This window comes from Clostridium nitrophenolicum (genome assembly GCF_055391695.1).
Map to the genome: position 1 here is coordinate 5,593,971 of NZ_AP042469.1, position 57,671 is coordinate 5,651,641.

A 57,671-nucleotide genomic window follows, 5' to 3' on the forward strand; every position below is an offset into this window, starting at 1 on the left:
ATTAAATAGTAAGCTTCTCCACACTGTGGGTTTATTGATATGGATTTCTTTAAAAGTCTTATAGCTTCATCTAATTCTCCATTTGATATTGATTTTTGGGCTAATACAATAATATTATTAATATTATTCTCATCTAGATCTTGTATTTGTTTTAATATACTTTTAATTTTTTCAGTAGTGAATGGTTTTTGTAAATAAACTACTGCTCCTAATCTAGTACAATCTATAGCATTTTTAACTGTAGCAAAAGCAGTCATAATAATTACAGGAGTATTAATTCCTATACTTCTTATCTTTCTTAATACCTCTGTGCCACTTAACTCTGGCATTTTTATATCTAAAAATATTATATCTATATTAGTATTTTGAATTATTTCTAAAGCTTCATATCCATTAGCTGCTGTAATTATTTCATAACCTTCTATTTCAAGGCAAGTTGTTAATAACATCCTTATATTTTTAGTGTCATCTACAACTAATACTTTTTTCACGAGTATACCTCCATAGTGTAAATAGTTATCATTGTAATATTCTAAGTATAGAGCGAGTGTATATTATTGTCAATTTTCATTATCACTGATTCCTAAAGATAACGCTAAATAGCATGTGACTTTAGGAGATAAACCATTTCCATTGACTTTAATAAGGCTGCCAAGCCTAGATTTGCGCTTAAATTCACTTGAATCAAAAAAAATTAAAAATTTATAAATAAAAAAGCGAAGAATTTCTTCTTCGCTTTTCACAACTATTCTGTTGTGAATGGTAATAATGCTATGTTTCTTGCTCTCTTTATAGCATCTGTAAGTTCTCTTTGGTGCTTAGCACAGTTTCCAGAAATTCTTCTTGGAAGAATCTTTCCTCTTTCTGTAACATACTTTCTAAGCTTATTTATATCTTTATAATCTATAAATTCAGATTTGTCCATACAAAAAGCACAAACTTTTCTCTTAGCTCTTCTCATCTTAGCTGAGTTTCTTCTAGCGCCTTCTCTATTTGCCATAATCTTCCCTCCTTACCTTATAGTTAGATTGAGTGAGTTAGAATGGAATATCTCCATCATCTACTGGAGTAATATCTGCTCCATAGGCTCCTTCATCAAAGGATTGAGATCTTCCAAAACCTTCTGAAGGCCCTTCATTAAATGATGGCATTGCATTTTTATTTCCACTTCCCCATTCAAGGAATTGTACTTCCTCTGCAATGACCTCAGTAACGTACCTTTTAGTACCGTCCTTGGCATCATAACTTCTTGTTTGAATTCTACCGCAAATACCGATAAGTTTTCCTTTACCCATATAGTTTGCTGTAGATTCAGCTTGTTTTCCCCATACAACTACAGGGATAAAATCAGCTTCTTTTTGTCCGTCTTTAGAAAACTTTCTATCAACAGCTACAGTAAAGGTGGCAACAGCTGTACCAGTTCCTGGGGTAAATTTCAACTCAGGATCTTTGGTTAATCTTCCAATTAAAACAACCTTATTCAACTAAAAACACCACCTATTATCTTTCATTATTAACTATTATGTGTCTTATAATACTGTCGGTAATTCTGAATACTCTATCTAACTCTTTTGGTAATTCAGGATCAGCGCTGAAGTTTATTAGAGTGTAGTGACCTTCGCCAATTTTGTTTATTTCGTAAGCAAGCTTTCTCTTACCCCACGCATCAACGTTATCTACTACTCCTCCACCATTTTCTATTACGCCCTTAAATTTTTCAACGTTAGCTTTAACAGCTTCTTCGTCTAATGATGGGTGTAATATGAATATAGTTTCATACTTTCTCATTAGATTCCACCTCCTCCCCTTGGACTAACGGCTGTGTTTACACAGCAGGGATTACATCTTAGTATTTTATCACTTATTTAAATAGAAATCAACATTTTTTACTTTATTATTCTGGTGAATTCTGTTTAACTACTTTTTTTACATCTTTTTCAAACTTACTTCTTGGCAGCATAACAATTCTTCCACATCCACAGCATTTTATTTTTATATCAGCTCCAAGTCTAGTTATCTCCCATTCTTTACTGCCGCATGGATGGTCCTTTTTCATCTCAACTATATCACCAAGATAAAAAACTTTAACCATATTATCACTCCTTTACAATTTTTACTTTAGGATAGTTTATATTTATGCCTGCTCCTTTTAGAGCTTCCCTTATTTCTTTTCGTAATTTCATTTCTGTATCCCACTGTTTCATTGGCTTTGTTTTTCCTGCTACCCTAATACTTACGCCACCTTCCTTAAAAGCAGCTACTCCTAAAACAGAAGGTCCTTCTGTAACACATTCTTCGTTCTTTTCCTTAAACTTTTCACATAAATCTGATATTACTTGAATAGCCTTATCAACATCCTCATCATAGGCAATATCTACATCTACCATAATTCTTATATTGCCTCTTGAATGATTGGTGACTTTTGTTATAAGCCCATTAGGAATTATATGCAAATCCCCATTAAAGTCTCTTATCTTAGTTACTCTTAACTCTAGGCTTTCTACTATTCCACCTTTATCATCAATATTTATATAATCTCCTACAGTAAATTGATCCTCAAATAATATAAAAAATCCATTTATTATATCCTTTATTAAGCTTTGCGCTCCAAATCCAACAGCGACTCCACCTATTCCTGCAAATGTAAGACTTGTAAGTCCTATCTTCGGAGATATAATTGAAATTATACTAAAGATACCAAAAAAGTATACAGAATATCTAAGTATACTCTTTAAAATTGCACCAACTGTTTTTGCTTTTCTATCATCTAAGGAAAATTTAAAATCTTTTTGTTTATGTATATATCTATTTATTATTCCATTTCCTATCTTAACGATTAAATACATAGCAACTAGTACCATTGCAATTTTTATTATAGTTGCAGCTAAATAATATATACTTTCTTTTTGTATACTAAAGTTTCCTACCTGTACTATTCCTCTATCTAAATCGATACTAAACTTAAAAAAAGAAGATAAATCTTTCATTACATCCCTCCAAATATATAATTGTTCTTTTTAAAAATTCCTCAAAACCATTAGCCTAAAGTTTCTTTGATATTTTATATTTCGAATACTTTATAATTAGAACCTTCCTTTACGTATGCATTCTTTATATTTATACTTTCATCTTTTACTAAATCTTTAATTTTCTCCATGTACTCTTCACTAAATTTTATACTTATTCCGCAACTTTTGGTTATACCTGTAGGTGTAGGCATAATTTCTATCTTAATATTTTTTCCCTTTAAAACGCTTTCTGCACTAATTGCCCCATGAGTATTTTGAAAAGTTAAAACATAATATTTGTCCATTAATTTTATCCAGTCCTCTGTGTTAGAACTGTTCCTCCCTCCTAATATTTACTTTACATTTGTATACAATTAATATAGTTTAGTTTATAATTATATATGTAATATTTTTAATATTAAATTAAAGTAAATGAATTATCAATAATAACTAATCATATAATTGTAACTTATAACACTTGTTCTATGCAAACTTATACTCTATTATATCAAAATTCATATATAGATAATTATTGATAATCATTAATTTATAAAAAATTTAAAACTATATTGTTAAAATATTATGTAAACTATTATTTAACATATAAATTTCATGGATTTGGAGGAATTTAACAATGAAGGTTTACTTAGATAATTCAGCAACAACTTATCCAAAACCAGAAGAAGTATATACTTCTGTGTTTAACTATATGAAAAATATTGGAGCAAACCCTGGAAGAGGTGGCTATGCTAACGCATTAGAAGGCGATAGAATTATATATAATTGCAGAGAAGCCTTAATGAAACTTTTTAATTTTGATAAATTAGAAAATGTAATTTTTACTGCAAATATAACTCAATCACTTAACATAGTATTAAAAAATGTAATAAAAGATGGTTGGCATGTTATAACTTCCTCAATGGAACATAATTCAGTATTAAGACCACTTTCTACTTTAAAAGGGACTAAAAATATTGATCTTGATATAATTGAGTGTTCCGCTGAGGGAGTAATTAGTGTTGAGGATTTTAAAAATGCTATAAAGCCCAATACTAAGCTGGTAGCTTTAACTCACGCTTCAAATGTAATAGGAAGTATTCAGCCACTTGAAGAAATTGGGGAAATTTGCAGAGAAAAGAATATTTATTTTGTAATTGACTCAGCACAAAGTGCTGGAGCAATACCTGTAGATTTTTATAAAATTGGATGTAACGCATTAACATTTACAGGTCATAAAAGTCTTTTAGGACCTCAAGGCATTGGTGGGTTTTTAATTGACGATGCTTTAAACAAAGAGGCTCTACCTTTTATAGAAGGGGGAACTGGAAGTCTTTCACAGAGTATTATTCAGCCTGATTTTCTTCCTGATAAATTCGAAAGCGGAACATTAAATGCTCCTGGAATAGCAGGTTTACTTTCCGGTATTAACTATATAATGAAGGAAGGAATTACAGCTATTCAAGAAAAAGAACAAGAACTTTCTCAACACTTTATTAATGAGCTTTTGAATATTCCTTCTATTAAAGTTTATGGTTTTAAAGATGCTGCCTTAAGAACTCCAACTATATCTATCAATTCAAGCAAAATTAATAATGCTGAACTAGGATTTATTTTAGATAGAGAATATGGAATAATGTCTAGAACAGGTTTACACTGTGCACCTTTAGCTCATAAAACCATGGGAACATTCCCAGAGGGAACTTTAAGATTTAGTTTAGGACCTTTCAATGATAAAAAAGATATAAATTATGCTTTACATGCTTTAAATTCAATTATAAAAGGATGTGATTAGATCTAATGGAGAAACTATTAAACAAAATTGATAGAATAATTTTGTTTTTTGTAATATACACAGTAGTTTTTCTAGTTTTCTTCAGCACACTAAACTACACGCTTCCTTTTGTACTTGCACTCATATGTGCTCTATTAATAAAGCGTCCTACTGAGTACTTAATTAAAAAATTTAATATAAAAAGTTCTGTAGCTTCATTAATTACTACTATTATATTTTTTACTTTTATTATATTTATTTTATCTTATGGAATAACAACTATAACTCAAGAAGCCATTCAACTTGGAAAAAACACTCAACTATATGTATCAAAGAATTCTCCTAATATATATGAATCCTTTGATAAACTAAAAAAGTATTATGATAATCTTGATCCATATATAGTTAATGCCATAGAGAACAATCTTTCCGGATTTATTACTAAGGCATCCAATATCACTGTAAGTATTACTGGAAAATTAGTATCATCATTAATAGGGTTTCTAACTATTGTTCCTTATGTAATAATGGTTATACTTTTTACACTACTTACTACATACTTTTTTACTAAGGATATTGTTTTAAATAAAAATAAGCTACTAAATGTTATTCCGTCAACTAAATCAGATAAAATAATGAATGTATATATTGAAGCAAAACGAATGCTTGGAAACTATATTTTATCTTATCTACTAATTATAGGTATTACTTTTTTAGAAACGATAATTGTATTTTTAGTTTTTAAAGTAAAATATGTGCTTATCCTAAGTACCGTATGTGCCATAGCAGATATTCTACCTATACTAGGAATAGGTGCAGTTTACATTCCTCTTGCTATTTTTTATTTCTTTTTTATAAAGAACTATATTACAGCATTTGGAATTTTGATTTCATATATTATTATTTCAATTATAAGACAAATAATTGAACCGAAAATAGTATCCGCTTCTCTTGGCATTCATCCTGTAGCCGTACTTGCGGCCTTATTTATAGGACTTAAAGCTAGAGGATTTTCTGGTATTATTTTCTGTATATTTCTTGTAGTATTTTATAATATACTTAGAAGAGTTGATATAATTTAATAAACGTTTCTATATTTTGAGATTCCCGATTGTAATATATCGGGAATTTTTTCTATGTAAATAAATATAATACGTATAAATAACCTCTATATGGTTAAAATTCGTAATATAGGAGGTTTGTATATATGGTAGATAAATTAGTAATTGATCCATCATCCAAAAAATCAATTTTTATTTTGAGAGACATATTAAGTGATGAACTGTGTCCTATAGTAAAAAATAAAAGACCTATAATTGTGTTATGTATTGGCACTGATCGATCAACAGGGGATAGCTTAGGACCCTTAGTAGGAGATAAGTTAAAGTTTTTAGTTAGAGATAAGGTATATTTATATGGAAATTTGCAGTATCCTGTTCATGCTAAGAATCTTTCTAATATTATAGATGAAATTAACACTAAATATCAAAATCCTTTTATAATTGCTATAGATGCATGTTTAGGAAGTTTACAGAATGTAGGTAAGATAATTGTTGACGGTAAACCTCTATGTCCTGGGTCTGCCATGAATAAGGACCTACCTAAGGTAGGTAACTTAAGTATAACAGGTATTGTTAATATATCTGGTGCAATGGAATTTATGGTACTACAAAACACAAGATTGTTTACTGTAATGCAGCTTGCTGAAGTAATATCTAAAGGCATATATCATTCTATATTAAAAACTATTGGTGGTAGAAAACCTAACCAATTACTTGAAAATAGCAGTATTTCTGAAAACATAGAGGCTTGATTATAAAGCACTTATATTTTAAGGTATAGAAGTAATATTAAAATAGGTTGCTATAAACCCTATTATTAAGTATATATTCTATTTCTTCTACAGTTTTGCTACCTGAATCAATTATTAATGTACCTTCTCTTCTTATGCTATTATTCATATTTAAAGTTGTTAAGCCTCCATTTTTTAAGTTACATATTATCGCATCACATAATGTGTTATTTTGATCATTAGCAATATCATATCCTCTTTTTTTTAATTCTTCTCTTATATATTGTAAATCATTAGCTACACATATTTTCATAAAAAAACCTCCTTTATGGAATAATATTCCCTTAAAGGAGGTTTTTTATTCTTTATATACAATTATTTTAAGGTTTTATTTATACACTCTTGTAAAACCTGATCTTCTTCCTGTGATAACTCATATCTGGATATCCCTCTATCTATAGGCTTCGCATAAGTTGTACTTTCATTTCTGCCATAAATACCTGTGATTATAACACCACTATTACTTTCATCCAGTAAGGCAATAGAAAAACTCAAATCGCTTCCAACGTCTTCAAATGCTCTGTATCTTACTATTGAAACTTTTTGAACACATTCTTTTAACTTTAGATTTAATTCATTATACAATTCCTTCATATGTTCAACTTCTAGCTTTGCTTCATCTATTTTATCTAAATAACCTGTTACCAATCCTTCTAGATTTTTATTGTCTACTCCTCTCATAAATTTTCTGTACTTACCTTCTAGCTTGTTTAAAGATTTTAATGTAACCATAAGCATAATAAACAATATTATTACTAATACTGCAAGTGCTATTATAATATAAGCTTGAAAACTATTTATTATTCCTATGATGTTCTGCATATATTTTCTCCTTCCGCTAATGTTTCACGTGAAACATATAAACTTAATTTAGTATTTTTATTGTATTTTTAATATATCTAGTATCCTCTGCAAATCTTCTTGTGAATAGTATTCAATTTCAATTTTACCTTTATTTTTTTTATCCATAAGCAAAACTTTTGTACCAAATAATGTCTCAAGTTTTTCCTTTACATCTATATAATAAGGATTTTGGTTGCTAATCTTATTACTTTGATCTTTCTTTTTTACATTTAGACTTTTAATTAGTTTTTCTGTCTCTCTTACACTTAGCTTTTCATCTATTATCCCCTGAGCTAATTCATATTGAAGATCTTTATTCTCTACCCCTAACAATACTCTGCCATGTCCTTCTGATATTACTCCATCAATTAAATATTCTTGTACTCTTTTATCAAGATTTAATAATCTTAAGCAATTCGTGACTGCAGTTCTGGATTTACCGATTCTATTACTTAACTCTTCTTGGGTTATATTAAAATCTTCAATCAGTTTCTTATATGCAATAGCTTCTTCTATTGGATTTAAATCTTGTCTTTGGATATTTTCAATTAAAGATATTTCCAAAATCTCTTTATCAGTTAAATCCATAACAATAGCAGGAATTTCTTTAATTCCCGCAAGCTTTGATGCCCTCCATCGTCTTTCCCCAGCAACTATGGTATATGTTTCATTGTCTTTCTTTAATATTATTGGCTGAATTATGCCATGCTCTTTTATAGATTGAGAAAGTTGTATTATTTTCTCTTCGTCAAAGCTCTTTCTTGGTTGTCCTTCATTAGCCTTTATTAAATTAATATCTATCAGATTTACATTGTCTTTTTTATCAATGTCCTTATCCTGAATTTTATCTTCAGGTATTAAAGCTCCCAAACCTTTTCCTAATCCAAACTTTTTATTCAAATATTCTTCACTCCTTTTGTCTGCTCAAAAACTCCTTTGTTAAATTTTCATATGCTTCTGCTCCTCTACACTTATCATCATAAAGCATTATTGGTAGTCCAAAGCTAGGTGCTTCTGCTAATCTAATATTTCTCGGTATTGTTGTTTCATAGACATTATCTTTAAAATAGCTTTTTACTTCCGATACAACCTCATTGGAAAGTTTTGTTCTTCCATCATACATACTCATTATAACTCCTTCAACTTCTAAATCCTTATTTAAAGATTTTTTTACAAGTTGAATAGTATTGATAAGTTGACCTACTCCTTCTAAAGCATAAAACTCGCATTGAATTGGAATAAGGACACTATCTGATGCAGTAAGTGCATTAATTGTTAGCAATCCTAATGAAGGTGGACAATCTATAAATATATAATCAAATTTTGATTTCATATTTGAAATCTTATTTTTCAATATATTTTCCCTATTATCTTTACTTATTAGCTCTACTTCTGCACCTGCTAGCTCCATAGTAGAAGGAATCAAATAAAAATTGTCTATAAGCTCGCTTTTTTTAGCAATTTCATCTATAGTTGCGTCGGAAGTTAAAATATCATACATAGATTCAGTTAAACTTCTCTTATCGAAACCAAGGCCACTGGTTGTATTACCTTGAGGATCTATATCTATATTAAGAATTTTATATCCTTGCATTGCTAAATATGAACTTAGGTTTATACTAGTAGTAGTTTTTCCTACTCCGCCTTTTTGATTAAATATTGATATAACTTTCATAAACTCCACCACCCCTCTCTTAAGCAAATACCTCAATTTAATTATATATTTTTATATAAGATAATAAAAGTATTTTATGTAAAAATTATCGATAAATTAAGCTTTATTTTAATATTAATATAAGATCAGACAAAAAAAATTCTTGAGCAATTGCTCAAGAACAAATATTAAAATAAACTCTAAGCTTTTTAAAATTAATTATAGGTAAATGTTCCACGTGAAACATTTACTCTTTTGGAATAGTAATAGTTATTTCAATTTTATCATCCAAGTCTTTTGATGCATATTGAGCATTTAATCCGAATTTATCAAACACTTGTCTTACAGTATTGATATACACCTTGGATGAAAATATACCTTTTATTTTCTTTTTTACAGAAGTAGCTTTTCCCTCTTCAATTTTACTTAATTCTTTTTCAATAAGTTCTTCAGTCTTCTTAACATTTAGTACCTTTTTTACAACTATCTTTAATACTTTTTTCTGCAACTGTACATCAGGTAACTTAAGTAAAGCCCTAGCATGTCTTTCAGTTAAATTGTTTTCTAATAGAATACCTCTTACTTCAGGTTCTAATCTAAGTAATCTAATCTTATTAGCAATAGTTGATTGCTTTTTTCCAATTGCTTCAGCTAATTTTTCTTGAGTATAGGAATGATCCTTTATTAAATTGTAGTAAGCTTCAGCTTCTTCTAAAAAATTTAAATTCTCTCTCTGTAAATTCTCCAATAAAGCAATAGCTGCAGATTCTCTATCGCTAATATCTACTATTATAACCGGTACCTCAGTTAATCCAGCTTTTTTTGCTGCTCTAAGCCTTCTCTCACCTGCTACAAGTTCATATTTATCATCAGGAAGCCTTCTCACAGATAAAGGTTGAATTATACCATATGCATTTATAGATTGAGCTAATTCTTCAAGACTTTCTTCATCAAAATATTTTCTTGGTTGATATAAATTAGGTAAAATTGAATCAACACATATATAATTGATATTATTTTGCATATTAACCATCCCTCTTACTCTTTCCTATTTATTAACATTTCTTCATTCTTTTATAATTTCCTTCTTTTTTATTTAATTTTTTTACGACAAATTAATACACTTTATTTTAAAGGCTTTTTCGCAGCTGTTCCAGCCTTTCTTGGGTACACTTTGGGAGTTTCTTTTATCTTTTTTATTATAACTAAATTATGATTTAAGTCGCTATTTTCTATCTCTATCTTAACTATATCTTCAATTTTTCCTCCGAGAATAGATACTGCATTTTTCCCTTCCTTAATTTCATCATCCACAGATGGTCCCTTCATAGCAACAAAATATCCGCCAACCTTTACATATGGAATACATAGTTCACTTAACACTGCAAGGTTAGCAACTGCTCTTGATACTGCTGCATCACATTTTTCTCTATATTCACTTTTTCTTGAAAAGTCCTCTGCCCTTCCATGAATAGTTGTTATATTTTTTAAATCTATTTTATTTATTACTTCATTTAAAAAATTAATTCTCTTATTTAAGGAATCTAAAAGTATCATATTTACATCTGGTTTAACAATTTTTATAGGTATACCAGGAAATCCAGCGCCAGTACCCACATCTATAATACTTTTCGCTTCTTTTAGGGGAGAAAATTTAAATATCTTTATACAATCTATAAAATGCTTCTTTATTATTTGTTCATCATCTACTATAGCTGTAAGGTTAACCTTTTCATTCCAAAATTTTATTAACTCTTTATAATCAATGAATTTTTCATAAATTTTGTTATCCATTGTTAATCCTACATCTAAACATGCGGAATTCATTATGTCAAAATATTCCATATAGCAACTCTCCATTCTTGATATTTTATGTAATTCGGTTAAATTTCTATGTATTAATGTATTACCCAAAATATATCTAAGACCTAAATATGTATGTAATATTTAAAATTAGCATTCTTATTTTCAACTAAAGCCTCATCAAAACTATAAGTAAGCCATGAACCCTAGCTCTAATCAAACGATCAAAATTTACTTCAGATGGACATTGAAAATTCCATCTGAAGCTTAACTAAATTTATTTAAATCAAATACAACCCAATTATAAGTTATTAAATCCTTCATTATATCATAATAAAAACCATTATTAATTACATTATTTCATTATTTGAACTTTCACTTTTAGCTCTGTATTCCCTTTCTAAGTATATCAATAATACAGAAACATCAGCTGGAGAAACTCCTGAAATTCTTGATGCCTGACCTATACTAATAGGTCTTATTTTATCAAGCTTTTGAGTTGCTTCCAGTCTTAATCCTTTAATATTACTATAATCTATATCTTTTGGTATAAGCTTACTTTCGAACTTCTTAAACTGCTCAACCTGCTCTAATTGCTTGCTTATATATCCTTCATATTTAGATATAATGTTTACTTGATCTGTTATATCATCGTCAAGTTCTGGTCTACCTTTATCGATCGGTGCAAGTTTGCCATAATCAAGCTCAGGTCGCTTTATAAGCTCATATAAACTTATATTCTTTTTAAGTTCTGTAGAATCCAATGTGTTTAAAAACTCAACAACTTCTTTTTTAGGTGTTATTTGAACATTTTTTATTCTCTCTACTTCTAATTCTATTGCTTTTTTTCTATTTATAAATCTTTCATATCTATCTTCACTAACAAGCCCAACTTCATAGCCTATATCCGTTAACCTCAAATCTGCATTGTCTTGTCTTAATAAAAGTCTATACTCCGAACGTGATGTCATCATTCTATATGGTTCTTCAGTTCCTTTAGTAACCAAATCATCAATTAGAACTCCTATATATCCATCTGATCTTCTTAAGATTAATGGATCTCTTCCCTTAACTTCAAGTGCAGCATTTATTCCTGCAATTATGCCTTGAGCAGCTGCTTCTTCATATCCAGAACTTCCATTCACTTGCCCTGCACCAAAAAGCCCTTCTACATTTTTGAATTCTAATGAAGGTTTTAATTGGAGTGGATTTATACAGTCATACTCTATAGCGTAACCACTTCTTACTATTTCTGCATTTTCCAGCCCTGTAATAGTTCTGTACATAGCAATTTGAACGTCTTCTGGTAATGATGTAGAAGCTCCTCCTATATAAAGTTCTTCTGTATTTTCTCCTTCAGGCTCTACAAATATTTGATGTTTTTCCTTGTCAGGAAATCTTACAACTTTATCTTCAATAGAAGGACAATATCTTGGACCAACAGATTTAATAGTACCATTGTATAAAGGAGACCTATATATATTATCTCTTATAACCTTAAGAGTATCATCAGTTGTATAAGTCAAATAACATGGTATTTGTTCTCTATCCAACTTACCACTCATAAATGAAAATGGAACTATTTTTTCATCACCATTTTGTATTATCATTTTTGAAAAATCTACACTTCTTCTATTTATCCTTGCAGGTGTACCAGTTTTAAATCTTCTAATTTCTATGCCTAAATCTAATAAACTTTGCGATAAATCATTAGCAGGCATAAAACCATTTGGACCTGAATTATAGCTTACATCACCTATAATAACCTTTCCCTTTAAGTAAGTGCCTGTAGCAAGAATTACTGTTTTAGTTTTAAAATATGCACCATTTTTAGTTAATACACCACATACTTTTCCTTCTTCTGTTTTTATCGATATTACCTCTAGCTGTCTTAAGTCAAGATTAGATTCCTTTTCAAGAATATGCTTCATCTTATCTGCATATCTTTTTTTATCCGCTTGAGCTCTTAATGAATGTACTGCAGGTCCTTTAGATGTATTTAACATTCTCGATTGTATAAAAGTATGATCAGTATTAATTCCCATTTCTCCGCCTAAAGCATCTATTTCCCTAACTAAATGTCCTTTTGCTGTTCCACCAATGTTAGGATTACAAGGCATAAAAGCTACACTATCTAAGTTCATTGTACATAATAAGGTTTTGCAACCAATTCTAGCTGCAGCAAGACTAGCCTCACATCCAGCATGCCCTGCTCCAACAACAACTACATCATATTCTCCTCCAAAATACTCCATATATTTAACCTACTTTCCTAAACAAAATTCTGCAAATATCTTATCTATTATATCTTCATCTAATGTATCTCCAGTTATTTCTCCTAGGCTGCTCCAAGCGTTTCTTATGTCTATAGACGCCAAATCTATCGCCAATGTATTTTCTAAGGCATCTATTGCTTGAATACAGTTTTCCTTTGCCTTAATTAGTGCCTCTTTATGTCTTGTGCTAGTAATAAGTATATCCTTTGACTTTACTTCACCCTTGAAAAATAACTCTCTTATACATTCTTTTAACCTATCCAAGCCTTGACCTGTTTTTGCTGAAGTTTCTATTATATATTTTGAATTCAGATTACTAATACTTTCCCTATTTATTTTACCATCTAAATCAGATTTATTTAATAAAATAATGTATTTTTTATCCTTTATATATTCTATAATTTCCTTATCTTCCTCATCTAGCTCTCTGCTTAAATCAAGCATCAATATAATTAAATCGGCTTCATTTATCTTTTCTTTAGATTTTTCAACGCCTATTTTTTCAACAACATCTTCTGTCTCTCTTATCCCTGCTGTATCTATAATCTTTACAGGCACTCCATCTATATTTATATATTCCTCAATTACATCTCTTGTAGTGCCTGGTACATCTGTGACTATAGCTCTCTTTTCCATTAATAGCGAATTTAAAAGAGATGATTTACCTACATTAGGTTTACCAACAATAACAGTATTAAGTCCTTCTCGGATTATTTTTCCCTCATCTGCAGTACTTAATATTTCTTTTATTTTATTTAAAACAGATGTAAGATCATATGTTACTTTATCTGCAGTCATTTCCTCTAAATCTTCCTCTGGATAGTCTACCGTAGCCTCAATATGCGCAATTATCTCTAATAGTTTTCCCCTAATATTATTTATCTCTCTAGAAACTCTACCATTAGATTGCTGAACTGCTGATTTCATAGAAAGTTCAGTTTTTGCTCTAATTATATCTATAACAGCCTCTGCCTGACTTAAATCAATTCTTCCGTTTAAAAATGCTCGTTTTGTAAATTCACCTGGTTCAGCAAGTCTTGCACCATTTTTTATTACTTCTTCTAATATTTTTTGCGTTGAAATTACACCACCATGACAATTTATTTCAACAGTATCTTCTGCCGTAAAGCTTCTTGGAGCTTTCATATAGCTTACTAAAACCTCGTCTAAAGTATCTCCTGTTTCCTTTTCTATTATAAAACCATATCTCATAGTATATGGTTTTATATCTTCTAAACCTTTTTCTCTTTTTCCTTTAAATATACCAGCCACAATATTTAACGCTTTAGATCCTGAAACTCTTATTATCGATATTCCTCCCTCTCCTAAAACAGTTGCAATGGCCGCTATTGTATCAAATTCTTTCATCATATCACTCCTTTTATTATATATTTACATCAATAAAGCAAAAAGAAAGCCATTAGGCTTTCTTTAAATCTACTACAACTCTTCTAAAAGGTTCTTCACCTTCACTATAAGTATTAACATAAAAATCATTTTGAAGTGCAGAGTGAATTATTCTTCTTTCATAAGGATTCATTGGTTCTAGTTTAACAGGTCGTCCTGTTCTCCTAACCTTCTCTGCTATTCTTCTTGCTAATCTTTTTAATGTTTCTTCTCTTTTTATTCTATAATTCTCAGTATCTAAAATAACTCTTTTATATTCCATTTCATGACCTTTATTTACAACCAAGCTTATAAGATACTGAAGTGAATCTAAAGTTTCGCCTCTATACCCTATAAGTATTCCCATATCTGGTCCTGTTAAAGATACTTTTACAATATTATTTTCTTCTTTTACCCTTATTTCAGCTCTAACACCCATGTGATCTAAAACATCCCTAATAAATGTTTTAGCTTCGTACATGTAATCTCTTTTTACTTTTACTCTTATTTTAGCAGGCCTTGCTCCAATTAAATTGAAGAAGCCTTTATTTCCTGCATCTAAAACCTCTACTTCTATCTTATCTTCTGTAACCTTGAGTTCATTTAGAGCATTTTTCAAAGCTTCTTCAACAGTTCTTCCGGTCATTTCTATAACCTTCATACCATAGTCCCCCCTAAGCTTTACTAGTGCTTTTACTTATACCAACTTTTTTCATAACTAGTGTTTGTATTATTTGAATTAAATTATTTACTACCCAATATAACACTAACGCTGACTTTAAGCTCCAGCTTATGAAAATCATGAATATAGACATACCTATGTTCATAGTTGCTGATTGCTTAGCTTGAGCACTATCTCCAGTAGGCATCATTAGTGATCCTGAATAGTATGTAGTTATACCTGAAAGAATAGCAAGAACAATATCTCTTTTAGCTAAGTCTTGTATCCATAAAAAATGAACACCATTTATACCAGTTAAATTGTTAAATACATAATAAAGCGCTATAAAAATAGGCCACTGGATAAGCATTGGCAAACATCCACTAAGAGGATTTGCTCCTTTTTCTTTATAAAGCTTCATCATTTCCTGTTGTGCTCTCTGAGGGTCATTTTTATATTTTTCCTGTATTTTCTTAGTTTCTGGTTGTAATTCACTCATTGCTATAGAAGATTTAGTTTGTTTAATATTCAATGGTAATAATATTAATCTAATTATAGCTGTCATTAAAATTATAGCAAAACCATATGAAATATTCTTATTAGGGATTACCATAGTTACCCATTGATGAACTAATTCAAAAAACTGAACAAATGCACTGTTTAAGTACTGCAAATTGTAAACCTCCTGATAATTTATTTGACTGGGTCATATCCACCTTCACTTAAAGGATTGCACCTTAATATTCTTTTTATAGCCATAAATCCACCTTTTAATACACCATATTTCTCCAGCGCATCTAATGCATACTGGGAACAAGTTGGATAAAATCTACAACATGGCTGTTTTAAAGGTGACAAATACTTTCTATAAATTTTAATAAAAAAGACTAAAAATTCTTTCATTTAATCGTAGAGACCTGCCTTTTTAAAAAGATTTTTAACAGCTTCATCTATTTCAATATAACTTTTTCCATTGGCAGCATTCCTAGCTATAAATACAAAATCATATCCGACGTGTAATTTACTGCAATTTAATCTATAACTCTCTTTAATTAATCGTTTAACTCTATTTCGTATTACACTTTTACCTACTTTTTTGCTTACCGATATACCTAATCTATTTATATTTTTTCTATTCTTATATATATATAATACCAATAAAGCATTTGAAAATGATTTTCCTCTTCTATATATAGCTCTAAACTCTACATTCTTTCTTATTTTATTGACTTTCATTCTTCAATTAGCTCCTTTTTTCTGCAGTTGCAGAAAAAGGCCACAAAAGCGGCCCTTATGCTGTTAATCTTTTTCTACCTTTTTGTCTTCTTCTCTTAAGAACATTTCTTCCTGATAAAGTACTCATTCTTTTTCTGAAACCATGCTCTTTTTTTCTTTGTTTCTTTTTTGGTTGATAAGTCATAAACATGTTCTTACACCCCCTTTTAGGCAAGTTATATTACCCTCTTAACCATATATTAAGCTCACGAGGATTATTTGCTACTATTCAACTCATAAGTGTACTTCCTTAAAGTTTCACTATTAAATTATATATTCCTAATGTTCCGATGTCAACATAAATTCTCGAAGTGCTAAATGCTTCAAAAACTGACCTGTTAATATTTTTTATTACTTTTTTGTGGATAACTTATTGAATAGGTTGTCAGCTTTTGATATTATTAATAGAGAGTTGTGTATAACTTTTTGTGGCACGTTAGTTATCCACACCTGTGAATAAAATTGTGTATAACTTGTTTAACATTCTATAATATTATACTTACTTTTCATATTTTTGACTAATTTCTTAGCATTATTCAGTGTTGATAATGTTAATATTTATTTTTTGTACCTTTGTTGATAATTTTTTTTTAATTATATTATCAACAACTTTTATAACATGTGAATATTTTAATAAACATTTGTCAAGAAAATATAATAATGTTTATAATTATGTTTATTTAATGTGAATTTTATTTTTTATTCGAGACTGGAGGATATAGAATGAATGCCCATTTAAAAGAAACATGGGAAAAAACTCTAAACATAATTAAAGGAGAACTTACTGAAGTAAGTTTTAATACTTGGATTAAAAGCATAATACCATTATCTATTGAAGAGGATGTAATTAAATTAAGTGTTCCAAATGATTTTACTAAAGGAATTCTTGACAGTAGATACAAAGAGCTCATTGTAAATGCTCTTAAGCTTATTACTTCAAAAAAATACAATGTAGAGTTTTTTATACTATCTGAAGAAGCAGTTGATTCTGAAGAACCCAAACCCAAAATAATTAATGATAAACCTTCTATTACAGTGAATGATGAAATGTCTGCAATGCTTAACCCTAAATACACTTTTGATTCTTTTGTCATAGGAAACAGTAATAGATTTGCTCATGCAGCATCACTAGCTGTAGCAGAAGCTCCAGCTAAAGCATATAATCCTCTATTTATATATGGAGGAGTTGGACTTGGAAAAACTCACTTAATGCATGCCATAGGACATTATATACTTCAAAATAATTCAAAATCAAAAGTAGTTTACGTTTCTTCTGAAAAATTTACTAATGAACTTATAAATTCTATTAAAGATGATAAAAACGAAGATTTTAGAAATAAATATAGAAATATTGATGTTCTTTTAATAGATGATGTTCAATTTATTGCAGGAAAAGAGAGAACTCAAGAAGAGTTTTTCCATACCTTTAATGCATTACATGAAGCTAATAAACAAATTATTCTTTCAAGTGATAGGCCTCCAAAGGAAATACCTACACTTGAAGATAGACTTCGTTCTAGATTTGAATGGGGACTTATAGCAGATATACAGGCACCTGATTTTGAAACAAGAATGGCTATTCTTAAGAAAAAAGCAGATGTAGAGAACTTAAATATTCCAAATGAAGTTATGGTATACATAGCTACTAAGATTAAATCAAATATAAGAGAATTAGAAGGTGCATTAATAAGAATTGTTGCATTTTCTTCATTAACAAATAAAGAAATAAGCGTAGATTTAGCTACTGAAGCCTTAAAAGATATTATATCAAGTAAGCAGTCTAAACAAGTAACGATAGATTTAATCCAGGATGTAGTTTCTAATTACTTCAGCCTTAAGATAGAAGATTTAAAATCGTCTAGACGAACTAGAAATGTAGCATTTCCACGACAAATAGCTATGTATCTTTGTAGAAAACTTACCGACATGTCCCTTCCAAAGATAGGGGAGGAATTTGGTGGTAGAGATCATACTACAGTAATACATGCATATGAAAAAATATCAAGTAATTTAAAATCTGATGAAGGACTTCAAAATGTTATTAATGACCTTACGAAAAAAATAGATCAAAAATAGGTTATTAACATCTGTTTATATTAAATGTAGGATACTATGTTGATAACTAAATATTATCATTTATACATTTAATAATGTGGATAAAGTTAATTATATTAGATTTACTTATCCACACTTATTTTTTTCCTATTTTTAAGTGTTTTCAACAGGTCTATGGGTTATCAACATACTCACAGCCCCTACTACTATTACTACTAGAAATTATTTAATTATCTATTCTATATATAGAAAAAATATATTGTGAATAAGGAGGGTTTTTAATGCGATTCACATGTGAAAAATCTATTCTACAAGAAGGTATATCCACAGCTCAAAAAGCTGTTACTGGTAAGTCAACTATGCCTGTTTTAAATGGCATATTAATTAAAACTTTTAACAATGAAATAATTTTAACTGGTTCAGATATAGATCTAAGCATAGAAACTAGAGTAAAAGCTGAAATATTAGAAGAAGGAAGCATAGTAATAGATGCTAAAATTTTTGGTGAAATAATAAGAAAACTTCCAAATGACGTAATACACATTAATACAATAGATAATAATTCTATTGAGATTTTATGCCAAAAATCCAGGTTTACTCTTATTCATATGAATGCTAATGATTTTCCTGAACTTCCTAATATAAACGAAAATATGATATTTTCTATACCTCAAAAGATACTAAAAAATATGATAAAAAGTACTATTTTTGCTACAGCACAAGACGATACTAGACCTATACTTACAGGTGTTTTATTTGAAATAAATAATAAAAATTTGAATCTTGTTGCTTTAGATGGTTATAGATTAGCATTAAGATCTGAGATTTTAGAAACAGATAATACTATAAATGCTGTAATTCCAGGTAAAACTTTAAATGAAGTATCTAAAATACTAGAAGAAGAGGATGAAAATGTTAATATAACATTTACACCTAATCATATATTATTTAGTTTAGGTGAAACTAAGATTATATCCAGGTTACTAGAAGGTGATTTCATAAAATATAATTCCATAATTCCAAGTGAATATAACTTAAAAGCTATTGCTAAGAGAACGGATTTATTGAATTGTATTGAGAGAGCATCATTAATGGCTAAAGAAGGGAATACAAATCTTGTAAAGCTTAGTATCGAAGATGAAAATATGGTTATAACCTCTAATTCTCAATTGGGAATGGTAAGGGAAGAACTTAATATTATTTTGCAAGGAGAGCCTCTGCAAATTGCATTTAATTCAAAATATCTTATAGATGTGTTGAAAATAATGGATGAAGACGAAATTGTAATGGAATTTTCTAGTAGCGTAAGCCCTTGTTTAATGAAAAATAAAGAAGTGAATAATTGTACTTATTTAGTACTTCCTGTAAGATTATTAAATCATTAAAGAAATAGAAATGGAGATACTAAAAATGAAAGATGTAAAAATAAATACTGAATTTATTAAACTTGACTCTTTTTTAAAGTGGGTTGGAGCTGTTTCTTTAGGATCTGAAGCAAAAATGGTTATACAAGATGGTATGGTTATTGTAAATGGTGAAGTAGAGACAAGAAGAGGAAAAAAGATTATTAAAGGAGATACAATAGAATTTAATGGAGAAACTTACACAATAATATAATTTACAATTATTATTTAAATGAATTATAATTATAATTTATGAAAGTAATATAGTTAATTGTGTATTAACTATATTATGGTATAATTATACTAGGTGTTTTTATGTATGTTAAATATTTACAACTTATTAATTATAGGAATTATAAAGAGCTTAATATAGAATTAAGCAAAAGTGTCAATGTATTCATCGGAGATAATGCTCAAGGAAAAACAAATATTTTGGAAAGCATATACTATTGCAGTATTGGTAAGTCCCCTAGAACAAGTAAAGACAAGGAGCTTATCAACTGGAATGGTGAAGAGGCCTATATAAAGTTATATGTGGCTAAGGAAAGACTAGACAAAAAGATAGAAATAAAAATATTCAAAGAAGGGAAAAAGGGCATAAATGTAAACTCAATAAAGGTAAATAAGATATCTGAGTTGATAGGAGTTTTAAATGTTGTCATTTTCTCTCCGGAAGATTTGAAAATAGTCAAAGAATCTCCGTCTTTTAGAAGGAAATTTTTAGATATTGAATTATGCAAATTAAGCAAAAAATACTATTTTAATTTAGTTCAATATAATAAGTCATTAAATGAACGAAATATAATTTTAAAGAAGTATAATGAAAAGCAAGAATATATGTTAGAAGTATACGATGAACAGCTTTCTAAATATGGAGGAGCAATAGTAAAGGCAAGGGATAAATATATAAAAAGCTTGAATGATAAGGGAAAATCAATACACAGTGATATAACATCAAAAGCTGAGAATATCGATTTTAATTATATAACATCTGTTAAAAATGTAGACAATGCAGAACATGAACTTCTAGATATGTTGAAGATTAATAGAATAAAAGATTTCGAAAAAAGAGCAACTTCAATAGGGCCACATAGAGATGATTTTAATATAAAAATAAATGGAATAGACACAAAAGTTTTTGGTTCTCAGGGACAACAAAGAACTTCAGTTTTAACTATTAAATTTGCTTCTTTAGAGATAGTAAAAGAAGTTACAGGGGAATACCCTGTGCTTTTACTCGATGATGTACTATCTGAACTTGATGCAAATAGGCAAAAATTTATATTAAATTCAATTAATAATATACAGACATTTATAACTTGCACTGGTATTGGCGATATAGAAAAATACCTAAAAAATGAGGCTCAACTGTTTAAAGTTAAGAATGGTACTGTAGAGATAGTTTAAAATTTGAAAGGGGATTAGCTTATGTTTCTGCATTTAGGAGAAAATGTAGTAGTACCAATAAAAGATATAATTGGAATATTTGACATGGAAACTTCAATGTATAGTTCTGATACAATCCAATTTTTAAGAATGGCTGAGGAAGATGGTTTTGTTCAAAGAATAACTAAGGATAAACCAAAGTCATTTATAATAGCTGAAGTGGATAAAAAAAGTAAGGTTTATTTATCCCCTATATCTTCAGCAACTTTAACAAAAAGATCAGAACTTCTGTATTATGAGCCTTAGGATAGGAGGATAGATATGACAGAAGAAAAAAAACAAATTTATGATGAAAGTCAGATACAAGTATTAGAGGGGTTAGAAGCAGTAAGAAAAAGACCAGGAATGTATATAGGCAGTACTAGCTCTAGAGGGCTTCATCATTTAGTATATGAAATAGTAGACAATAGTATAGATGAAGCACTGGCTGGATTCTGCAAAAATATAGATATAACTATACATGAGAATAATTCTATAACCGTTATTGATGATGGTAGGGGTATGCCTGTTGGTATACATCCTAAAATGCAAAAACCAACAGTAGAAGTCATAATGACAGTACTTCATGCAGGTGGTAAATTTGGAGGCGGTGGATATAAAGTATCTGGTGGACTACACGGAGTTGGAGCATCAGTTGTAAATGCGCTTTCAGAGTTATGCGAAGTTGAAGTTAAAAGAGAAGGTCACATATGGAAACAAGTTTACAAAAGAGGTAAAGCTATAACTGGGCTAGAAATAGTAGGCGATAGTGATGAGCATGGAACAAAAACACATTTTCAGCCTGATAGCGACATATTTGATGAAATAGAATATGATTATGATACCCTAGCACAAAGACTTAGAGAACTTGCATTTTTAAATAAGGGTATAAAGATAACATTAAATGATGAGAGAAACAATAAAAAAGAAGTATTTCATTATGAAGGCGGTATTAAATCTTTTGTTACTTACTTAAATAGAAATAAAGAGACAGTTCATAAAGAGCCAATATATATCGAAGGAAAGAAGGATGATTATTCAGTAGAAATAGCTATTCAATATAACGATAGCTATGCTGAAAATATTTTTTCATTTGCCAACAACATAGATACAGTTGAAGGTGGAACACATCTAGCAGGTTTCAAATCAGCGCTTACGAGAGTTTTTAATGATTATGCTAAAAAGTTTGGGATATTAAAAGAAAATGATAAAAATCTATCCGGTGAAGATATAAGGGAAGGCTTAACAGCTGTTATATCAGTAAAATTAACAGATCCTCAATTTGAAGGTCAGACTAAGACTAAGCTTGGTAACAGTGAAGTACGTGGCATAGTTGACAGTATAGTTGGAGAAGGAGTAAGTGTTTTTCTAGAAGAAAATCCGCAGGTATCTAAAAGTATACTTGATAAAGCATTAATGGCAGCGCGTGCTAGGGAAGCAGCTAGAAAAGCAAGAGAACTTACTCGTCGTAAGTCTGTTCTTGAAAGTACTTCCTTACCTGGAAAGCTTGCTGATTGTTCATCTAAAGACCCTTTAGAATGTGAAATTTATTTAGTAGAGGGTGATTCAGCTGGTGGTTCTGCAAAGCAAGGAAGAAATAGAAGATTTCAAGCCATATTACCTCTTCGTGGTAAAATAATGAATGTTGAAAAACAAAGACTTGATAAAATTTTAGGATACGAAGAAATAAGAGCTATGATAACAGCTTTTGGTGGAGGAATTGGTAAAGACTTTGACATAGAAAAAATAAGATATAATAGAATAATTATAATGACAGATGCAGACGTGGATGGCGCACATATAAGAACCTTATTACTTACATTCTTCTACAGATATATGAAAGAGCTTGTAGAGCAAGGACACGTATATATAGCTCAACCACCACTTTATAAAGTAACAAAAAATAAAAAGGATAGTTATGCTTATAGTGATAAAGAGTTAGAAAGATTGTTACAAGAGTTAGGCGGAAAAGATAATAATACAAATATTCAAAGGTATAAAGGACTTGGAGAAATGGATGCTACACAGCTTTGGGAGACCACTATGAATCCAGAAGAAAGAACATTGCTACAAGTAACAGTAGAGGATGCTATGGCTGCTGATGAAATCTTTACTATACTTATGGGTGATAAGGTAGAACCACGTAGAGAGTTCATAACGGAAAATGCGAAGAAAGTTGTAAACTTAGACATATAGCAAAGAGGTGTAATTGATGTTAAATGAAGGGAAAGTTTTACCAGTAGACATAAGCTATGAAATGAAAAAATGTTATATAGATTACGCTATGAGTGTTATTGTAGGTCGTGCATTACCAGATGTAAGAGACGGATTAAAGCCTGTACATAGAAGAATTCTATACTCTATGTACGAACTTGGATTAACTCCAGAGAAAGGCTATAGAAAATGTGCAAGAATTGTAGGAGATGTTTTAGGTAAATATCATCCTCATGGAGACACAGCTGTTTATGATGCACTAGTTAGAATGGCACAAGATTTTTCAATAAGATATACATTAGTTAATGGTCATGGAAATTTTGGATCTGTTGATGGTGATAGTGCGGCTGCAATGAGATATACCGAGGCAAAAATGAGTAAGATAGCTCTTGAAATGCTTAGGGAAATAAATAAAAATACAGTAGACTTTATTCCAAACTTTGACGGTGAGGAACAAGAACCTTCTGTAATACCTTCAAGATTTCCTAACTTACTTGTTAACGGATCAGCAGGGATTGCAGTAGGAATGGCTACTAACATACCACCACATAACTTAACAGAAGTTATAAATGGTATAACTATGCTTATTGATAATCCTGATTGCTCGATTTTAGATTTAATGACTGAAATTAAGGGACCTGATTTTCCGACATCTGGAATTATACTTGGCACATCTGGGATTAGATCTGCATATGAAACAGGTAGAGGAAAGGTTGTCGTAAGAGCAAGAGCTGATATAGAAGAGGAAAAAGGAAGACATAGAATTATTGTAACTGAAATACCTTATCAAGTTAACAAAGCAAAGCTTATTGAAAATATGGCAGATTTAGTTAAGGATAAGAAGATAGAAGGTATATCAGACATAAGAGACGAGTCAGACAGAGATGGTATGAGAATCGTAATAGAGCTAAAAAGAGATGCTAATCCTAATATAATATTAAATCAGCTCTATAAACATACTAAAATGCAGGATACTTTTGGTATCATAATGATTGCACTAGTAAATAATGAACCACAAGTTTTGAATTTAAAACAAGTTCTTGTTCATTATTTAGATTTTCAAAAGGAAGTAATAAGAAGAAGAACTAAATTTGATCTAGATAAAGCGCTTGCTCGTGCGCATATTTTGGAAGGTTTAAAAATTGCACTTGATCATATTGATGAGGTTATTAACCTTATAAGATCTTCTAAGAATGCTGAAGAGGCGAAAAATGGACTTATGATTAAGTTTAGTCTTTCTGAAAAGCAGGCACAGGCTATACTTGATATGAGGCTACAAAGACTTACAGGTCTTGAAAGAGAGAAAATTGAACAAGAATATAATGAATTAATGAAAACTATTGCGTATTTAAAAGAAATACTGGAAAAAGAAGAATTAGTTTTAAAAATAATAAAAGAAGAACTTATTGAAATAAAGAATAAGTATGGCGATGAAAGAAGAACAGAAATACAAAGAAATAATGATGAAATTAACATAGAAGACTTAATACAAGAGCAAGAAGTTGTAATAACTCTTACCCATGCAGGATATATAAAGAGAATATCAGCAGATACTTATTCTGCCCAAAAGAGGGGTGGAAAAGGAATACAGGCAATGGCTACAAAAGAAGATGACTTTGTAGAACATATGTTTATAACATCTACTCATAATAATATTCTGTTTTTTACAAATAAAGGAAGAGTTCATAAGCTAAAGGGGTATGAGATACATGATGCAGGAAGAACTGCAAAAGGAACTAATCTTATAAATCTAATACCTATAGATACTGATGAAAAAATACAGGCAGTTATAACGTTCAAAGAGTTTGATGAAAATAATTATTTCATAATGGGCACTAAAGAAGGTTTAATAAAGAAAACACAGATGAGTCAGTACTCATCTATTAGGAAAAATGGCTTAAATGCTATAAACCTAAAAGATGGTGATGAACTTATAGGTGTTAAGATGACTACAGGAGAAAGTGAAATTCTTGTATTTACCAAAAATGGTTACGCAATAAGATTTAAAGAAACAGATGTAAGACCTATGGGAAGAACTGCTACGGGGGTAAGAGCTATAACTTTAAGAGATAGTGATATAGCCGTAGCTATGGATATTGTAGCTGAGAATCAAGATGTTTTAGTTATAAGTGAAAATGGATTTGGAAAAAGAACTCCTGTTTCTGAATATACTGCCCATAGAAGAGGTGGTAAAGGAATTATAACCTATAAGGTTAATGAAAAAACAGGTTCAATAGTTGGAGCAAGAGTAGTAAAAGATGAAGATGAAATGATGCTTATCAACAGTAGTAATGTAGCTATAAGGATTAATGTATCTGGAATATCTACTACTAGTAGAAATACTAGTGGAGTTACATTAATGAGAACTGAAGAAGAACAAAAGGTAGTTGCGATTGCTAAAATAAATTATAGTGATGAAATTGAAAATATTGAAGATGCGGAAAGTGTTGAAGAGTAAAAAGCTATAATGATGAGGTTAGATTACATAATCTAACCTCATTTTTTTAGATAATGTTAATAAACCATACCACGTGTATCAGTATAAAAAATAATGAGAAAAACCTATTTATTATGAAGAAAATCAAAGCTAAATTATATTATATAGCTAGTAGTTGCGTACAACATAATATAATTTTGATAAAATGTTTCTTGTCGTTGATTGATACGACAAAAATTTAGCTTTGATATCAAAAAATAATATTGACAAAGCTGAATTGCAATGATAAACTATAAAAGCTCAATAAATTTGTTATAAAAGTTAATGAAAAATAACTTAAAAAAAGTATTGACAGATTTTAAAAGAGCTGATATAATATAAGAGTTGCTGCAAGAGAGCAACATGATCCTTGAAAATTAAACAGAGGTTAAAAATCAAGATGATTTTTATTAAGTAAACTAAACCAGCAATTCTTTTGAACTACTTGTTAGTAGTCAAAAACAACAGTAATGAGCATTCAAACTTTTAAATTGAGAGTTTGATCCTGGCTCAGGACGAACGCTGGCGGCGTGCCTAACACATGCAAGTCGAGCGATGAAACCCTTCGGGGTGGATTAGCGGCGGACGGGTGAGTAACACGTGGGTAACCTGCCTCAAAGAGGGGGATAGCCTCCCGAAAGGGAGATTAATACCGCATAACATTAGTTTTTCGCATGGAGAACTAATTAAAGGAGTAATCCGCTTTGAGATGGACCCGCGGCGCATTAGCTAGTTGGTGAGGTAAAGGCTCACCAAGGCGACGATGCGTAGCCGACCTGAGAGGGTGATCGGCCACATTGGAACTGAGACACGGTCCAGACTCCTACGGGAGGCAGCAGTGGGGAATATTGCACAATGGGCGAAAGCCTGATGCAGCAACGCCGCGTGAGTGATGAAGGCCTTCGGGTTGTAAAGCTCTGTCTTTTGGGACGATAATGACGGTACCAAAGGAGGAAGCCACGGCTAACTACGTGCCAGCAGCCGCGGTAATACGTAGGTGGCGAGCGTTGTCCGGATTTACTGGGCGTAAAGGATGCGTAGGCGGATTTTTAAGTGAGATGTGAAATACCCGGGCTTAACTTGGGTGCTGCATTTCAAACTGGAAGTCTAGAGTGCGGGAGAGGAGAGTGGAATTCCTAGTGTAGCGGTGAAATGCGTAGAGATTAGGAAGAACACCAGTGGCGAAGGCGACTCTCTGGACCGTAACTGACGCTGAGGCATGAAAGCGTGGGTAGCAAACAGGATTAGATACCCTGGTAGTCCACGCCGTAAACGATGAGTACTAGGTGTAGGAGGTATCGACCCCTTCTGTGCCGCAGTTAACACAATAAGTACTCCGCCTGGGAAGTACGATCGCAAGATTAAAACTCAAAGGAATTGACGGGGGCCCGCACAAGCAGCGGAGCATGTGGTTTAATTCGAAGCAACGCGAAGAACCTTACCTAGACTTGACATCTCCTGAATTACTCGTAATGGAGGAAGCCCTTCGGGGCAGGAAGACAGGTGGTGCATGGTTGTCGTCAGCTCGTGTCGTGAGATGTTAGGTTAAGTCCTGCAACGAGCGCAACCCTTATCATTAGTTGCTACCATTAAGTTGAGCACTCTAGTGAGACTGCCCGGGTTAACCGGGAGGAAGGTGGGGATGACGTCAAATCATCATGCCCCTTATGTCTAGGGCTACACACGTGCTACAATGGGTAATACAAAGAGAAGCGATACAGTGATGTGGAGCAAAACTATAAAATTACCCTCAGTTCGGATTGTAGGCTGAAACTCGCCTACATGAAGCTGGAGTTGCTAGTAATCGCGAATCAGCATGTCGCGGTGAATACGTTCCCGGGCCTTGTACACACCGCCCGTCACACCATGAGAGCTGGCAACACCCGAAGTCCGTAGTCTAACCGTAAGGAAGACGCGGCCGAAGGTGGGGTTAGTGATTGGGGTGAAGTCGTAACAAGGTAGCCGTAGGAGAACCTGCGGCTGGATCACCTCCTTTCTAAGGAGTCGACAAGATAGGTAATTCTATCTTGAAGGTTTGTTTACACTCTGTTTAATCTTGAGGGATTATTTACCGGTTGATTTTAAATAATCAACATGATAAAATAAACCTCCAATTGTTCTTTGAAAATTGCACAGTGATATTAAATAAAAGTAAAGCTGAAGGTAAAACTACTTATTATATAAGTAAGTAACCTTTGTAGATTTAAGAATTAATATAAATTAATAGTAGCGAGCAGTACAAGGAAGTAACTGAATGAGGAGCAGAGTTTACTTAAGGTAAATGAGCACCGCAATGAAGGAAGCTGACGCAGTAATGCGAAGGTAATATTAATTTAGATGGTCAAGCTACAAAGGGCGCATGGTGAATGCCTTGGCACCAGTAGTCGAAGAAGGACGTGATAAGCTGCGATAAGCTTCGGGTAGGCGCAAATAGCCTGTGATCCGAAGATTTCCGAATGGGGCAACCCACACTACTAACGTAGTGTACTGTAAACTGAATTCATAGGTTTATAGGGATATACCCGGGGAACTGAAACATCTAAGTACCCGGAGGAAGAGAAAGAAAAATCGATTTCCTAAGTAGCGGCGAGCGAAAGGGAAAGAGCCCAAACCAGGAACTTGTTCCTGGGGTTGCGGACAGATCATAAACGGAGAGGTATCTTAATTGAAGAGAGCTGGAAGGCTCCGCCGTAGAAGGTAACAGCCCTGTAGGTGAAAAGAGAAGACTCTAGATCTGCTCCAGAGTACCACGAGACACGTGAAACCTTGTGGGAAGCAGGGAGGACCACCTCCCAAGGCTAAATACTAACTGGTGACCGATAGTGAAGCAGTACCGTGAGGGAAAGGTGAAAAGAACCCCGGGAGGGGAGTGAAATAGAACCTGAAACCGTGTGTCCACAACCGGTCAAAGCACTTTTACGTGCGATGACGTGCTTTTTGTAGAACGAGCCAGCGAGTTACGATATGTAGCAAGGTTAAGCACTTAAGGTGCGCAGCCGAAGGGAAACCGAGTCTGAATAGGGCAATAAGTTGCATGTCGTAGACCCGAAACCGGGTGACCTATCCATGGACAGGTTGAAGCGGAAGTAAAATTCCGTGGAGGACCGAACCACGTTGGTGTTGAAAAACCATGGGATGAGCTGTGGATAGCGGAGAAATTCCAATCGAACTCGGAGATAGCTGGTTCTCCTCGAAATAGCTTTAGGGCTAGCGTTGAGAATGAGTAATGGAGGTAGAGCACTGAATGGGCTAGGGGCTGACAACAGTTACTGAACCCTATCAAACTCCGAATGCCATATACTTGAATCTCAGCAGTCAGACTACGAATGATAAGATCCGTGGTCAAAAGGGAAACAGCCCAGATCATCAGCTAAGGTCCCAAAGTGTAAGTTAAGTGGAAAAGGATGTGGGATTTCTAAGACAACTAGGATGTTGGCTTAGAAGCAGCCACTCATTCAAAGAGTGCGTAATAGCTCACTAGTCGAGAGATCCTGCGCCGAAGATGTCCGGGGCTAAAACTTACCACCGAAGCTATGGGCTCGAAAGAGCGGTAGAGGAGCTTCCTGTATGGATTGAAGTCGTACCGAAAGGAGCGGTGGACTGTACAGGAGTGAGTATGCTGGCATAAGTAGCGAGAAATAAGTGAGAATCTTATTGGTCGAAAACCTAAGGTTTCCTGAGGAAGGCTCGTCCGCTCAGGGTTAGTCGGGACCTAAGCCGAGGCCGAAAGGCGTAGGTGATGGACAATCGGTTGATATTCCGATACCGCCAACTGACGTTATTACAAATGGGATGACGCAGGAGGATAAGATGTGCGCACTATTGGATGTGCGTCTAAGCACTTAGACATGTTTAACAGGCAAATCCGTTAAACTTAGTTGAGGTGTGATGGGGAGCCCTTATGGGCGAAGTATCTGATTCCACGCTGCCAAGAAAAGTCTCTATGGAGGAAGTTGGTGCCCGTACCGCAAACCGACACAGGTAGGTGAGGAGAGAATCCTAAGACCAGCGGAAGAATTGTTGTCAAGGAACTCGGCAAATTGACCCCGTAAGTTAGCGATAAGGGGTGCCTACGCAAGTAGGTCGCAGAGAATAGGCCCAAGCAACTGTTTAGCAAAAACACAGGTCTCTGCTAAAGCGAAAGCTGATGTATAGGGGCTGACGCCTGCCCGGTGCTGGAAGGTTAAGGGGAACACTTAGCGTAAGCGAAGGTGTGAACTTAAGCCCCAGTAAACGGCGGCCGTAACTATAACGGTCCTAAGGTAGCGAAATTCCTTGTCGGGTAAGTTCCGACCCGCACGAATGGCGTAATGACTTGGGCACTGTCTCGACAACAAATCCGGCGAAATTGTAGTGCAAGTGAAGATGCTTGCTACCCGCGATTGGACGGAAAGACCCCGTAGAGCTTTACTGTAGCTTAGCATTGAGTTTCGGTATTGTCTGTACAGGATAGGTGGGAGACTGAGAAACAAGGGCGTCAGCCTTTGTGGAGTCATCCTTGGGATACCACCCTGACAGTACTGGGATTCTAACCGGCGGCCATGAATCTGGTCACGGGACATTGTTAGGTGGGCAGTTTGACTGGGGCGGTCGCCTCCTAAAAAGTAACGGAGGCGCCCAAAGGTTCCCTCAGAACGGTTGGAAATCGTTCGTAGAGTGCAAAGGCAGAAGGGAGCCTGACTGCGACACATACAAGTGGAGCAGGGACGAAAGTCGGGCTTAGTGATCCGGTGGTTCCTCGTGGGAGGGCCATCGCTCAACGGATAAAAGCTACCTCGGGGATAACAGGCTGATCTCCCCCAAGAGTCCACATCGACGGGGAGGTTTGGCACCTCGATGTCGGCTCGTCGCATCCTGGGGCTGAAGTAGGTCCCAAGGGTTGGGCTGTTCGCCCATTAAAGCGGCACGCGAGCTGGGTTCAGAACGTCGTGAGACAGTTCGGTCCCTATCCGTCGCGGGCGTAGGAAATTTGAGAGGAGCTGTCCTTAGTACGAGAGGACCGGGATGGACTGACCTCTGGTGCACCAGTTGTTCCGCCAGGAGCACAGCTGGGTAGCTATGTCGGGACGGGATAAACGCTGAAAGCATCTAAGCGTGAAGCCCACCTCAAGATTAGATTTCCCATAGCGTAAGCTAGTAAGACCCCTTGAAGAACACAAGGTTGATAGGTCAGAGGTGTAAGCATGGTAACATGTTCAGCTGACTGATACTAATAGGTCGAGGGCTTGACCAAATATATTCACTGTGCAATTTTCAGAGAACAAATGTGTAAATTACTCAATGTTCTCAAAAAAGTTTGATAAACACTAAAAAAGTGTTGACAAACCTAAGCGAATCCAGTATAATATAAAACTGTGATGAGTAATATCTGGTGATTATGACGTGAAGGTAACACCCGTTCCCATTCCGAACACGACGGTTAAGCTTCATAGTGCCGATGGTACTGCAGGGGAGACCCTGTGGAAGAGTAGGTCGTCGCCAGGTCAGATATGGATCTTTAGCTCAGTTGGTTAGAGCAACCGGCTCATAACCGGTTGGTCCGGGGTTCGAGTCCCTGAAGGTCCACCATTTATGGGGGTATAGCTCAGTTGGGAGAGCATCTGCCTTGCACGCAGAGGGTCAAGAGTTCGAATCTCTTTATCTCCACCATAAAAATACCTGTAACAGAAGTTACAGGTATTTTTTTTATTTTGTAAAATAAAAAAAATATTCTATAATAGGAGTAGGAGTTCAGATTGAGAGGTGTATATCAATGAATTTCTATAGAGTAAAGCAATTTTATTGGTCTATAAGTTCTAAAGTTGAAGATAAGGATAAGGAATTTATAAATAAACATTTAAATCAAAGTGAATTAAAATTGTTTTACAAGTTGTCTAAATCAGAACAAAAACACTCTATTAAAGTTGCATATGATGTAGAATATACTTGTAAACAACAAAATATAGATTCAAGATTGCTTATAAAGGCAGCGTTATTGCATGATATAGGGAAAACCATAAAAAAACTAAGTGTCATAGACAAGTCGATAATAGTTATGGCAGATAATATAACAAAAGGAAGTATAAAAAGGTTATCCAAAATAGAAAAGGTAAATGTTTATTACAATCATGGTAAGTTAGGTTGTAATATATTGGAGAAATATAGTTATGATAAGAACTTATTATACTTGATTGAAAATCATCATAACTTTGAAATAAAGGGTAATAAGGAATTAAATATACTGAGAGAATGTGATGATAAAAATTAATAAAATTATATAAAATTAAATATTGTTTTATTTTTATCTGAATAATGGTAATATATAGATATGGTTATATTTAGTAATTCTAAAGATTAGGATAACTTTATATGTTCTACATGGAGGTAAATATGAATTCAAAAGAAAGAAGAAACTATATAGAGGAATTATTAAGAAAAGGTGATAATCCTCAAAAAGGACATATATTAGCAGAAGAGTTAGGGGTAACAAGGCAGGTTATAGTAAAAGATATTGCTATTTTAAGAGCAGAAGGTAAAAAAATTATAGCTACCCCAGAAGGATATTTAATACATAAAGAAGAAAAGAGTGTGGTAAAGAAAGTAATTGCAGTATCACATATAGCCTCTAACATTGAAGAGGAATTAAAAATAATAGTTAAGTTTGGAGGCGTTGCAGAAGACGTTATAGTTGAACATCCTTTATATGGTGAAATAAGAGGGATGATTATGGCTAAAACATTTTATGACATAGAAAATTTCGTGAAAAGAATTGATGAATATAAGGCGGAACCTCTTCTGATTCTAACTGGCGGAGTGCATCTTCATACTATTGCAGCAGAAAACAATGATATAATACAAAATATAATTGAAGAATTAAAAGCTAAAAACTATTTAGTATCTGATTAAATAATTATAATAGTCATAGAATGGAGAAGTGCTATGGAAAAGGTTGTACTATTAAGATGTGAAGAATATAATACTAAGCTTATAGAAGAAAAGTTAAGAGAAGGATTTGATTTATTAGGTGGAGATAAATTTTTGAGAGAACTTATACCATATAATAGCAAAGTTTTATTAAAGCCTAATATGTTAGCAATAGAGGAAGCTGGTTCGCCTGTAATTACAAATTTTAATGTATTTGAAGCTGTTATAAAGATTATAAAGGACTATTCAAGTAACATATCATTTGGGGATTCACCTGGATTCGGAGAAGCAAAAAAAGCAGCAGAAAAATCAGGACTTTTAAAAGTAGCAGAAAAATATAATGTAAAGTTTGAAGATTTTAAGGAATCTACTCATGTAAAGCTTGATGAATCAATATTATGCAAATCATGGACCGTAGCAAAAGCACCTTATGAAGCAGATGTTCTCATAACTCTTCCTAAGCTTAAAACTCATGCTATGGCTTATTTTACGGGAGCTGTAAAGAATCAGTTTGGATGTATTCCGGGAACATTAAAAGCGACTTGGCATACAAGGATGCCTAAAGCAAATAATTTTTGTAAGATGTTATTAGATCTTAACTCTTTGGTTAATACAAGCTTTGCCATACTTGATGGCATTGTAGCCATGGAGGGAAATGGCCCTAAGAGTGGAAAACCTAAAAAAATGAATACGATGATTATGGGTAAAAGTTTAACGGCAGTAGACTCAACGGCAGTAAGCCTTATAGGTTATGATAATCCGTTAGATATACCAGTGCTTAAAGAAGCATATGATCATAATTGGGGAACAGTGCTTCCTAAAGACATACAAGTTTTAGGTGAAGATATTGAAAGTATGAAATCAAAGGATTTTGAGCTTTGTAGAAAAGGAGGAAATTTTTACTTCATAAGCCCTGGAGTAACTAATTTTTTAAGAGACCTAATAGCGCCAGATCCATCGCTTATAGCAGAAAAGTGCATAAGTTGTAAAAGGTGTCAAGAGGTTTGTCCTGAAAAACCAAGAGTTATAAAGATGATAAATAACAAAGGAAAAGTTCAACCCACATGGGATATGAAAGAATGTATTAGATGTTTTTGTTGTCAAGAATTATGTCCTTGTGGAGCAATAGAAACCAAATATTCTATACTAGGAAAAATGCTAAAAATGAATAAGAGGTGATTTATATGAGGAAGAGAATAGCCCTAGGTACTACAGTGTTTATTATAATACTGTGTTTAATATTTTTAGACGGGATAGTTAATTTTGTAGTAAATTTAGAGTGGTACAAAGAGGTAGGTTATTTATCTGTTTATTTTACTAAACTTATAGCAGTTGCTAAATTAATGATTCCTATTTTTGCTATAAGCTTTATTGGAATATGGCTTTATTATAAAAGCTTAAGATTGAGTATTATTAAGTATAAGAAAGTTGTTGAGGTAAACAGCCATAAAAATAATATTGAAAAAAAGTTATTTATTACGGCTAATTTAATATTTTCTTTGTTTATTTCTTATGTATTTTCAGTAACATACTGGTACAGGATACTTCAATTTAGTAATTCAATTAACTTTAACTTTAAGGATCCTATTTTCAATTTAGATGTATCATTTTATGTTTTTAAACTTCCGCTAATACAATCTTTATATAATGCTATTGTATCTTTACTAATTTTTCTAATATTAATCACGATAGCAACTTATTTTGTCTTAAGTGCAAAGGATAGAATATATTCAACAAGAGGAATAAGAAGAGGTTTTCCAAAAGTAACTTTTCTAAATAGTGGACTTACAAGATTTGCAGGAAGACAATTAGCTATTGTATCTTCGTTACTAATGGTATTTGTTTCGATAGGGTATTTATTAAAGGCTTTAGGACTTGTATATAGCAGTAGAGGGGTTGCCTTTGGAGCAAGTTACACAGATGTTCATATAAGCTTGCTATTTTATAAGATAATCATAGTAGTGTCACTTATTGCAGCTATCATTATGTTTTATAGTATACTTAAATCTAAGCCAAAACCAATTATTATATCTATAGCAACAATAATAACCCTAGCAGTGGCCGAACAAGCAATATCAGTAGGAGTACAAAACTTTCTTGTTAAATCAAATGAAAAAACATTAGAACAGCCTTATATAAAGTATAATATAGATTATACAAGAAAGGCTTTTAATATAGAAAAAATAGATTCAAGACCTTTTGAAGTAAAAGATAACTTAACTAAGGAAGATTTAGAAAATAATAAAGATACTATAAGTAATATAAGAATAAATTCCTTTAAACCAGCACTAGAATTTTATAATCAAGTTCAAATTATAAGATATTATTATGGATTCAATGGTATAGATATAGACAGATACAATATCAATGGTAACTTTAGTCAAGTTTTTGTTGCACCAAGAGAAGTTAACACTCAATCTATAGATCCAAATACATGGCAGAACAAACACTTGGTATATACTCATGGCTATGGTGTAGTAATGAGTAAAGTAAATTCGGTAACACCAGAAGGACAACCTGACTTTGTTATTAAGGATATACCTCCAGAAAATAAAACAGATATAAAGCTTGATAATCCAAGGATATATTTTGGAGAAAAGACAAATGATTATGCAATTGTTAATACCAAATTAAGTGAATTTGATTATCCCAAAGGTGGAGAAAACCAGACAAATAAATATGAAGGTGCAGCGGGTATAAAGATGAATTTTGCAAATAAAATGCTCTTTGCTGCAAATAAAAAAGATTTAAACTTTCTTTTATCAAGGGATATAACAAGTGAAAGTAAAATACTGATAAATAGAAATATTGTAGATAGAGTAAAGAAAATAGCTCCATTTTTAACTTATGATTCGGACCCTTATATAGTAATAAGTGGTGGTAAGTTATACTGGATAATAGATGCATATACTACTTCTGATAGATATCCTTTTTCACAACCTTATAATGATGTAAATTATATAAGAAACTCTGTTAAGGTTATAATAAGTGCAGCAGATGGAACTACAGATTTTTATTTAGTGGACAAGAATGATCCTATTGCTATGAGCTATTCAAAAATATTTCCTGGGCTATTTAAAGATACATCAAAGTTGTCAGAAGATTTGAAGCAACATTTTAAGTACCCAGAAGATTTATTTAAGATTCAATGCAATGTTCTTGGCAAATATCATATGACAGACCCTGGGGTATTCTACAATGGAGAAGATTTATGGGAAGTTTCAAGAAATCAAAAACAGGTAGATGGAGAAAAGGATAGTATGGAAGCTCCATATGTAGTAATGAAATTACCAGGAGAAAAGGAAGAAGAAATGATACTTCTCCAGTATTTTAATATGAGAAATAAGGACAATATGGTTGCTCTATTTGGAGCAAGGATGGATAAAAATAATTATGGTAAAATGATATTATATAAATTCCCTCCTCAAAAAACTATCTATAGTCCATATTTATTTAAACAAATGTTAAATCAAGATACAACTATATCAAAGGAGCTGTCATTGTGGAATAAAGGTGGATCTCAAGTACAATTTGGAGATACTATAATAGTTCCTATAAACAATTCGCTACTATATGTAGAGCCTATGTACTTAAGAGCTAGTGGTAAAAATAGTATTCCTGAGATGAAGAGGGTTATAGTCTCTTATGGAGATAAAATTATTTTAGCGGAAAATATAGAAAGTGCCCTTCAACAGCTATTTAACTATAAAGACAATAGCCAAACAAATGGTGCCGCTGGTCAGACTCAGTATTCTGATAGTAATCAAAAGTTAGATAAAGTAAAGAAAGCAAAAGAACTATATGAAAAGGCTGTAGAAGCTCAAAAAAATGGTGATTGGGCAAAATATGGTGAATATATTAAGATGCTTGGAGAAACGATTAATGAACTAAATAAATAGATAAAAAGAGAATGGGAATATTTCCATTCTCTTTTTTGAAAATATAATTTATACATATGTTTAAAGTTTACTTACTTGTAGATAATACCAATATAGCACTATATTGGAGGAAACTACAGTGAAAAAGACAGTAATTTATAGTATTATACTTACTTGTATATTTATATTTGCACCAGCTTTTATGGTACAACTTGATGAAAATACACAGCAAACAATCAATAATGATGATATAAATAAAGATAATAATGATAAAAAGATAGATATAAAAGATACTACAAATGATATAAGTATATTTTCTTCAAAAACCTGCTTTAAAAAAACATATTATATAAACAAAGAAAAAGTAAATGTATATGATGATAGCTCAAGTAACGATAAAATAATATTTACATTACCAAAAGATGATGTAGTAGTAGCTTATAAAGAAAATAACGGATATCTATACTGTGAGGAAAATAAAGATGGTAAAAAAGGATGGATTAAAAAAAATAGCGATAATTTAAAAGGTGCAATATATAAAAAAACAGAATATACTTTAGATGTAAACTTAACTAATCAAAATATAAATGTTATAAAAAAAGATAAAGTATTAAAAAAGGTACAATGCTCTACAGGAATACTGGGAGATCAAGAGACAGAAACACCTCTTGGCATATTTAATGTACAATGTAAGGGTGAGTATTTTTATAGCAACAAATATGGAGAAGGAGCAAGATATTATATTAAATTTTTTTCAAATTATTTAATACATTCTATACCAGTTGATAAAAAAGGTAATATAATAGAAGATGAAAAGAAAAAGATAGGATTCCCGGCATCACATGGGTGTATAAGAATATCTATACAAGACGCTGAATGGATATATAATAATATTCCGGAAGGTTCAACTGTAATTATACACTATTAAATTACTGCAGCTCTTTGAAAGGAAGGTTAATTTATGGATTACGATGTACTTATATTAGGGGGAGGCATTATAGGGTGTGCAGTTGCCTATGAGCTTTCAAAATATAGTTTAAATATAGCACTTATCGAAAAGGATTATGATATAGCAGATGATGTAGCCCTTATAAACTCTGCTGTAGTTTATGACGGATTAGAATGTGAAGATACATTAATGTCTAAGCTAGAACTTATGGGAAATGAACTTATGGAAGATATAGCTTCCAAGTTTAATGTGACCTTTAAAAAGCGAGGATCTCTAATTATTGCAGAAGATAAAAAGGGTGAAGCTAAATTAATCAATATGTATGATAGAGCTATAAGTAGAGGAATAAAAAATATACGTTTATTAGATAGTAAAGAAGTATATGAAATGGAACCAAACTTAAATGCTAATGTTAAGAGGGCAATACATTCTGAAAATACAGGAATAATATGTCCTTATGATTTAGCGATTGCCTATGGAGAAATTGGATTTGATAATGGGGTAAAATTTAAGTTAGAAGAAGAGGTTCTAGATATACAAAAAATGTCGAGAGGGTTTAGAGTAGTTACAAATAAAAATAAATTTACCTGTAATATGGTCTTAAACACTACGCCTGTAGAATACTATGGTATAGAGAGCGAAAATAAACTTAACAAAGATAGATGTTACTCAAAGTATTTATTATTAGAAAAAGATTTTAGGGGAAACTTCAAAAATATAGTAGTAACCTTAAATGAAAGTGAAGATAAAATTTATACATTCCCTACTGTACAAGGTGGAACTATAGTTGCATTAAAAACAAATGAAACGATTAGTTATAGTGATAGTTTAAGAAAAATATCATCTTTTATGGGAAAGATAAATGATGAATATATAAATATATTCTATGAATCTCCATTTTATAATGATACACTAATAATTGATGACAGTCTTATTGATAATGGATATGTTAAAGTCGTTGGTAAACATTATAGCCAAGTTACAATTACGCCTGCTATTGCAAAAATTGTATGCGAAACTATAGTTAATAATTTAAACTGTGTGCTAAAAAAGGATTTTGTAGACAAGAGAAGAGAATTTTATAGATTCAGAGACTTATCAAATGAAGAAAGAGAAAGTATTATTAAACAAGATAAAAGATATGGTAAAATAGTATGTGTATGTCAGAAGGTTACAGAAGGTGAGATAGTAGACTCTATAAGGAGACCACTTGGAGCACGTACTATAGAAGGAATAAAAAGACGAACAGGAGCTGCCTTTGGAACTTGTAAAGGTGCGCAATGCTTGAATAAAGTCGCATCCATCTTAGCTAGAGAAATGGACAAAAGGTTAACTGATATAGTTAAGGATTCTAAAAACTCAAAAATAGTTATAAGTCGAATAAAAGAGTTTGATGAAATGTAGCTAATTGGAGGAATTCTAAGTTGATTAAGGAAATTATTTGCAATAAATGTGATAAAAGTTGCATATTAAGCATTAACCAATATGACGAAAACGTAGAAATTTGCGGTAACTTATGTAATGAGGGAATAAAATATGCTAACATGGAAATGAGTAGCAATAAAGATATTCTAACTACTTTAGTAAGGATAAAAGGATCAAAGCTAAATGTTGTTTCGGTGAAAAGTAATAAACCTATAAATAAAGATTTATGGATAGAATGTTCGAAAGCTTTGAGTAGGCTTTATGTGGGAGCTCCTGTAAGAATTGGAGATATTGTATGTAAAAATATTTTAAATACTGGAGTAGACATAGTTTGTACTAAAAACGTAGAAAGAATAAATGAATAAGAGAAAATATTTTATATTATTCAGAATAAAGCTAAATTGACATAAAATTATATTTTATATATAATTTAGGTAAAAATTAAAATCAACCTATGAAGAGGCTAGTAGCATTACAAGGGGTAAAGAGAGTCAGTAGCTGGTGTGAACTGATACCATGGTTTTGTGAATCCATCTCGGAGGTACTGCTAATAACAGTTCGGTGATACCGTTATAATCTTTGAGAGAACTAATTTTTGGTTAACTAGGGTGGCAACGCGGAGTCCTTCGTCCCTTTACGGGATAAGGGGCTTTTTTATTTACAAAAAACATTTAGGAGGAAATTGTAATGTTAGACTTAAAAAGAATAAGAAATAATGTACAAGAGATAAAAATAGCTTTAGCAAATAGAGGAGAAGATTTTGATGTATCTGTTATTGATGAAGTGGTAACATTAGATGAGAAAAGAAGACAAATCTTAATTGAAGTAGAAGTTTTAAAAAATAAAAGAAATCAAGACTCATTAGAAATAGCTAAATTAAAGAAATCAGGACAAAATGCCGACGGTCCTGTAGCTGAAATGAAGGAGCTTTCAGAGAAGATAAGGCAGTATGATGTTAATCTAGCAGAATTAGATCAAAAAATAGAATATATAATGCTTAGAATACCTAATATACCAAATCCTAAGGTTCCAGATGGAGAAACAGATGCAGATAACATAGAGATAAGAAAATGGTCAGAGACTACAAAATTCGATTTTGAACCTAAGGCTCATTGGGATTTAGGAACAAACCTTAATATATTAGAATTTGAAAGAGGAGGAAAGGTTGCAGGTTCGAGATTTACTTTTTATAGGGGGTTAGGAGCTAGACTTGAAAGAGCACTTATATCATATTTTTTAGACTTTCATACTGAAAAACATGGCTATGAAGAGTTGTTACCACCATACATGGTTAATAGAACTAGTATGATTGGAACAGGACAGCTGCCAAAGTTTGAAGAAGATGCATTTAGAGTTTCAAACAATGATTTCTACTTAATACCAACGGCAGAAGTGCCTGTAACTAATTTCTATAGAGATGAAGTCTTAAAAGGCGAAGATTTGCCAATAAAACATGTGGCTTATAGCGGATGTTTTAGAGCTGAAGCTGGTTCAGCAGGAAGAGATACAAGAGGTCTTATAAGACAGCACCAATTTAATAAGGTTGAGCTTGTTAAATTTACAAAGCCAGAGCAATCCTATGAGGAGCTTGAAAAGTTAACTAATGATGCGGAAGAAGTTCTTCAAGGATTAGGAATTCCTTATAGAGTGGTCAGAATATGTAAGGGGGACTTAGGATTTACGGCAGCGCTTAAATATGATATAGAGGTTTGGATGCCAAGCTACAATAGATATGTAGAGATATCAAGTTGTAGTAACTTTGAAGATTTTCAAGCAAGACGTGCTAATATAAAATATAAAGAAACTGAAAAAGGTAAGCTACAATATGTACATACATTAAATGGTTCGGGAGTTGCTGTTGGAAGAGCTTTAGCTGCAATTCTTGAAAATTATCAGCAAGCAGATGGAAGTGTAGTAATTCCAGAAGTTTTAAGGCCATATATGGGCGGAAGAGAAGTAATAAAATAACATAAATATTTTCAAAAAGAACTGTTGACATATGTACTTATGGTTGATATAATAATACATGTCAACAGGCAAGGAAAGATGGTCGAGTTGGTTTAAGGCACCGGTCTTGAAAACCGGCGTACGGGTGACCGTACCCAGGGTTCGAATCCCTGTCTTTCCGCCAATTTTTTTTAACTAAAATTAGGGCATGGAGAAATACTCAAGTGGCCGAAGAGGCGCCCCTGCTAAGGGCGTAGGTCGGGAAACCGGCGCGAGGGTTCAAATCCCTCTTTCTCCGCCATGTAAGCACCTATTATGGTGCTTATCTAATTTAAATAATATAAAATTATATTAGAGTAAAAATATTGTTGACTTTCTTAATTAAATATGTTATCATGTTTAATATTGGATGTATGGAAAGATGGTCGAGTTGGTTTAAGGCACCGGTCTTGAAAACCGGCGTACGGGTGACCGTACCCAGGGTTCGAATCCCTGTCTTTCCGCCAATTTTTTTTTAACTAAAATTAGGGCATGGAGAAATACTCAAGTGGCCGAAGAGGCGCCCCTGCTAAGGGCGTAGGTCGGGAAACCGGCGCGAGGGTTCAAATCCCTCTTTCTCCGCCATGTAAGCACCTGAATTAAGGTGTTTTTTAATTTGTAGCATAATGTGTTTTAAACTAACCATATTAATAAATTTTGATTTATAGCATATAATAATTAATATTAATTTGATTTTTTTGAACATTTATGTTAAAATAATTATGTTAAATATGCGTCGGTAGCTCAGTTGGATAGAGTAGCTGGCTACGAACCAGTTGGTCGGGGGTTCGAATCCTCTCCGACGCACCATAAAAAGCTTGTGATTATTCATCACAAGCTTTTATTTTTTTACCTATCTTTTCACCCATTAATACTCTACTTTCATATCCTTTAGAAGATTGTTCAATTATGTCTTTATCAATTTTTACTTTATTCTTTTCTAAGAATAGTATTGTTGTCGAGCCACCAAACTTAAAATAGCCCTTTTCATCACCTTTTTTTATATCCATTCCAGGTGAATATGTTTGTATAATGGAACCTACACAAGTAGCACCTACCTCTATGTGAAGTATATCTCCAAAGTTTTTAGAATGAAAAATACTCCACTCTCTTTTATTTCTGCAGAAAAGCTCAGGAATTTGTTCTAAAGCAGTTGGATTTACAGAATAATAATCTCCAGTAATTTTTATGGTCTCCTCACACACACCGTCATCTATAAAATGAAATCTATGATAATCAGTAGGACAAAGTCTCAATATTAAGCAAATACCCTCTGAGAATTTTTCAGATATACTAGGATTATTTATAAGTTTACCTAAACTATATGTGAAGCCTTTTACTTGAACCAACTTATTTAAATCAATATTCTCATAGGCTAGAAGTCTTCCATCACCAGGAGAAATTAAAGAGTTAATATCATTATCTATAGGTCTTGCTTCTTTTTTTAACTTTCTTGTAAAGAAGTCATTAAATGATTCAAACTCATCTGCACTTTTTTCACTATGAGTCATATTAATATCAAAATCTTTAATAAAAGAATGAACTTTTTTAATACTTCTCTTACTATCACAAAACGAACCATATATTTTAGAAAAAAACTTTTTCTTAATTAATAACTCCAATAACTTCATTCCAACAGGAGATGAATATGTCCATTGAAGATATTTATCTCCTGCGACTTTTTCTATTTCATATTGTTTTATTTTTCTATTGTAATATTTAACCATATACAGACCTCTCTTGTGTTAATATTTATTTTTGATGTAGTATAAAATACTTATTATAATTATCAGTTATTATTTATTTATTGTCAATTTATAATGAAATAACTCCTAAAAGTTCTAAAAACTATTGAGTTATTTTAACAACATAGTATAATGTAAATTGAAATAACTATACTGACCGGTCAACTAATATATAAATCTGGAGTGGTATTGATGAATAAAACAAAAAGAACAATATTTGAATCTGCTATAAAAATATTTTCGCAAAACGGTTATAGTGGTGCAACAATGGATTCAATAGCGTCTGATGCGGGAGTAGCAAAAGGAACATTATATTATCATTTTAAAAGCAAGGAAGAAATATTTAATTACATAATAAAAGAAGGAATGAATATCATAAAAGAAAGAATAGAAAGTACTGCATACAAACAGCAAGATGCTTTATCAAAATTAAAAGTTCTATGCAGAATTCAGTTAGAGTTAGTTCATGAGCAGAGAGACTTTTTTATAGTATTAATGAGTCAATTGTGGGGTCAAGAATCTAGACAACTTGGACTAAGAGAATCTATAAAAAAATATATTAACTATATACAGTTGTATATTGTTGAGGCAATAGAAAATAAGGTATTAAAATGCAGTGATCCTTCTTATGCAGCATATACATTGTTTGGAACTCTTTGTTCTGTGGCAATATATGAACTTATAAATGAAGAAAAAAAGAATTTTGATGATTTGACTAATAATATATTAAATAATATACTGAATGGAATACAGGCATAAAATAAAGCATGGGACTAAATTACTTAGTTTCATGCTTTATAATTTTCGAGATCTTACTATAGAGATAATAAGAATTAAAGTCATAAATGCAGATATTATAAGTCCTGCTACTCCTATTGCAGACATATCATATATTTTAGGTCCTATATTAGTCGTTAATATTAAACTAGATCCTATTATCATAGAGGATAGTATAAGTGTAAAAATCAGCTTATTTATCATATTATTTAAAACGCTAACGGTTTTGTTTAAGTTAGTTATCTGTAATTGAACTTTAAGTCTTCCATTTAGCATAGTATTTATAAGTTCAATAAATCTAGTAGGCATTCGAGACAAATCTTTCGTAAAGTTATATGAGTATATTAGTAGGTCATCTATGTCTATGTTATTTAATAATGATAGTTTACTATTATTCTTTACAAAAGGCACAGCGACATCAAGTATTTGAGTATCAGGGGCTATTTTAGCAACAACACCTTCAATAATTACAAGACTTCTCACAAGGACTATTAAGTCTTTTGGGAGTTTTATATTATTATTTTTAGCACAGTTAAATAACTCTTGAAGCAATATAGATACATGAATATTTTTTAAGGATGTATATAGATATCTAGAAAATAAATAGTCTATATCTTCATATAATTTATTTTTATTTACAAATCCTTTCTTTATACCTATAGACATAATTATAGATATTAACTTATCTAAATCCTTAAAAACTACAGCAACTATAGCATCATTTAATGAAGCCCTTAATGATTCAGAAAGGTTCCCCATTATTCCAAAGTCAATAAAACAAATCTTACCTTCATTTATTAATAAGTTTCCAGGGTGTGGATCACCATGAAAAAAACCATCGGTAAAAACTTGTTTAAAAAATGATAGTGCCAATTTTTTCCCTAAATCATTAAGATCATATCCTCCATCTTTAAGCTTTTCTAAATCATTTATTTTAAAGCCATATATTTTTTCCATAGTTAAAACCTTATCACTGGACAACTCATCTATAATATATGGAGTATAACAAAAGGCTATATTGTTATTTAGATTTCTAAATCTTTTTATATTTAAAGCCTCAATTTTAAAATTTAGCTCCTCTTCTGTAGATGATATTAATTCATTTACAGCCTCTTCTGGATCAATTAAAGCGTCAGATAACTTAGTTTTAGTAAGCTTTATTATTTTATGTAAAATAGACAAATCCATTTTAATTTTTTCCATTATTTCAGGTCTTTGAATTTTTACAATGACCTCTTTTCCGTTCTTAAGTATGGCATTGTGAACTTGGGCTATAGATGCAGAAGCCAATGGTTCTTTTTCAAAAGATGAAAAGCAATCCTCAATGTTTTTATTAAAAACACTAAAGAAAACATTATTAATATCTTCGTATTTTTCAGGAGAAGCGTTGTCTTGAAGCTTTGAAAGTTCTTGTATATATTCAGGAGGAAGTATATCAGGTCTTGTACTTAATATCTGCCCTATTTTTATAAAGGTAGGCCCTAACTCTTCAAAAGCTTTTCTTAAATTTTCGGGGAAATATTGTTTTTTTATTTTACTATCTACTATATGGCCAAAGCCATAACGAGCTAGTACACTTATTATTTCTCTAAACCTTTGTATTGAGCTATTATGCATAATATGCCTCCATAAATATTAAAGCCCTAACAGCTGTCGGGGCTTTAGCTTTTGGTATTTACTTTTTCCTCTAGCATATCTAATCTTTGTTTTATGTTTTGTAAATCATCTTTAGTTGCAAAGTTCATTTGACTTAAAGTAGATACCAAGTCATCCTTAGTTAAAGGCTTTACATCTTCAACTTTATTTTTTATATTTCTCTTTAGCTCTTCTGAAAGTTCTTTTCCCTCATCCATAGTTAGTTTACCTTTTTGAACCATATCTTCAATTAACTTTGATGCCTTTTCGTAAGTATATGCTGCAGATCCTAAACCTGCTAAAAGTATATTTTTTAATTCATTCATCATAATAACACCTCCTAATTAGTATATTTTTATTTGCAATATAATATACCTATTATTTAAATTAATTAGTTGCTAGTATGCTAATAGATTATAATATAAAAATTTGACATTTATTATAGATTATTATAAAATATTATGGAAACAAGTTAATATGCGCTCGTAGCTCAGTAGGATAGAGCAGCGGTTTCCTAAACCGCGTGCCGGGGGTTCGATTCCTCTCGGGCGCACCAAAATTGAATCCTGTAATTTTAATTACAGGGTTTAATTTTTAAATATGTTTACAATAATTACAAGTAATTATAAAATATACTAAGAGGTCTCTATGAACAATAAGTTTATGATTGAAGCCATACTTGAGGCGGAAAAATCTACGCTTTTAAAAGAAGTACCAGTTGGAGCTGTTATAGTAAAGAATAATAATATAATAGCAAGAGCACATAATTTGAGAGAAACTTTAAACAGTCCATTAGCACATGCTGAGATTTTAGCTATAGAAAAAGCTTCAGAAGTTATTCAAAACTGGAGACTCAATGAGTGCAGCATGTATGTTACTTTAGAACCCTGTCCTATGTGTGCAGGAGCTATACTTCAATCAAGAATAAGTAATTTATATATAGGCACTTTTGATCCTACAGCTGGTGCTTGTGGTTCTGTAGTAAATGTACTCCAAAATGATGCGTTAAACCATTGGACTAATATTCACTGGCTTTATGATGAGAAGTGTAGCAATATATTAATAGAATTCTTTAAATCAAGAAGGTAAGGCGTCTTCAAAAAATTGATATTTTATTTCAGATGCCTAATATGGAGAGATGTCCGAGTGGTCGAAGGTGGTTGACTCGAAATCAATTGTACGGGTAATACCGTACCGGGGGTTCGAATCCCCCTCTCTCCGCCATACAAATAAGCCAATAATTACTTGCTAATAATTTTTATAAAGGTGTTGAATTATTTTAATATTAATAGTATAATAAGTCTTGTTCTAATAAAACATGATAAGTACAATTAAATATTGTTTCATGAGTAAATTTTGTGGAGAGATGTCCGAGTGGTTGAAGGAGCACGCCTGGAAAGCGTGTGTAGGGGAAACTCTACCAGGGGTTCGAATCCCCTTTTCTCCGCCATTAGAACTTTGTCGTGCTAGATGGGGAGTCAGCGGTGCCCTGTAACCTGCAATCCGCTATAGCAGGGTTGAATTCCTCGCTTAGACTATAAAATGTGGGGTCTGGCCTATAAAAGTGGCGTTGAGAACTGGGTCCCACGCAACGGAAACTCATAAATCCCGTCAGATCCGGAAGGAAGCAGCGGTAAGTGATCATTTTCGTGTGCCGTGGATAAACCTGGTTTGAGTTAACTGTATGGGTAACGCTCATATTTTATTAGACGAAGCGAGGTGCACGACTTTAATATAATTTGCTTATATAAGATACCTAAAAAGGTGTCTTTTTTATTATATTTAGATTTATTTTATGAAAAAATTAGATATTAACTATAAATTTTATATAAGGTATAATATATAATGGTTAAACAAGTTAAAGAAGGTGATTTAAGTGTCTTACACTGCATTATATAGAGAATGGAGACCTAGAGTCTTCGAGGATGTAGTCGGTCAGAGCCACATAACTGTAACACTTAAGAATCAAATAAAAAACAACAGAATTGCACATGCTTATCTTTTTTCCGGTACAAGAGGAACAGGTAAAACATCTACTGCAAAAATATTTTCAAAGGCAGTAAATTGCCTTGACTTGAAGGATGGAGAGCCTTGTAATGAATGTGAAATGTGCAAAAAAATAAACATGGGACTTGCTATTGACGTAATAGAAATGGACGCTGCTTCAAAAAGAAATTTAGAAGATATAAAGGATGTCATAGAAAATGTAAAATATCCTCCTCAAGAAGGAAAATATAAAGTGTATATAATGGATGAAGTTCATATGCTTACTCCACAGGCGGTAAACGCATTCTTAAAAACACTTGAAGAGCCACCTTCAAATGTAATATTTATTCTTGCTACTACAGATCCACAGAAGCTTCCTGTTACTATTCTTTCTAGATGTCAAAAGTTTGATTTTAGAAGAATAAAGGGAGCGGATATATTTGAAAGGCTTAGAAGAATAGTTAAGGATCAAGGCGTATTTGCAGATGATAAAAGTTTGAGCCTAATATCTAGAATGTGCGATGGAGCAATGAGAGATGCACTAAGTATATTAGATCAGGCTATATCTATGGGTGGTGGAAAAGTAGAATATGATGGCGTTATAAGTATGCTTGGTTTAGTTACAAATGAGAACTTAATAAGGCTTACAAATGAGGTTATAGAGAAAGATGTAGAGGGTTCTATGAGGATAGTAGATGATATAGTCCTCAGTGGAAAGGATATTTACAATTTTATAAAAGATATGATAACTCATATGAGAAACCTTTTAATGGTAAAGGTAAGTAAAAATCCAGAAGATATATTAGATATGTCTGAAGAAAATATGGAACTTCTAAAAGAGCAGGCGCAAAAAATAAGAATAGAAGAAATAATGAGAGACATTAGAATATTACAGGATGCAGAAGATCAATCAAAATGGACCAAACAAAGTAGAATATATTTAGAGCTTGCAGTAATAAAGATGTGTAAAATAGAGTATGATACTTCGAAAGAAGTAATACTTTCAAGATTAAACAGATTAGAAGAAGCTTTAAAAGAAGGTGAACTAAAAGTAACCTGTGAAAGAATAGTTCCTAATACAACTAATGTAGTAAAAAAAGAAAATAGGACTAAGGTAGAAGAAAATAAATCAAAAGAAAATATAAGACCTGTAATGAATGATAATGTATATTCAAAGCTTACATTAGATATAGTAAAAAAGAGCTGGAAAGATATATTAGAATCTTTTAAATCAAAAAGTTATAGGGTTATACATGCAGCTCTATTTACAGGAGAAGTAATTAAATGTGAAAATGGAATAATAACAATAAGATACGATAAAGATTATGCTTTTAATAAACAAAGATTAGAAAAAGAAGAAAATAGAAGAATAGTTGAAGAAATATTTTCAGAAGCTTTAAAAGAGAGAGTAAGGCTTCAATATTATATAGATGGAGATGAAACTAAAGACAAGTCGAAGTCTTCCGAGCAGCTATTAAGAGATGCTTTCGGAGAAGATTTGATTGAAATAGTTGATGAATAATAACAAAAAAGTATTGATTTAAATTTATAAAAATATGGTATAATTATAACTGAATTAATTAAGTCGAGGAGGAATTAGTATGGCTAAAGGTGGATTCCCTAACTTTGGTGGGGGAAATATGAATAATATAATGAAACAAGCACAAAAATTTCAAAAGCAGATGGAAGATATGCAAAATGAACTTGAGAATAAAGAATTCTCAGCTACAGTTGGTGGTGGAGCAGTAACTGCAGTTGTAACTGGTAAAAAGCAGATAGTAGATATAAAGATAAAACCAGAAGTTGTAGATCCAGATGATGTAGAAATGCTTCAAGATTTAATTCTAACTGCATGTAATGAAGCTCTAAAAAGAGCTGAAGAAGAAACATCTGCAGAGATGAAAAAGTTAACAGGTGGACTAAATATTCCAGGAATGTTTTAAAACACAGTAATAGTTACCCCATCTATTGAAGATGGGGTTTTAAAATTGAGGTGATAATTATGGATTTCTATCCAATTGCAATAGAAAAGCTGATTGAGGAATTTGCTAAACTTCCAGGGATAGGATATAAAACAGCTCAAAGACTTACTCTTCATGTACTGAATCTACCAGGTGAAGAGGTTAGAGAGTTTGCTGAAGCACTAGTTAAAGCTAGAGGGACAATAAAATACTGCTCTGTATGTGGTAACTTCACAGATAAGGATCCTTGCGCAGTATGTTCTAATCCTAATAGAGATAAGAGTTTAATATGTGTTGTTGAGCAACCCAAAGATATAATATCCATGGAAAAAGTTAAAGAGTTTAATGGGGTATATCATGTTCTTCATGGGAATATATCTCCTATGGCAGGTAGAGGACCTGAAGATATAAAGCTAAAAGAACTTATAAGAAGAATAAATGGAGAAGTAAGAGAGGTAATAGTAGCTACAAATCCTAATATAGAAGGAGAAGCTACCGCTATGTATATATCAAAAATATTGAAACCTTTAGGTGCTAAAGTAACAAGAATAGCTCATGGAATACCTGTTGGTGGAGATTTAGAATATGCAGATGAGGTTACACTATCAAAGGCTCTAGAAGGCAGAGTAGAGATATAGTGTATACTAATCCTATTTTATGTCAATTATCTTAGATATGATTTAAAATAGGAGGTTCTTTATGGATAAAAGTATTATTGCTAGGTTAATAACTAGAGAATCGAGATATACAGCAGAACAAAAAAAATTATTAAATTCAATAGAGAAAGCAAGAGAGGATTTAAAGGTGGCAAGAGAATATTTTAATGCCGTTAACGATCCAAGACTTGTAGATTATGCTATATATAGAGAAGAAGCTGCAAAGGCAAGATATATGTTCTTGCTCAATGAAGCTAAAAAAAATGAACTAAAAGTTGAATGTTCAAACTCTATTGAGGATTTAAATGTAGGCTAAAATAGAAAAGGTGAAAAGCAAAAAACTTTAAGTTTTTACTTTTCATCTTTTTTATTAATACTTTTATTTTAATAGAATATAAATTTAGTAACAATAAAATTAGGAGGGATATCTTTGGAATTTGAATACATAGGTTACTTTTTAATTTCTATAATTGGTTTATATATATTAGTTAAAATTTTTGCTTGGCCCCTAAAGGTTTTGTTAAAACTAATAGCTAATGGATTAATTGGAATTCTATTATTAATTGTAGTTAATTTTATTGGACATTATTTTAATTTTTACATAGGCATTAACGCAATAACAGCTCTTATTGCCGGTTTTTTTGGAATACCAGGAGTCATATTTTTAGTTATATTTAAGTTGTTTTTGTAATGAACTTAGGCTAAATTAATAAATATATTGGTTTAGCCTTAAGCTAAATGAACATCTCGTATAAGGCAAGAAGTAGTATTATTATCCCGGAAATTAAATTTGCTTTACTTTCTAGTACATTAGGTATATACTTCTTACCAAGAATGTATCCAAGAGGTATAGCGGTTAAACTAAATACAAATGTAAAAATGGAAGTTAAGATTATGCTTAACCCCGTAATACTAGCCCCTATGCCTAGTCCCATGTTGTTTAGAGCTAGTACAAACCCTAAGATCACTGCTTCTTTCAAATCAATATTGCCTGAATTATTCATATCTGCTTTCTCAGGACTTGTCAGGAGCTCTTCACATTGAACTTTATAGCATTCTAATTTATTTTGCTTCTTATATTCAGCTTTTTCAACTTTATTATTTTTTTTGAAGGAATTAAGTATAAACCATAATCCTAGCAATATAAGGATGGAACTTCCTATAAAGTTTGCATTATGCCCAGAAATAAATTTACCAATAAACTTACCTAGTGCCATTGATAAAAATGTTCCTGCACAGGATATAAAGGCTATTAAGAGGTTACTCAATATAGATATTTTGAGTTTTTTAATACCGTAAGCAATTCCAACAATAAGATTATCAAGGCTAGCAGATATAACAAATAATATTACTGATAAAATATGCATATAATATCTCCTATTTAAAAGCGGTTCAAGTATATACTATTCACTATGCAAAAAATAGGTTACAAATTTATCGTCAATTAACTAAGCTAAAATATAGAAATAATAAATATTTTAGTTTAAAATAATAATCATTTATGTTTAAATAAGTATATAATTAATCCACAATGTTGATAAAAAATGATTAAAACAATAATAAATGTGTGGATAAAATATGTGAATATGTGTATAAATTTTTTAAAAAATGGAGATGATATATTGATTATCCACAATAATGTTATAATGGCTAAATTTATATATAGACCAAATCGCTTTCAGGCTTATGTAGATATAGATGGAATAGAAACTATAGTTCATGTTCCTAATACAGGAAGATGCAGAGAGATACTTATACCTGGTTGTACTGTAGTTTTAAGGGAAGAAGATAATCCATCAAGAAAAACTAAATATGATTTAATTGGTGGATATAAGGGAAACAGATTCATAAACATAGATTCCCATATACCTAATAAAGTTGTAGATGAAGCATTAAAAAATAAAAAGATAAGCTTACTAAGTGGTTACAGCAAAATAGAAAAAGAAAAGACTTTTGGAAATAGCAGATTTGATTTTAAATTAACAGATTCTAATAAAAATGAATGCTATTTAGAAGTTAAGGGAGTAACTCTAGAAGATAGAGGAAAAACTATGTTTCCAGATGCTCCTACAGAAAGAGGAACTAAACATTTACTAGAACTTATAGAGGTTAAAAATACTGGTAGGGAAGCTGCTGTATTATTTTTAATTCAGATGGAAGGAGTAGAATATTTTACTCCTCATGATGAAATGGATAAAGCTTTCGGGGAAGCATTAAGATTAGCTCAGAGCAATGGGGTACATATACTTGCTTACGATTGCTTTGTAGGTGAAAAGCATATTACAATTAAAGATCAAATAGAAGTGAGGCTATAGAACTCTATTATATTGAATGTAATTGCAGGGATACCTTATAATGTACTTATACAGTTAATCTTAGTACAAGGAGGTGAAACTACTCAAATCAGAGTGGTGGTTTTATGAAATTTAAATATTGTCCAGTTTGTGGTCAAAAGTTAATAGAGAAGTATAGCTGGGATGAGGGTGGAGTTCCCTACTGTCCAGTAGATGATATTATGTATTTCGATACTCCTAAGCCGTGTATAATAGTGGCTGTAATAAAAGAAGATAAAATATTGCTTCTTAAACAAAGTTATATATTTAAAGATTCAAAGGTTCTTTTATCCGGTTATGTAACTAATGGTGAAACTGTTGAGAGCACAGTTCATAGAGAGGTATTAGAAGAGGCGGGTATTAAAGTAAAAGATATAAAATATTTAGGTAGTGAGTATTTAGAATCTAAAGAGATATTAATGCTTACATTTATGGCAATGTATGATGGAGGAACTATAAAAAAATCATCAGAAGTAGAATGGGTGGATTGGAGTAATATTGAGGATGCCCTTTGTGAAATGAATGAGGATAAAATAGGGAAAAGAATAGTTAGAAAAGTTTTAAAGGAATTAGGATACACTGGAAATAAGGCTTATAGATGTGAAGAAGATAATTGTGATAATGGTAATTGTAAGTTAAAGGGACAGTAGTATTGAGTAGATAAAAACAAAAAATGGATATTAAGGTAAAAATATGTTATTATAATATAACAAAATTTAAGTTGAAGTAGTGGGGTTATATTGTTATAAAGGAGGAAAAATGTATGGTCAAACATGTACCAGAAATACAGGGTATATTAAGGAGACACATGATTCAAGTTCCAAATGTTATACGAGAAGCAAGTGGTATTAGAATATTTGGGAAGAGACTTAAATCCTTTGTGTTCAGTACTGATGTAGCGGTTATAAAAAACACAAATGCAGATGCTGTTATTGCAGTTTATCCATTTACACCTCAGCCGCTTATAACACAGGCTATTATGCTATCTGCAGACATTCCGGTATTCTGTGGAGTTGGTGGAGGTATTACAACTGGTAAAAGAGTTGTTAATTTAGCTTTAGATGCAGAGTTTAAGGGAGCTATGGGAGTAGTAGTAAATAGTCCGACTCCTAATGAAGTTATAGAACAAATGAGGGACACTATTGACATACCTATAATTGTTTCGGTTGTATCAGAATATGAAAATATTAAGGAAAGAATAGAAGCAGGGGCTACTATACTAAATGTATCAGGCGCTAAAAGAACTTCTCATATAGTTAAAAAAATAAGAGAAATGTATCCTGAGTTTCCTATAATCGCTACAGGAGGGCCTAATGAGGAAACTATAAGAGCTACAATAGAAGCAGGGGCAAACGCTATAACCTTTACCCCGCCAACGGCATCAGAAATATTAAGCGAAATAATGATTGCATATAGGGAGAAATATGCCCAAGAATATTATAGTGAATAAGTTTTTAAATTATTATGCATAATACAAGATAGTGTATTATGCATTTTTATATTATAATTTTATTTGTAAGTTTATAATACAAAAGTTATATCTTTGTTATAGAGCGCCTTAATCATATAATTCAAAAGCTTTAAAATTCAAGTAATAGATAATAAAGTGTTTATTTAAGTACATAAAAGAAGGGATTGGCCAATCTAATATAGAAAATATAAATGTTATAAGCTTAAATCTAAAAGAGAATTTTTTAATATAGGCTTGTAGAGCCGAATTTCATATAGATGAATAAATAATGGGAGATGGGATTTTGATGAAAGGTGTTTTGTATTATTTTAGTGGCACCGGAAACACAAAATGGGTAGCTGATAGGTTTAAAGAGAATTTTAAATCCTATGGTATAGATATAAAATTGATAAATATGGAATCAGAAGAATCAATTAATATAAAGTGTTATGATTTTATAGTAGTAGGTTCTGTAGTACATTCTAATATGGAACCTAAAATAGTAAGTGATTTTTTAAAAAAATTGCCTGATACTAAGAAAAAAATGAAAACTATTATATATTCAACTCAAGGAGGCAAATCATCAGTAGCGGTTTTATCCATGGCAAAAAAAATATCACAAAAAGGATATGATATAGTTATTCAATCTGCCATAAGAATGCCTAACAACTGTTATTTTATTTCTGGCAAAAAACCTACTAAAAAAGAAGAAAATGAAATTTTGAAGGATGCGTCAGAAAAGGTTAAAGAATTAATTAAAATTTTTATAGACAATAAAAGATTAAAAGAAAACAATTCAATTTTTAAGATGGGAATAGGAAAGATTTCTAGTAAGCTTTTTAAGAATTCATTACCTAAACTATCTAAAAATTTGACAGCAATAGAGGAATGTAAAAAATGTGGTTTATGCCTTAGAAATTGTCCTAAAAATAACATAACATTTGAAGATGGTCATGCTGTTTTTCATAGTAAATGCATGCTATGTTTGCGATGCATGAACATATGCCCTATAAATGGCATAAGATATAAAAATAAGAAGATAGAGCAAGTACAAAGGGATAGAATTAATGTTTTAAATTTAAACAAGTAATATTTATACTAGAGAGGAAGAAAAGTTGTGATTTTAAATAATAATTGTAAAGTGTGTCCTGAGTTTTCTAATAGCTGTGATGGAAAGGTAGAAAATTGCATGTGTAAGTCATGTCCTAGAAGCCTTGGAAAATGCATTATTACAAGATATTGTACAGAAACAGAATCAGTTTTAGACTAGTAGGTAAGAAACATATTTTTTTTGCTATTTTAGAATTATATTTTTATTTGCGGTAATAATACCTACATAAGCAAATAAAATATTGAACATTTAGATTTAAGGTATTTGAAATTAAGATTGTAATAAGACTACTATTTAGGAGTGGTTATATGATTTCAATTCAGGAAAAAATGTTGGTAGCAGAAAATTGTGCAGAATATAAGCCTAAGGTCTATACTTTTAATGCAAATAGAAGTGCTATTTCACAAGGATGTAATACATGTGTAAATTACATAAATGATAAATGTAATAAGGAATTATTTGAGCAAATTGAAGAAAAAATAAGAATAAACTAAGAAAGAAATTCTAAGAGAATGTCATATCTATTTTTAGATAATTATAAAAATTTTTAAAAAAGTATTGACATATATATTTTATCACTCTATAATAAAAAACAAGTTAAAAAATAATATATTTTATCTGATGAAGAGAATAGTAACATGAGCAGAGGTTAAGAGAGTCAGTGGTTGGTGAAAACTGATACCTAGGTCTTTTGTGAATCCACCTCCGAGGATATTACGATGAGTAATACGGAAAAAACCGTTATTTATAATGAGAGGACTATGTATATGTTTATTATATGTAGTCAATGAGGGTGGCAACGCGAGTCAATCGTCCCTATACGGGAGGTTGGCTTTTTTATTTTATAAAAATTTATAGTGCTATAATTATTTATATTAAAATTTAATAGTTCCGATGAAAAGAATAGTAACATGAGTAAAGGTTAAGAGAGTCAGTGGTTGGTGAAAACTGATACCTATATCTTTTGTGAATCCGCCTTTGAGGATATTGCGATGAGTAATACGGAAAAAACCGTTATTTATAATGAGAGGACTATATGTATATTTATTATGTGTAGTCAATGAGGGTGGCAACGCGAGTCAATCGTCCCTATGTGGATGGCTGACTCTTTTATTTTTTATAAAATTCACTTTATCAAAGTATAACTGTATAATGATATAACTTTACAGTTAAAAAATGCACAAAAATTTCAGGGGGTACTAAATATGCATAAAAAATTATTTATTCCAGGACCAATAGAGGTTAAAGAAGATGTTTTAGCAAAGATGGCTATGCCAATGATAGGTCATAGAAGCAAGGAGGCATCAGAACTTCAAAGAAGAATTAGTGAAAAACTTAGAAAGGTGTTTTATACAAAAGAAGAGATACTGTTATCAACTACATCTGGAAGTGGTCTTATGGAAGGGGCAATAAGATCTTGTACAGTTAAAAGAGCTGCAGTATTTTCTATTGGAGCCTTTGGTAAGAGATGGTATGAAATGGGGATAAACAATAATGTGCCAGCAGATTTATTTGAGGTTGAATGGGGCAAGGCTGTAGATCCTAATGAAGTAGATAAGGTTTTAGCTACAGGCAAATACGATTTAATTTGTATAACCCACAATGAAACATCTACAGGAGTTATGAACCCAGTAGATCAAATTGGAGAGGTAATAAGAAAATATCCAGAGGTTGTATGGTGCTTAGATACAGTAAGTTCTATGGCTGGAACAAAAGTAGAAGTAGATAAACTTGGAGTAGATATATGTATAGCTTCAAGTCAAAAGGCACTTGCACTTCCTCCAGGAATGGCAGTATGTTCTTTTTCACAAAAGGCTATAGAAAGAGCTAAAAATGTTAAATTTAGAGGATATTATTTAGATTTATTAGCACTTTATGAATATATTCAGAAAAAAGATTATCAATATCCGTCAACTCCTTCTCTTTCACACATGTTTGCAATGGACTATCAGTTAGACAAAATATTAGAAGAAGGATTAGATAATAGATACAAAAGGCATATAGAAATGGCTGAGTATGTAAGAGCATGGGGAAAAGAACACTTTGAATTGTTTGCAGATGAAAGATATTTATCAAATACTCTTACAAATATTAAAAACACTACAGGAATAAGTGTTGCAGAATTAAATAAGGAATTAGGGAAAAGAGGTTTCCAAATTTCAAATGGATACGGCAAGTTAAAAGAGCAGACATTTAGAATAGCTCATATGGGTGAATGTACTTTAGATGATATAAAAGAATTATTAGTAAATATAGATGAAATATTGAATTTTTAAAAGTATGTAATTGGGGCAAACACTATACAGCATTTAATTGGGGCAAATGTTGTATAGTATCAAACAAAATTAAAGTTCATAAAAATAAAAAGGAGGCTATTAATTATGATAAAAATATTAGTTTGTGATGGAATGGAAAAGGAAGCAATAAAAAAGCTTATAGATGATGGGTTTGAGGTAGTTAACAAACATTATGAAGAGGAAGAACTTAAGGAAAATGTTATGGATTTTGATGTTATGATAGTAAGATCAGCTACAAAGGTTAGAAAGCCAATAATTGATGCAGCTAAAGGTGGAAAGCTTAAGCTTGTAATTCGTGGAGGAGTAGGAGTAGATAATATTGATGTAGATTATGCTAGAAAAAACGGAATAGAAGTTAAAAATACACCTAATGCTAGCAGTGCTTCTGTAGCAGAACTTACTATAGGCCACTTATTTGCGCTAACAAGATATATACATTTGGCAAATGTAACAATGAGAGATGGAAAGTGGGAAAAG

General features: G+C 31.7%; 57 protein-coding genes, 10 tRNA genes, 3 rRNA genes, 1 other RNA gene and 3 other annotated features (2 of these 74 cut by a window edge). Of the genes, 47 read left to right on the plus strand and 24 right to left on the minus strand.

The window, feature by feature from the left end; translation table 11 throughout:
• The 7 genes from ACZ5N4_RS26595 to ACZ5N4_RS26625 all read right to left on the minus strand — a co-directional run.
• Positions 1-491, minus strand: partial view of a tetratricopeptide repeat protein gene (locus tag ACZ5N4_RS26595; RefSeq protein WP_464205795.1) — the 5' portion only. Its footprint begins 85 nt before the window's first position; 491 of the gene's 576 nt are visible here — the first part of the coding sequence; the start codon lies at positions 489-491; its stop codon lies off the left edge, out of view.
• A gap of 254 nt (positions 492-745) precedes the next feature.
• Entirely contained in the window at positions 746-1,000 is a 255-nt protein-coding gene (gene rpsR, locus ACZ5N4_RS26600; RefSeq protein WP_211142338.1) for a 30S ribosomal protein S18, read from the minus strand.
• A 37-nt stretch (positions 1,001-1,037) separates the two neighbouring features.
• On the minus strand, positions 1,038-1,484 hold the full coding sequence (locus ACZ5N4_RS26605) for a single-stranded DNA-binding protein (RefSeq protein WP_178906183.1): 447 nt from the start codon (positions 1,482-1,484) through the stop codon (positions 1,038-1,040).
• Between the two features lie 16 nt (positions 1,485-1,500).
• Positions 1,501-1,788 (minus strand): 30S ribosomal protein S6, encoded by a 288-nt coding sequence (gene rpsF / locus ACZ5N4_RS26610; RefSeq protein ID WP_464205797.1) that lies wholly within the window; start codon positions 1,786-1,788, stop codon positions 1,501-1,503.
• Between the two features lie 106 nt (positions 1,789-1,894).
• On the minus strand, positions 1,895-2,092 hold the full coding sequence (locus ACZ5N4_RS26615) for a DUF951 domain-containing protein (protein ID WP_178906181.1): 198 nt from the start codon (positions 2,090-2,092) through the stop codon (positions 1,895-1,897).
• 4 nt (positions 2,093-2,096) lie between these two features.
• On the minus strand, positions 2,097-2,987 hold the full coding sequence (locus ACZ5N4_RS26620) for a mechanosensitive ion channel family protein (protein WP_464205799.1): 891 nt from the start codon (positions 2,985-2,987) through the stop codon (positions 2,097-2,099).
• A gap of 74 nt (positions 2,988-3,061) precedes the next feature.
• Entirely contained in the window at positions 3,062-3,313 is a 252-nt protein-coding gene (locus tag ACZ5N4_RS26625; RefSeq protein ID WP_464205801.1) for a putative Se/S carrier protein, read from the minus strand.
• Positions 3,314-3,642: 329 nt separating this feature from the next.
• Between ACZ5N4_RS26625 and ACZ5N4_RS26630 the strand changes: the two genes are divergently transcribed.
• From ACZ5N4_RS26630 to yyaC, 3 genes are all read left to right on the plus strand, one after another.
• The gene (locus ACZ5N4_RS26630; protein ID WP_464205803.1) at positions 3,643-4,800 is read left to right on the plus strand and encodes an aminotransferase class V-fold PLP-dependent enzyme; all 1,158 of its coding nucleotides are present in this window, start codon (positions 3,643-3,645) and stop codon (positions 4,798-4,800) included.
• 5 nt (positions 4,801-4,805) lie between these two features.
• Positions 4,806-5,861, plus strand: coding sequence for a sporulation integral membrane protein YtvI (gene ytvI, locus ACZ5N4_RS26635; RefSeq protein WP_464205805.1), 1,056 nt, complete (start codon positions 4,806-4,808; stop codon positions 5,859-5,861).
• Positions 5,862-5,986: 125 nt separating this feature from the next.
• A complete protein-coding gene (gene yyaC, locus ACZ5N4_RS26640) occupies positions 5,987-6,592 on the plus strand; it encodes a spore protease YyaC (protein WP_464205807.1) in 606 nt (201 codons plus the stop codon).
• A gap of 37 nt (positions 6,593-6,629) precedes the next feature.
• Here the strand turns inward: yyaC and ACZ5N4_RS26645 are convergent, their stop codons facing one another.
• The 13 genes from ACZ5N4_RS26645 to rpmH form a co-directional block, all read right to left on the minus strand.
• Positions 6,630-6,884, minus strand: a complete 255-nt coding sequence (locus ACZ5N4_RS26645) for a YkuS family protein (RefSeq protein ID WP_464205809.1) — start codon at positions 6,882-6,884, stop codon at positions 6,630-6,632.
• Positions 6,885-6,946: 62 nt separating this feature from the next.
• On the minus strand, positions 6,947-7,453 hold the full coding sequence (locus tag ACZ5N4_RS26650; RefSeq protein ID WP_464205810.1) for a DUF4446 family protein: 507 nt from the start codon (positions 7,451-7,453) through the stop codon (positions 6,947-6,949).
• Positions 7,454-7,510: 57 nt separating this feature from the next.
• Complete coding sequence (locus tag ACZ5N4_RS26655) at positions 7,511-8,374, minus strand: ParB/RepB/Spo0J family partition protein (protein ID WP_464205812.1); 864 nt, start codon at positions 8,372-8,374, stop codon at positions 7,511-7,513.
• A 7-nt stretch (positions 8,375-8,381) separates the two neighbouring features.
• Positions 8,382-9,149: a ParA family protein gene (locus ACZ5N4_RS26660; RefSeq protein WP_178906172.1), complete on the minus strand. Its 768-nt coding sequence runs from the start codon at positions 9,147-9,149 to the stop codon at positions 8,382-8,384.
• 226 nt (positions 9,150-9,375) lie between these two features.
• Entirely contained in the window at positions 9,376-10,152 is a 777-nt protein-coding gene (gene noc / locus ACZ5N4_RS26665; protein WP_464205814.1) for a nucleoid occlusion protein, read from the minus strand.
• 101 nt (positions 10,153-10,253) lie between these two features.
• Positions 10,254-10,973 (minus strand): 16S rRNA (guanine(527)-N(7))-methyltransferase RsmG, encoded by a 720-nt coding sequence (gene rsmG / locus ACZ5N4_RS26670; RefSeq protein ID WP_464205816.1) that lies wholly within the window; start codon positions 10,971-10,973, stop codon positions 10,254-10,256.
• A 308-nt stretch (positions 10,974-11,281) separates the two neighbouring features.
• The gene (gene mnmG, locus ACZ5N4_RS26675) at positions 11,282-13,186 is read right to left on the minus strand and encodes a tRNA uridine-5-carboxymethylaminomethyl(34) synthesis enzyme MnmG (protein WP_464205818.1); all 1,905 of its coding nucleotides are present in this window, start codon (positions 13,184-13,186) and stop codon (positions 11,282-11,284) included.
• A gap of 9 nt (positions 13,187-13,195) precedes the next feature.
• A complete protein-coding gene (gene mnmE, locus ACZ5N4_RS26680) occupies positions 13,196-14,575 on the minus strand; it encodes a tRNA uridine-5-carboxymethylaminomethyl(34) synthesis GTPase MnmE (protein WP_464205820.1) in 1,380 nt (459 codons plus the stop codon).
• Between the two features lie 52 nt (positions 14,576-14,627).
• Positions 14,628-15,254, minus strand: coding sequence for an RNA-binding cell elongation regulator Jag/EloR (gene jag / locus ACZ5N4_RS26685; RefSeq protein ID WP_464205821.1), 627 nt, complete (start codon positions 15,252-15,254; stop codon positions 14,628-14,630).
• 13 nt (positions 15,255-15,267) lie between these two features.
• Positions 15,268-15,927, minus strand: a complete 660-nt coding sequence (locus ACZ5N4_RS26690; RefSeq protein WP_464205823.1) for a membrane protein insertase YidC — start codon at positions 15,925-15,927, stop codon at positions 15,268-15,270.
• 20 nt (positions 15,928-15,947) lie between these two features.
• A complete protein-coding gene (gene yidD / locus ACZ5N4_RS26695; RefSeq protein WP_464205825.1) occupies positions 15,948-16,157 on the minus strand; it encodes a membrane protein insertion efficiency factor YidD in 210 nt (69 codons plus the stop codon).
• A complete protein-coding gene (rnpA, locus tag ACZ5N4_RS26700; RefSeq protein ID WP_178906165.1) occupies positions 16,158-16,490 on the minus strand; it encodes a ribonuclease P protein component in 333 nt (110 codons plus the stop codon). It lies immediately after the preceding gene.
• A 55-nt stretch (positions 16,491-16,545) separates the two neighbouring features.
• The gene (gene rpmH / locus ACZ5N4_RS26705; RefSeq protein ID WP_178906164.1) at positions 16,546-16,680 is read right to left on the minus strand and encodes a 50S ribosomal protein L34; all 135 of its coding nucleotides are present in this window, start codon (positions 16,678-16,680) and stop codon (positions 16,546-16,548) included.
• Between the two features lie 572 nt (positions 16,681-17,252).
• Between rpmH and dnaA the strand changes: the two genes are divergently transcribed.
• From dnaA to ACZ5N4_RS26830, 25 genes are all read left to right on the plus strand, one after another.
• Positions 17,253-18,605 carry a chromosomal replication initiator protein DnaA gene (dnaA, locus tag ACZ5N4_RS26710; RefSeq protein ID WP_464205828.1) on the plus strand — a complete coding sequence of 451 codons (1,353 nt, stop codon included), beginning with the start codon at positions 17,253-17,255 and terminating at the stop codon, positions 18,603-18,605.
• A gap of 260 nt (positions 18,606-18,865) precedes the next feature.
• The gene (dnaN, locus tag ACZ5N4_RS26715) at positions 18,866-19,969 is read left to right on the plus strand and encodes a DNA polymerase III subunit beta (RefSeq protein WP_464205830.1); all 1,104 of its coding nucleotides are present in this window, start codon (positions 18,866-18,868) and stop codon (positions 19,967-19,969) included.
• Positions 19,970-19,994: 25 nt separating this feature from the next.
• Positions 19,995-20,201, plus strand: a complete 207-nt coding sequence (gene yaaA / locus ACZ5N4_RS26720; protein ID WP_464205832.1) for a S4 domain-containing protein YaaA — start codon at positions 19,995-19,997, stop codon at positions 20,199-20,201.
• A 101-nt stretch (positions 20,202-20,302) separates the two neighbouring features.
• Positions 20,303-21,394 carry a DNA replication/repair protein RecF gene (gene recF / locus ACZ5N4_RS26725; protein ID WP_464205835.1) on the plus strand — a complete coding sequence of 364 codons (1,092 nt, stop codon included), beginning with the start codon at positions 20,303-20,305 and terminating at the stop codon, positions 21,392-21,394.
• Between the two features lie 21 nt (positions 21,395-21,415).
• On the plus strand, positions 21,416-21,679 hold the full coding sequence (gene remB / locus ACZ5N4_RS26730) for an extracellular matrix regulator RemB (RefSeq protein ID WP_178906159.1): 264 nt from the start codon (positions 21,416-21,418) through the stop codon (positions 21,677-21,679).
• Positions 21,680-21,694: 15 nt separating this feature from the next.
• Positions 21,695-23,608 (plus strand): DNA topoisomerase (ATP-hydrolyzing) subunit B, encoded by a 1,914-nt coding sequence (gene gyrB, locus ACZ5N4_RS26735; RefSeq protein WP_464205837.1) that lies wholly within the window; start codon positions 21,695-21,697, stop codon positions 23,606-23,608.
• Positions 23,609-23,624: 16 nt separating this feature from the next.
• Positions 23,625-26,084 (plus strand): DNA gyrase subunit A, encoded by a 2,460-nt coding sequence (gyrA, locus tag ACZ5N4_RS26740; RefSeq protein WP_464205840.1) that lies wholly within the window; start codon positions 23,625-23,627, stop codon positions 26,082-26,084.
• 505 nt (positions 26,085-26,589) lie between these two features.
• Positions 26,590-28,098: ribosomal RNA gene (locus ACZ5N4_RS26745) — 16S ribosomal RNA — on the plus strand.
• A 343-nt stretch (positions 28,099-28,441) separates the two neighbouring features.
• Positions 28,442-31,335 (plus strand): 23S ribosomal RNA (locus ACZ5N4_RS26750).
• 134 nt (positions 31,336-31,469) lie between these two features.
• A 5S ribosomal RNA gene (gene rrf, locus ACZ5N4_RS26755) occupies positions 31,470-31,586 on the plus strand.
• The 16S, 23S and 5S rRNA genes sit together here with 2 tRNA genes alongside, the layout of an rRNA operon.
• 7 nt (positions 31,587-31,593) lie before the next feature.
• A tRNA-Ile gene (locus tag ACZ5N4_RS26760) sits at positions 31,594-31,670 on the plus strand.
• Positions 31,671-31,675: 5 nt separating this feature from the next.
• Positions 31,676-31,751, plus strand: a tRNA-Ala gene (locus ACZ5N4_RS26765).
• A gap of 103 nt (positions 31,752-31,854) precedes the next feature.
• Positions 31,855-32,349, plus strand: coding sequence for an HDIG domain-containing metalloprotein (locus ACZ5N4_RS26770; protein ID WP_464205842.1), 495 nt, complete (start codon positions 31,855-31,857; stop codon positions 32,347-32,349).
• 122 nt (positions 32,350-32,471) lie between these two features.
• Entirely contained in the window at positions 32,472-32,987 is a 516-nt protein-coding gene (locus tag ACZ5N4_RS26775; protein WP_464205843.1) for a 3H domain-containing protein, read from the plus strand.
• 33 nt (positions 32,988-33,020) lie between these two features.
• On the plus strand, positions 33,021-34,184 hold the full coding sequence (locus ACZ5N4_RS26780; RefSeq protein ID WP_464205844.1) for a DUF362 domain-containing protein: 1,164 nt from the start codon (positions 33,021-33,023) through the stop codon (positions 34,182-34,184).
• A 5-nt stretch (positions 34,185-34,189) separates the two neighbouring features.
• The gene (locus ACZ5N4_RS26785) at positions 34,190-36,904 is read left to right on the plus strand and encodes a UPF0182 family protein (protein WP_464205846.1); all 2,715 of its coding nucleotides are present in this window, start codon (positions 34,190-34,192) and stop codon (positions 36,902-36,904) included.
• Positions 36,905-37,022: 118 nt separating this feature from the next.
• Positions 37,023-37,811 carry a L,D-transpeptidase family protein gene (locus ACZ5N4_RS26790; protein WP_464205847.1) on the plus strand — a complete coding sequence of 263 codons (789 nt, stop codon included), beginning with the start codon at positions 37,023-37,025 and terminating at the stop codon, positions 37,809-37,811.
• A 33-nt stretch (positions 37,812-37,844) separates the two neighbouring features.
• Positions 37,845-39,236 carry an FAD-dependent oxidoreductase gene (locus ACZ5N4_RS26795; RefSeq protein WP_464205849.1) on the plus strand — a complete coding sequence of 464 codons (1,392 nt, stop codon included), beginning with the start codon at positions 37,845-37,847 and terminating at the stop codon, positions 39,234-39,236.
• A gap of 20 nt (positions 39,237-39,256) precedes the next feature.
• The gene (locus ACZ5N4_RS26800; RefSeq protein ID WP_178906230.1) at positions 39,257-39,622 is read left to right on the plus strand and encodes a DUF1667 domain-containing protein; all 366 of its coding nucleotides are present in this window, start codon (positions 39,257-39,259) and stop codon (positions 39,620-39,622) included.
• A gap of 80 nt (positions 39,623-39,702) precedes the next feature.
• Positions 39,703-39,894 (plus strand) — a binding site (T-box leader).
• Positions 39,895-39,944: 50 nt separating this feature from the next.
• On the plus strand, positions 39,945-41,225 hold the full coding sequence (serS, locus tag ACZ5N4_RS26805; RefSeq protein ID WP_464205851.1) for a serine--tRNA ligase: 1,281 nt from the start codon (positions 39,945-39,947) through the stop codon (positions 41,223-41,225).
• Between the two features lie 72 nt (positions 41,226-41,297).
• Positions 41,298-41,388 (plus strand) — tRNA-Ser (locus tag ACZ5N4_RS26810).
• A gap of 26 nt (positions 41,389-41,414) precedes the next feature.
• A tRNA-Ser gene (locus ACZ5N4_RS26815) sits at positions 41,415-41,505 on the plus strand.
• A gap of 114 nt (positions 41,506-41,619) precedes the next feature.
• Positions 41,620-41,710 (plus strand) — tRNA-Ser (locus tag ACZ5N4_RS26820).
• A 27-nt stretch (positions 41,711-41,737) separates the two neighbouring features.
• Positions 41,738-41,828 (plus strand) — tRNA-Ser (locus ACZ5N4_RS26825).
• A gap of 148 nt (positions 41,829-41,976) precedes the next feature.
• Positions 41,977-42,053, plus strand: a tRNA-Arg gene (locus tag ACZ5N4_RS26830).
• Between the two features lie 14 nt (positions 42,054-42,067).
• Here ACZ5N4_RS26830 and ACZ5N4_RS26835 read toward each other — a convergent pair.
• Positions 42,068-42,970: a phosphatidylserine decarboxylase gene (locus ACZ5N4_RS26835; RefSeq protein WP_464205853.1), complete on the minus strand. Its 903-nt coding sequence runs from the start codon at positions 42,968-42,970 to the stop codon at positions 42,068-42,070.
• Between the two features lie 210 nt (positions 42,971-43,180).
• Here ACZ5N4_RS26835 and ACZ5N4_RS26840 point away from each other — a divergent pair, with 210 nt between their 5' ends.
• Positions 43,181-43,747, plus strand: coding sequence for a TetR/AcrR family transcriptional regulator (locus ACZ5N4_RS26840; RefSeq protein WP_464205855.1), 567 nt, complete (start codon positions 43,181-43,183; stop codon positions 43,745-43,747).
• A gap of 36 nt (positions 43,748-43,783) precedes the next feature.
• Here the strand turns inward: ACZ5N4_RS26840 and ACZ5N4_RS26845 are convergent, their stop codons facing one another.
• Positions 43,784-45,382: an ABC1 kinase family protein gene (locus tag ACZ5N4_RS26845; RefSeq protein WP_464205857.1), complete on the minus strand. Its 1,599-nt coding sequence runs from the start codon at positions 45,380-45,382 to the stop codon at positions 43,784-43,786.
• Positions 45,383-45,426: 44 nt separating this feature from the next.
• Positions 45,427-45,729: a phasin family protein gene (locus tag ACZ5N4_RS26850; RefSeq protein WP_464205859.1), complete on the minus strand. Its 303-nt coding sequence runs from the start codon at positions 45,727-45,729 to the stop codon at positions 45,427-45,429.
• 150 nt (positions 45,730-45,879) lie between these two features.
• On the opposite strand from ACZ5N4_RS26850, the gene ACZ5N4_RS26855 reads away from it, so the two are divergent.
• The 10 genes from ACZ5N4_RS26855 (at position 45,880) to ACZ5N4_RS26900 (ending at position 50,694) form a co-directional block, all read left to right on the plus strand.
• Positions 45,880-45,956: transfer RNA gene (locus ACZ5N4_RS26855), tRNA-Arg, on the plus strand.
• Between the two features lie 92 nt (positions 45,957-46,048).
• On the plus strand, positions 46,049-46,489 hold the full coding sequence (locus tag ACZ5N4_RS26860) for a nucleoside deaminase (RefSeq protein WP_464205861.1): 441 nt from the start codon (positions 46,049-46,051) through the stop codon (positions 46,487-46,489).
• 43 nt (positions 46,490-46,532) lie between these two features.
• A tRNA-Ser gene (locus ACZ5N4_RS26865) sits at positions 46,533-46,624 on the plus strand.
• Positions 46,625-46,760: 136 nt separating this feature from the next.
• Positions 46,761-46,850: transfer RNA gene (locus ACZ5N4_RS26870), tRNA-Ser, on the plus strand.
• Positions 46,851-46,861: 11 nt separating this feature from the next.
• An RNA gene (ffs, locus tag ACZ5N4_RS26875) (signal recognition particle sRNA large type) lies at positions 46,862-47,127 on the plus strand.
• A gap of 149 nt (positions 47,128-47,276) precedes the next feature.
• Positions 47,277-48,908, plus strand: coding sequence for a DNA polymerase III subunit gamma/tau (gene dnaX / locus ACZ5N4_RS26880; protein ID WP_464205862.1), 1,632 nt, complete (start codon positions 47,277-47,279; stop codon positions 48,906-48,908).
• Positions 48,909-48,987: 79 nt separating this feature from the next.
• The gene (locus ACZ5N4_RS26885; RefSeq protein ID WP_464205863.1) at positions 48,988-49,329 is read left to right on the plus strand and encodes a YbaB/EbfC family nucleoid-associated protein; all 342 of its coding nucleotides are present in this window, start codon (positions 48,988-48,990) and stop codon (positions 49,327-49,329) included.
• A gap of 59 nt (positions 49,330-49,388) precedes the next feature.
• Complete coding sequence (gene recR / locus ACZ5N4_RS26890; RefSeq protein WP_308040678.1) at positions 49,389-49,985, plus strand: recombination mediator RecR; 597 nt, start codon at positions 49,389-49,391, stop codon at positions 49,983-49,985.
• 61 nt (positions 49,986-50,046) lie between these two features.
• The gene (locus ACZ5N4_RS26895; protein ID WP_464205865.1) at positions 50,047-50,319 is read left to right on the plus strand and encodes a YaaL family protein; all 273 of its coding nucleotides are present in this window, start codon (positions 50,047-50,049) and stop codon (positions 50,317-50,319) included.
• Positions 50,320-50,433: 114 nt separating this feature from the next.
• A complete protein-coding gene (locus ACZ5N4_RS26900; RefSeq protein WP_464205867.1) occupies positions 50,434-50,694 on the plus strand; it encodes a pro-sigmaK processing inhibitor BofA family protein in 261 nt (86 codons plus the stop codon).
• A gap of 43 nt (positions 50,695-50,737) precedes the next feature.
• On the opposite strand, the gene ytaF is transcribed toward ACZ5N4_RS26900, so the two are convergent.
• Entirely contained in the window at positions 50,738-51,370 is a 633-nt protein-coding gene (gene ytaF, locus ACZ5N4_RS26905; RefSeq protein ID WP_464205869.1) for a sporulation membrane protein YtaF, read from the minus strand.
• Positions 51,371-51,625: 255 nt separating this feature from the next.
• Here ytaF and sfsA point away from each other — a divergent pair, with 255 nt between their 5' ends.
• The 8 genes from sfsA to ACZ5N4_RS26945 all read left to right on the plus strand — a co-directional run.
• On the plus strand, positions 51,626-52,318 hold the full coding sequence (gene sfsA, locus ACZ5N4_RS26910; protein ID WP_464211064.1) for a DNA/RNA nuclease SfsA: 693 nt from the start codon (positions 51,626-51,628) through the stop codon (positions 52,316-52,318).
• A gap of 104 nt (positions 52,319-52,422) precedes the next feature.
• Positions 52,423-52,986, plus strand: a complete 564-nt coding sequence (locus ACZ5N4_RS26915; protein WP_178906211.1) for an NAD(+) diphosphatase — start codon at positions 52,423-52,425, stop codon at positions 52,984-52,986.
• 113 nt (positions 52,987-53,099) lie between these two features.
• On the plus strand, positions 53,100-53,786 hold the full coding sequence (locus ACZ5N4_RS26920; RefSeq protein ID WP_464205871.1) for a beta/alpha barrel domain-containing protein: 687 nt from the start codon (positions 53,100-53,102) through the stop codon (positions 53,784-53,786).
• A 307-nt stretch (positions 53,787-54,093) separates the two neighbouring features.
• Complete coding sequence (locus ACZ5N4_RS26925; RefSeq protein ID WP_464211066.1) at positions 54,094-54,876, plus strand: EFR1 family ferrodoxin; 783 nt, start codon at positions 54,094-54,096, stop codon at positions 54,874-54,876.
• 27 nt (positions 54,877-54,903) lie between these two features.
• On the plus strand, positions 54,904-55,056 hold the full coding sequence (locus ACZ5N4_RS26930) for a hypothetical protein (protein ID WP_464205872.1): 153 nt from the start codon (positions 54,904-54,906) through the stop codon (positions 55,054-55,056).
• A 149-nt stretch (positions 55,057-55,205) separates the two neighbouring features.
• Positions 55,206-55,391, plus strand: a complete 186-nt coding sequence (locus ACZ5N4_RS26935; protein ID WP_211145066.1) for a hypothetical protein — start codon at positions 55,206-55,208, stop codon at positions 55,389-55,391.
• 118 nt (positions 55,392-55,509) lie between these two features.
• Positions 55,510-55,718, plus strand: a binding site (T-box leader).
• 64 nt (positions 55,719-55,782) lie between these two features.
• Positions 55,783-55,991 (plus strand) — a binding site (T-box leader).
• 111 nt (positions 55,992-56,102) lie between these two features.
• Positions 56,103-57,173 (plus strand): pyridoxal-phosphate-dependent aminotransferase family protein, encoded by a 1,071-nt coding sequence (locus ACZ5N4_RS26940; protein ID WP_464205874.1) that lies wholly within the window; start codon positions 56,103-56,105, stop codon positions 57,171-57,173.
• Positions 57,174-57,278: 105 nt separating this feature from the next.
• Positions 57,279-57,671 carry the 5' portion of a D-2-hydroxyacid dehydrogenase gene (locus ACZ5N4_RS26945; protein ID WP_464205876.1) on the plus strand. Its footprint extends 543 nt past the window's final position, so 393 of the gene's 936 nt are visible here — the first part of the coding sequence; its start codon is at positions 57,279-57,281; its stop codon lies off the right edge, out of view.

Bases quoted from the DNA above. Each gene is read 5' to 3' on its own strand.
- rpsR (WP_211142338.1), bottom strand. From the start codon at position 1,000: ATGGCAAATAGAGAAGGCGCTAGAAGAAACTCAGCTAAGATGAGAAGA.
- rpsF (WP_464205797.1), bottom strand. From the start codon at position 1,788: ATGAGAAAGTATGAAACTATATTCATATTACACCCATCATTAGACGAA.
- ACZ5N4_RS26615 (WP_178906181.1), bottom strand. From the start codon at position 2,092: ATGGTTAAAGTTTTTTATCTTGGTGATATAGTTGAGATGAAAAAGGAC.
- ACZ5N4_RS26620 (WP_464205799.1), bottom strand. From the start codon at position 2,987: ATGAAAGATTTATCTTCTTTTTTTAAGTTTAGTATCGATTTAGATAGA.
- ACZ5N4_RS26625 (WP_464205801.1), bottom strand. From the start codon at position 3,313: ATGGACAAATATTATGTTTTAACTTTTCAAAATACTCATGGGGCAATT.
- ACZ5N4_RS26630 (WP_464205803.1), top strand. From the start codon at position 3,643: ATGAAGGTTTACTTAGATAATTCAGCAACAACTTATCCAAAACCAGAA.
- ytvI (WP_464205805.1), top strand. From the start codon at position 4,806: ATGGAGAAACTATTAAACAAAATTGATAGAATAATTTTGTTTTTTGTA.
- yyaC (WP_464205807.1), top strand. From the start codon at position 5,987: ATGGTAGATAAATTAGTAATTGATCCATCATCCAAAAAATCAATTTTT.
- ACZ5N4_RS26645 (WP_464205809.1), bottom strand. From the start codon at position 6,884: ATGAAAATATGTGTAGCTAATGATTTACAATATATAAGAGAAGAATTA.
- ACZ5N4_RS26650 (WP_464205810.1), bottom strand. From the start codon at position 7,453: ATGCAGAACATCATAGGAATAATAAATAGTTTTCAAGCTTATATTATA.
- ACZ5N4_RS26660 (WP_178906172.1), bottom strand. From the start codon at position 9,149: ATGAAAGTTATATCAATATTTAATCAAAAAGGCGGAGTAGGAAAAACT.
- noc (WP_464205814.1), bottom strand. From the start codon at position 10,152: ATGCAAAATAATATCAATTATATATGTGTTGATTCAATTTTACCTAAT.
- rsmG (WP_464205816.1), bottom strand. From the start codon at position 10,973: ATGGAATATTTTGACATAATGAATTCCGCATGTTTAGATGTAGGATTA.
- mnmG (WP_464205818.1), bottom strand. From the start codon at position 13,186: ATGGAGTATTTTGGAGGAGAATATGATGTAGTTGTTGTTGGAGCAGGG.
- mnmE (WP_464205820.1), bottom strand. From the start codon at position 14,575: ATGAAAGAATTTGATACAATAGCGGCCATTGCAACTGTTTTAGGAGAG.
- jag (WP_464205821.1), bottom strand. From the start codon at position 15,254: ATGAAGGTTATAGAAATGACCGGAAGAACTGTTGAAGAAGCTTTGAAA.
- yidD (WP_464205825.1), bottom strand. From the start codon at position 16,157: ATGAAAGAATTTTTAGTCTTTTTTATTAAAATTTATAGAAAGTATTTG.
- rnpA (WP_178906165.1), bottom strand. From the start codon at position 16,490: ATGAAAGTCAATAAAATAAGAAAGAATGTAGAGTTTAGAGCTATATAT.
- rpmH (WP_178906164.1), bottom strand. From the start codon at position 16,680: ATGTTTATGACTTATCAACCAAAAAAGAAACAAAGAAAAAAAGAGCAT.
- dnaA (WP_464205828.1), top strand. From the start codon at position 17,253: ATGAATGCCCATTTAAAAGAAACATGGGAAAAAACTCTAAACATAATT.
- dnaN (WP_464205830.1), top strand. From the start codon at position 18,866: ATGCGATTCACATGTGAAAAATCTATTCTACAAGAAGGTATATCCACA.
- yaaA (WP_464205832.1), top strand. From the start codon at position 19,995: ATGAAAGATGTAAAAATAAATACTGAATTTATTAAACTTGACTCTTTT.
- recF (WP_464205835.1), top strand. From the start codon at position 20,303: ATGTATGTTAAATATTTACAACTTATTAATTATAGGAATTATAAAGAG.
- remB (WP_178906159.1), top strand. From the start codon at position 21,416: ATGTTTCTGCATTTAGGAGAAAATGTAGTAGTACCAATAAAAGATATA.
- gyrB (WP_464205837.1), top strand. From the start codon at position 21,695: ATGACAGAAGAAAAAAAACAAATTTATGATGAAAGTCAGATACAAGTA.
- gyrA (WP_464205840.1), top strand. From the start codon at position 23,625: ATGTTAAATGAAGGGAAAGTTTTACCAGTAGACATAAGCTATGAAATG.
- ACZ5N4_RS26770 (WP_464205842.1), top strand. From the start codon at position 31,855: ATGAATTTCTATAGAGTAAAGCAATTTTATTGGTCTATAAGTTCTAAA.
- ACZ5N4_RS26775 (WP_464205843.1), top strand. From the start codon at position 32,472: ATGAATTCAAAAGAAAGAAGAAACTATATAGAGGAATTATTAAGAAAA.
- ACZ5N4_RS26780 (WP_464205844.1), top strand. From the start codon at position 33,021: ATGGAAAAGGTTGTACTATTAAGATGTGAAGAATATAATACTAAGCTT.
- ACZ5N4_RS26785 (WP_464205846.1), top strand. From the start codon at position 34,190: ATGAGGAAGAGAATAGCCCTAGGTACTACAGTGTTTATTATAATACTG.
- ACZ5N4_RS26795 (WP_464205849.1), top strand. From the start codon at position 37,845: ATGGATTACGATGTACTTATATTAGGGGGAGGCATTATAGGGTGTGCA.
- serS (WP_464205851.1), top strand. From the start codon at position 39,945: ATGTTAGACTTAAAAAGAATAAGAAATAATGTACAAGAGATAAAAATA.
- ACZ5N4_RS26835 (WP_464205853.1), bottom strand. From the start codon at position 42,970: ATGGTTAAATATTACAATAGAAAAATAAAACAATATGAAATAGAAAAA.
- ACZ5N4_RS26840 (WP_464205855.1), top strand. From the start codon at position 43,181: ATGAATAAAACAAAAAGAACAATATTTGAATCTGCTATAAAAATATTT.
- ACZ5N4_RS26845 (WP_464205857.1), bottom strand. From the start codon at position 45,382: ATGCATAATAGCTCAATACAAAGGTTTAGAGAAATAATAAGTGTACTA.
- ACZ5N4_RS26850 (WP_464205859.1), bottom strand. From the start codon at position 45,729: ATGATGAATGAATTAAAAAATATACTTTTAGCAGGTTTAGGATCTGCA.
- ACZ5N4_RS26860 (WP_464205861.1), top strand. From the start codon at position 46,049: ATGAACAATAAGTTTATGATTGAAGCCATACTTGAGGCGGAAAAATCT.
- ACZ5N4_RS26885 (WP_464205863.1), top strand. From the start codon at position 48,988: ATGGCTAAAGGTGGATTCCCTAACTTTGGTGGGGGAAATATGAATAAT.
- recR (WP_308040678.1), top strand. From the start codon at position 49,389: ATGGATTTCTATCCAATTGCAATAGAAAAGCTGATTGAGGAATTTGCT.
- ACZ5N4_RS26895 (WP_464205865.1), top strand. From the start codon at position 50,047: ATGGATAAAAGTATTATTGCTAGGTTAATAACTAGAGAATCGAGATAT.
- ytaF (WP_464205869.1), bottom strand. From the start codon at position 51,370: ATGCATATTTTATCAGTAATATTATTTGTTATATCTGCTAGCCTTGAT.
- ACZ5N4_RS26915 (WP_178906211.1), top strand. From the start codon at position 52,423: ATGAAATTTAAATATTGTCCAGTTTGTGGTCAAAAGTTAATAGAGAAG.
- ACZ5N4_RS26920 (WP_464205871.1), top strand. From the start codon at position 53,100: ATGGTCAAACATGTACCAGAAATACAGGGTATATTAAGGAGACACATG.
- ACZ5N4_RS26925 (WP_464211066.1), top strand. From the start codon at position 54,094: ATGAAAGGTGTTTTGTATTATTTTAGTGGCACCGGAAACACAAAATGG.
- ACZ5N4_RS26935 (WP_211145066.1), top strand. From the start codon at position 55,206: ATGATTTCAATTCAGGAAAAAATGTTGGTAGCAGAAAATTGTGCAGAA.
- ACZ5N4_RS26940 (WP_464205874.1), top strand. From the start codon at position 56,103: ATGCATAAAAAATTATTTATTCCAGGACCAATAGAGGTTAAAGAAGAT.